Here is a 57671-nt window from a genome sequence, read left to right on the forward strand (position 1 = left end):
AAACCCATCTGAAAATTTAAGATATTTCCACAGACTGGGTGTGAAGGTTGAGAAAATGGATAGCTATGAAGAGGAAGAAGTTTTGAGAAATAGACATATTCACCTTTATGAGTAAAAAATAGATCTCGAGTTGGATTTAAATACTGTGCATTTTCGCGTATGTTATTTGAAAACTCATCTGCACGTGCAAAACTTGGCCATGCATGAAGAGATATAAATAGGACAATTATGGCACTAGAGACCACCACAAAAGGACGGAGTGCATCAACCCTAGAATAACCAAGTGAGAAAAAAGAGACAAGTGCATTAGAGCGAATTAAAAACACTTTCGTACTTATCATTGCAAAAACAAGAGCTAAAGGAAGTAACATGTCAATAGCAAAAAATGCTTTATACGCCAAATAAATTACAATTAAGTTTGCAGAAGAAGAAAGAGAATCAACATTTCCCATATAATCGAAGCCAACCATAAATATGACTAAGGCACTCATAATAATAAAAAAATACTTTAAATAGTGAAACGATACATATTTAAATGCTAACACAATGCTGCTTTACTTGCATACTTTATACTAACTTCTTCCATAGTATTTTTAAATAAAAATTCAATACTATCTGCACTTTTTTCAATTAAGGATTTTATGTACTCTTTTTGTTCTTTAGAAAATGGGCTAAGCACATAAGAAGAAACCTCTCCTTTATGGTCTGGCTTCCCTATTCCGATACGTACCCGTATATATTCTTTACCTATTTTTGAGTCTATAGACTTAAGTCCATTATGTCCACCATGTCCACCTGCCTCTTTAAAGCGCAAACTTCCAAAAGGAAGATCTAAATCATCATGTATTACAACTACTTGTTCTAATTTATAAAAGTTTTTAACTTTTATAACACTATCACCAGAGAGATTCATAAATGTTTGTGGTTTTAATAAAAAATGATTTTGAAATTTACTACATTCACCGAGAAAAGATGAGGAGGAGACTTTTGAAGCATTGAACCTTTTTATAAGTTCATCGATAACCATAAAACCAATGTTATGGCGTGTATTTTCATACTCAGAACCAGGGTTACCTAGTCCGACTATGAGCATAATTATTTCGCTTTAATGATACTTAGCACAGATACACGGTCAGAATCCGTGAAAGTTACATTTTTAATTTTATCTAAATCACGAACAAGTCTTGAATCTCCAACGTCCATAGGAGTAACATCAACAGTGATTGCATTTGGAAGGTTTTCAATAGTAGTTTTAACACGTAAACGTGGTTTAGCTATGAAAACCATACCTTTGTTTTTAACACCTAGTGCTTCACCTGTTGTTGCTACAGGAACATAATAATGTGTTAAAACACCTGGTTGTGCTACCATTAAATCAACATGTAAAAGTTTTCCAGTTACTGCTTGAGACTCATAAGATTGAACAACTACATTCAATTCTTTACCGTCTATTTTCACTGGGAATGCGATAGTTTCTTTATTACGAACAGTACGGATATACTCATTCATCTTGAATGCAGCATTAATGTTTTCTAAACCTTTTCCGTATACGTTTGCAATTAGATAACCATCAAGGCGAAGTGCCTTAGTATCACTTTTGCCAATACTCTCTCTAACTATACCTTCTAACATATTAAATCCTTTTGTGTTTTTAAATGACTGGGATTATACCTATTTATCGTTTAAAATTTACTTTAAGTCGAAAATATCATCATCAGAAGCAACACCATGTTGAGTTGCCTCTGCTTCTTTATTGCTACCAATTTTTCCACTTGAGAGTCCACTCATTTTTAGTTGTAAGTCAGAAGCACTTGTAGCATTTATAAGTGCTTGTTCTTTAGAAATAACACCATCATTGTACAGATCAAGAATTGCTTGATCAAAACTTTGTGACTTATAGTGCTCTTTTCCAGATTCTATGGCATCACGAATCTCATAATCTCTATTTTCCATAATGAGTTTCTCTATAGTCGGGGTACGAACTAGTATTTCCATAGCTGCTCTACGACCACCATCCAAAGTAGGAATGAGTCTCTGTGAAATAACACCTTGAAGTACTCCTGCAACCGAGATTCTTACACGGTTTTGCTCATCTGTTGGAAACTGAGCAATAATACGGTTAATAGTCTCTTTTGCATCCATTGTATGAAGGGTTGAAAAAACTAAGTGTCCCGTATCTGCTGCATGCAAAGCAAGATTAACAGTTTCTTTATCTCTCATTTCTCCAACAAGTATGATATCTGGATCTTCACGAAGAGCAGCTCTTAATGCTGTACCAAAACTAAGTGTATCTTGTCCAACTGAGCGTTGATTAATTATGCAACCTCTATCCTTATGTACAAATTCAATCGGATCTTCAATCGTAATTATATGCTTTTTCTTTGTTAAGTTTATTTCATTAATTAGAGATGCCAAAGTAGTTGACTTACCGCTACCAGTGACACCTGTAACAAGAACTAAACCCCTCTCTTTTTTAGTGAAATCTTTTATCACATCAGGAAGGTGTAACTCAGCTAATGCAGGAATTTTTACGGGTATAACACGAAAAACTGCTGAAATACCATCCATCTGAAAAAATATATTTACACGAAAACGGTTGTTTTCATTAAAAGGATATACTAAATCCAGTTCTTTAAGCTCAACAAGCTCTGCAAATCTTCCTTTTAACAACTCTTTTGCAAAAGTCAATGCATCCTCTTTTGACAGTATCTCTCCGCCTAACGTGACAATATCTCCTTGAATTCTAGCTCTAATAACAGCATTAGATTTTACATGAAGGTCACTTCCTCCAACTTCAATCATTCGTTTAAGATATCCACGAACTTTCCTTAACTGCTCAAACGTTAACTTACTTATATCTACCTCATTACTCATAAAGCCTCCAATATATCTTTAAATGCATCTTTGAATGCGAGTAAACCATCTTCTATCTGTTTATCTAGCACCTCATCAAAATTAATACCTATTGCTACTATTTTTGAAAAATGATTTTTAATCAATTCTGAGTCAATTGGTAAAGCTGGTATTGATGTTTTATGTGCATTAAAAGAGTGTATAGTCTCTACTGGTGCTGTATTCACACTGTTATATGCAAGCAGTTGTTCTATGTAGTAGTAAGCAGGTAAAGAATCATCTTTCACTCCAGTACTTGCGAAGAGGGCACGACATCCGTCTACATTCAGCTCTTGGATAGTTGCATAAATCTCTGCACTGTTATATATACCACTTAAAGCTACTTCTATACCATTTTCTAGAAGCTTTGCATCGAGTGCTCTATCTACACGACTCACAAAAATGCTAATAACACTTGCAACACTCTTTCCAAATAAAGCTATGCCTTCTTTAAAAGCCTTTGCACAATTTATTGCTTGAGATTTTTTAAAAATAAGTGTCGCGTTTACAGGAATTCCTTCTGAGGTAAGTGCTTTCATTGCCCTATATCCAGCCTCCGTAGCTGGAACTTTTATCATAACATTAGGTCTATTTATACTTTGAAAAAGTCTTTTCCCTTCCGCTATTGTTGCCTCTGAGCTATCGCATAGTGAAGGGTCTACCTCAATGCTCACATATCCATCATCGCCTTCATCAAATAGAGGTCTTAAGATATCAGCTGCTTTTGTAATGTCATATATGGCAACCGACTCATATTTTTCTTTAGCAGAAAGACCCTGTAAAGATTCAAGTTGTTTTTTATAGGCACTAGAGGTTAAAATAGCATTTTTAAAAATAGCTGGGTTTGAAGTAGCACCATTAATAATTTTTTTATCTATCAACTCTTTAAATTCATTATCAAGATAATCTCTCTCAATGAAATCTGCCCATAAAGAGAACTTTAAATCTTCTATATACATCAGCTATCCTAGATTAATTTTCTCTATTATAACGAAGTATATATAAAATTACTATGGAAGATATATTTTATCTTGTAACTCTTCATACTCGAGGTTCACATCACTATCAAGAGTTATTCCTCCACCACTTTTATAGACAAATCCATCATCTCTTTTTTCTATAAAACGTATCATTACCCCGCTATCTAACTTCTCTCCATCATACACACCAAAGACACCAGAAAAAAATCCTCTCTCGTACCCTTCTATATTTTCTATAATTTTTAAGGTACTGCGTTTTGGTGTGCCACTGATACTTCCAGCTGGAAGTAAGTCTTCTAATATATAACCAATCTTTGTATGCCAGTCATTCTCAAGTTTTCCACTTATGTGTGAACTTACCTGTAGTAGTCTCTTCTCTCCAGCTTCTATGCACTCTATGTAACGAAATTTCTCTACTCTTACATCGCTAGAGACTATTGAGAGGTCATTTCTAAGTAAATCTACAACCATTATATGCTCAGCTAATTCTTTCTCGTTCGCTAAAATTTTTTCACTTGCATTCTCAATAGCCGCGTTTATAGTCCCTTTCATTGGGAATGTATTTATTTGATTATTTTGAATCTGGATAAACTTCTCTGGAGAAAAACAAACAAACTCATCCTTATACCGTAACTTATAATGTGCATTCGCATAACGATATATTTCTTTTAGATTGAGCTTTGTTTGAACCTTCGTCTCTTGGGTGAGGTTTAAAATATAAGTCTCTCCAGATTTTATCTTCTCTATAACATCTGTAAACTTTTTTTTATAATTATTTATATCAAGGGGATTTATTTCAAACTTTTTATCATGTTGCTTATATCTATAATTCTGGTCTATACAAAACTCTATATCATTATCTTCTAACTCATCTAATAAAAAGACTTCTATTCTTTGTGCTTTAAAATCACTCACAAAAAGAAAAGGTTTTTTCTGGGCCCCCAGAGTATTTAAATCAGAAAAGTTCATACAATCTAGCTAGTGGCTATAAGCTTTTTAAGAATGGCCATTCTTATATTCACTCCATTTGTGACTTGTTCTAAAACCTTACAGCGTTTATCTTCTAAAAGTGCATCTGAAATATCAATATTTCTATGTACTGGACCTGGGTGTAGTAAAATAATATTTCTATCCCCAATAAGTTCCTCTGTAATACAAAAATCACTTGCATAATCTTTGAGTGAAGCATAGCTTTGTGATGAGTGGCGTTCAGTCTGAGTTCGAAGACTCATAATAGCATCCACCTCATCAATAATCTCTTCTAAAAAGTGAGTTGTTCTCAGGTCTGTTTTTGGTAAGAAGTGAGGTGGAGCGACAAGAATGACTTCCATACCAAAACGTGACAATAATTCTATATTTGAGTTTGCTACACGAGAGTTTTTAATGTCACCAACGATGGCAATTTTCTTTCCCTCAAGGTTTTTAAAATGCTCTTTAAGTGTATAAAGATCCAGAAGTGCTTGAGATGGATGAGCATGTGCACCATCTCCTGCATTTACTATACTTGCCTTTGTATAATTTGAAAGGATTTTAGGGACCCCAGAATTTTGATGACGTACTATGATGGCATGCGGACCCATCGCATCAAGATTCATTGCAGTATCTACAAGTGTCTCACCTTTTTTAGTTGAACTTTTTGTTACATCAAGATGTACTATCTCTGCACCCAAACGTTTCGCCGCTATCTCAAAAGACGATTTCGTACGTGTTGAGTTCTCAAAAAACAGAGTGATTATTATCTTATCTTGAAGGATTCTCTCAAAACGACCATCACTAAAAGTTTTAGCATCTACTAAAATTTCTTCTATCTCTTCTTTTGTAAAATCATCAGTACGAATTAAGTGTGCCATTTTTATCCTAATAGATTTAATTTATAGATTATACAAGACATCACAAATAGTGTCAATGTCAGAAGCAGTTTTATATACTTTTTGTTTTGTTTTTATATAGTATGGTTCACTTATAGTTGCAAACCCTTCATCTTCTTTTTTACAATTAAATGCAGTTATATACTTTACAGTATTCGTTTCTAAAGCATTTTGACTCAACCTTGTATCATTGATACAGCCAAGAGAACAATGAGTCACTAAAAGTGTCGCTGCATTTAGCTCTTTAATAAGGTCAATTAACATATATTCTTCATCTAAAGGTACATATAAACCACCTGCTCCTTCAATAATTAAAACATCACATAATTTTTCAAGATCTTCTATTGCTGTTATTATTTTATTTATATTAAGTTTTTTCGCGTTTGAAGCTACAAATGGGGCGGCAGGGAGAGAGTAAGAGATAGGAACAATATCTTGTACATTAAGGTTTTTAAATGCAGGATTCAACTTTTTAACTAAAGATAATAGCATGTCTCCATCAGGATAAACATTATCAATGACACCTGTTTCAATAGGCTTAATAACCCCAACTTTTAGACCACGAGAAGCATACTCTTTTAAAAGAAGTTTAGTAGTGTATGTTTTGCCGATATCAGTATTTGTAGCAGTTACAAAAATTCGTTTTGCCAAAGTGTCTCTTTTTTTAGAAAGTATAACGAAAGTAGTTTAAAATATATGATTATATAAAGTATGGTAAAAACTGTGGATTTTTGCTTAGTGTGCTTAAGATTTTGGAGTTTGAGTAAAGGAGGCTACAATCGTAGCTGACTGCACTCATCTTCAAAAGATTGAGTGCAATAAGTAAAAATACTAGTTTTTAGAAGTGTCTACTATTTTGCCGGCAGATATCCAAGGCATCATTTCACGAAGCTTGTTACCAGTTTGAGTGATAAGTTTAACTTTGTCATTTGTACGCTCAGCATTCATACGAGGATAACCTGCTTGACCTTCAAGGATGAAGTCTTTTGCAAATCTACCATCTTGAATTTCTGTTAAGATTTCTTTCATTGCAGCTTTAGACTCAGCATTGATAACACGCTTACCAGAAACATAGTCACCATACTCAGCAGTGTTAGAGATAGAATATCTCATATCAGCAATACCACCCTCAAACATTAAGTCAACGATTAGTTTAAGTTCGTGAAGACACTCAAAGTATGCAAGTTCAGGAGCATAACCAGCTTCAGTTAATGTTTCAAAACCAGCTTGCACTAGTGCAGTTGCACCACCACATAAAACAGCTTGCTCTCCGAAAAGGTCAGTTTCTGTTTCATCTTTGAAAGTAGTTTCGATGATAGCAGTACGACCACCACCAATTGCAGATGCATAAGAAAGAGCTAACTCTTTAGTGTTACCTGAAGGATTTTGACCAACAGCGATAAGGTCAGGAATACCACCACCACGAACAAACTCAGAGCGAACAGTATGTCCTGGAGCTTTTGGAGCAATCATAGTAACATTGATGTTAGCAGCAGGGTTAACACGACCGTAGTGAATGTTGAAACCATGGCCAAATGCGATAGTAGCACCATCTTTAAGGTTTGGAGCAATCTCTGCTTCATAAATCTCTTTTTGATTTTCATCTGGTAAAAGAATCATTACAACATCAGATTTTGCAGTAGCTTCAGCGATAGTAAGCACTTCAAAGTTTTTAGCTTCAGCTTTAGCCCATGAAGAACCACCCTTACGAAGACCAACAACAACAGTAACGCCACTATCTCTTAAGTTTTCTGCGTGTGCATGTCCTTGAGAACCAAAACCGATCATTGCAACTGTCTTGCTTTTGATAAGGTCTAAATTTGTGTCTTTGTCATAATATACATTTAATGCCATTGTATTTCCTTGAGTATGTTAAGAGTTTTTATCTTAAAAATTTTGTGGCATTATATCTAAGTTATTTTGAATCTTTTATTAGAGTAAGCTAATATTTAATTATCACTTAACTCGTTTAATATCTAGTATGTATAATAGTGAAAAATAATTTAAGACTCATAAGGTAAATTTTGTCCATACATAAACAAAAAATTTCTATAGAACATAAATACAGAGGAAATGTAGAACTTCCTGATAATCCTGAAGCAAAGGATGTTTTTTTTCGTACTAAACAAGCATACGCTAATCATGAGAAGATGAGCATAAATATTCTTTTTTCTAATTCAAAACTAGCAAAACTTAAACGCTATCAAAAAGGCTCATCTGAAAGTGAACTTGCAAACTTAGATCTTTATATAGAAATGGGAGAAGCACTTAGCTTTAATACTGATGATGCAAAAAAACTCAAGAACACTATTCAGTTTACGAATGATAGTGCACACACTAGTTTTAACATTACTAAACGTTTAAAACTTATAAATAAACAGCATAAAACAAAAACAGATAAAAATTATCTTTTTTGGGACATTGAAAACTTTTCTAGTATTAGTTCTATTTTTAATGACATTATAGATAAATACGACATTGATGATAGTCATATTTTTCTTGCAGCAAATCCAGACTCTCTTTATCTTAAACGCTCAGAATGGGAAGCGAATCTTTATGACTATGGGAAAACACTCCACTCGTTTAACTTTATTAAGTGTGACCATGGAAAAAATGTAGCGGATGATGTTTTACTTGATGAATTTATAAATGCAAAATTAACTAATGCGAATGTTTTTATACTTACATTTGATAGAGAGCTAAAAGAACGATTTAACGAAATTACACATAAGAGTAATAACCTTTATATAATGGGCAAATAAAATCTCAAGGCAAGAATTCTTCAAGATCTCTTCCACTCGACCTCATAAGTAGGAAGCTGATTATGTGCATCACACAGATATGCATAAGGGTCTAAAGAATTAGCTCGCATGTTCTTTTTTCTGTAAATACTCTGGCAATTTGCTCTACCTTCTAGAGGGTCATTAATAGATATAACTGTTATATTTTTCTCTATTTCTACAAAGTCTAAAATCTTGATTAATTTTTCTTTTTTAGAGCTAAATACTCCTAAAGATGCTTTCAGTTCTGGAAATAATGAGCTTTCAAGACTTATGACTTTAAGCCACATTTTTGATAGTGTTGATATAATTTCAGACATAAGTCGAATCCCTTTTCTGTTAAATTTTTGTCGTAAAAAATTACGGGAGCCATTGAGGGTATAACCTGTCTGAAATCAGATTTCAACTTTTTCAACTTCAACAACAATTAAACTATCAGCTTTTGTAGGAATCTGCAAGTAGCTCAGAGGTGTATAAGAATGCAAAATATGAAAAAAGCTTTTACAATGATTGAACTTGTTTTTGTTATTGTTGTCATTGGTATTTTAGCCGCTGTTATTATTCCAAACACTAGGACTAATCCTGTTGAAGAAGCAGCGATTAGCTTACTTTCCCAAGTGAGATATACACAGCACCTTGCAATGGTTGATGATAAGTATGGTGCTCCTAATTGGTTTAGAAATAGATGGCAGATAACTTTCAATGGAAATACATATTCTATAGAACATAATAATAATACTGCATTTGCACAAGACCCACAAACAAAGCAAAACATCCAGGGCATTGTACTAAATGGTTTAAGTAATATAGTACTAGATGGCGATTGTCTAAATGAAACTATTATTAGTTTTGACCATCTTGGACGACCATTGAGAGGCAATTTGGCAGGAACAGCAACTTCTTATGTTGCTGGTCAAATAGTAGATGCTAACTGTACGATTATATTAACCAATGGTACAGAGACAGCATTTATTGATATAGTTCCTGAAACTGGTTATTCAAGAATTAGATAATTATTAATTTTGATATTTCCGTTACTTCTGACACAGATGGTGAGAAGCACTTTTCTTTGATATCTAAGTACTCTTTATTTGAAAAATATAGAATAAACAAACGATTTATTTTTTTACTTCAATAAAGGAAGTATGTGTTCTCTGTATTGACTATAGAGTATTTTATCAGACACATAGAGTCCAACAAGTCTTTCAATTCTCATATAAATTTATAACTTAGTCATTAGGAATAGCATTAAATTCTTCTTCTTTAGTTTTAAACCATTTGAGCATTTCCTCTGGTTTTTGCATAAGCTCTTTTGCCTCGTTCATTACTTTAAGGTGGGCTGCATCTTCTTGTAGAAACATTTCCATACCATGTCTCTTACTCAATCCTACCATATCATTAAATGTTTCAGCTTGAAATGTTTTATCACAAGCACCGCCTAGTTGTTTACAAGTCATTGTTTTCATAAGTTTCCTTCTTTTTCATCATTGTTTTTTATTTTCATATACTATCTAATCATATATTAACACTAATACATAATCAAAATAATCTTTAGAATCTAAGATATTAGCAAGATTCGAATTGTTAAAACTCTTTATTTAAAAATTATGACGAGCAGCTGATATGAGATATACCGGCAACCTCAAAGAATTCAGTCGGCTTGAGTCTATAGTATTTTTCTTCAATGTCTTTGGACTGCTCAGAATATGGCTCATTCATCACTTCCTGCATCTCTCTAATTAGAGAATAGTTTCCTTCTGTGGCTTGCTGGTATGCAGGTACTAGGAGCCATTCTCGTAAACTATATTTTGGATTGACCAGTTTCATTTGAGCAGAGAGCTCTTCGTGAGATTTAGATGAAGTAGCGATGAGTGAGTTCAATTTTTCTAGCCACTCTGACCATCTCTTGTGAATCTCTCCATCCTGAGTCAAGTTCTTGTAAAAGCTTTTTTTGAATGAATCAATGCTTTTAGGTATCTGTGAGAGCTCACGAAAGAAGATAGTATAATCGACAGAAGTTTGAACCATCAGTATTTGGAGTTCGTTGAACAATACTGTATCAAAAGTCTCAAGTCCAAGCTTGCTAGCCCACATCATTTCCATTTGTTCTTTCATTACTTTGGAAAAGCTACTTTCAATCTTGCTCAGCTGAAGTTGAGAGTTCTCATCTGATTTCAACAATGGCTGTAACGCCATGCAAAATACATGAAAGTTTCGCTGGGCTGCTTGGGGTTGATTTAGGAAAGAGAAGTGCTTTCCCCCTCCCGTCCACGGCTGATAACTTGGGTCAAACACATCACAAAATCCAAATGGACCGTAGTCGATGGTAAAACCTCCTGCCGCACAGTTATCGCTGTTAAAGTTTCCTTGGCAGTAGCCAACACGAATCCAATTTGCCACAAGGGATGTGAGTCGACTACGGAACTCTTGTGCAAGTAACACAACTTTCTCAACAGTAGTTAAATTTTCATCAATTACATTACTGTACTCGCGGTCAATCAAGTGTAATACAATCTTCTCTAGCTCTTCCATCGCTTTAGGATGCTCATTTTTTCGAGCACGTCGAGCAAAAAGTTCGATTTGACCAACCCGTATAAATGAGGGTGCTACTCGTGTTGAAATAGCCACGGCTTCTTCTATCATTACCTCAGGATCCTTTGAATATGATCCTTCCTTATACCATGGTCGCTTGACAGTCTCAGTTTTTGAAGTGAACAAACTCAAAGATCTTGATGTTGGCACTCCAAGAGCATGCATATGCTCCTGTGCGAGAAACTCGCGGATACTTGAACGCAAGACTGCCCGTCCATCAGCACCACGGCAGTATGGTGTTCGACCACCACCTTTGAGCTGCATTTCTAATCGACGACCATTAATTATGCCCTCAAAGATGGAAATTGCACGACCATCACCGTACCCATTACCCGTTCCAAAGGGGCACTGCTGATAATACTCAGTACCGTAGATGGAAAGAGCATATCCACATGCCCAACCAAACTTGCGAATTGGCTCTGGTACATTCGAAAGATTCCCCGAGAACATGCTTATAAAGTCATCTGATTGTGCCAGACTATCTGAAAATCCCAATTCGCGAAATAAGCTAGTACTATGTACAATATACTGTGGCTTTTTAATTGGAGTTGGATTCACTGGAACATAATGCCCGGAAAAAACTTGTCTCGGAGAGTGATCGATACCGTTTGCTGTAGCCTCGGGATCACAGTCTAGAGTGTCCATTAGCGAGTAGTTTGTCAATTCTGCTAAATCGTTTAGTGTTTCTACTATCTGAGAGGTTTGTTTTACCTTCATGTATCTTCCTTTTTTAGGTGTAATCGTCAGCTATTAGGGATCGAATTGTTGAAGATTAAGAGCAACCACAACCAGTACCACAACTTTCATCATTAGACTTATCAGTAGATTCCAGCGTCCAATCATCAGTAGAGTCACAACCAACATCACAACTAACACCCGTACTACAACCAGAGACAGCAGTAGCATTTTGTGCTACTCTTATTACAAAAGTATTATCTTCAGCGATTTGTGAATGAAAAGTATGTTTACTACAGAATTCTTCATTCATAAATTCAGCGACAATATTTGCATATTGATATGCTTCTTGCTGCGTTTGAAATTTATTGTTGTTTGTATATTCACTTTTTTTAAAACATCCACATTCTTGTTCCATCTGCACTGTATACATAAAATATTTCCTTTTGATTATTATATTATGGAAGTATAGTTATTATAAACGAAATAAACATACTTTTTAAAAAGTAATTGTTGTTTATAAAAATTTCTTTACTTTAGAGTTATGAGATATGTATAGTGAATATACTGAGGGGAAGTTCTTTTGCTATTATGAGAGCATAAATATTCATGAATGATTAAAACTATATAAATAGGCAGATTAAACTGCCTATAAACTAGCATCTGAATGGTCTTTCTAAAAACTTATTCTACAACACTATCAACATCGCCGGCTTCTCTATCTTCCATTGATATTTCAGGACGTGATGGCTGGTTATTATCAGCACCATCACCTAGCTTGTATACACTACTTGCTTCATAATGTGCTCTATTGGCATCATCAAACGGAAGATCCCAGACGATACAGCCATCTGTCGGGCATGCTGCCTGACATGCAGGAGTTTCATGATCACCTATACACTCAGTACAGGTTGCAGGATCTACATAATATGTATCTTCACCTGTTGGATTATCATCATCATCAACTATTGAGCTTGTTGGACACTCGTCCAAACAAGCATCACACGAAATACACAAATCTGTAATACGAACTGACATTTTATTTCCTTTGAATTAAATTCTATTGGTATATTATCCTCATCAATTTAAAGTTTCATTAAATATTTTTACTAGTTTAGATTTCAATTCATTATTTGCTTTATCTATGATGTTTTGTCAGCAGTCCCCAAAGTATTTTATACAAATCTTTTCTTGATTAAACAACTTTTATAAATTAGATTAGATATAATAGAAAATATTCAAAGAGGATGGTTTGTAATCAAGAGTTTAAAAATTAGAAATTTATTGTATAAATATGCTAGTACAGCCCAACCTATATTTAGTGAAGTAACTTTGGATATTGAAGAGGGTTGGAGTGCTATAACCGGTGTCAATGGCTCAGGCAAAAGTGCACTTTTAAAGTTAATATCAAAAGAGTTAAAAAGTGAAAAAGGGATGATCATAGGTAATGATCTTGTCGTATATTGTGCACAGAGTACTGAAGTAGCGCCTACTGAACTTGAAGAGTTTATGTGTACTTATACTAAAGAAGCCTTTCAAATCAGAGACCTTCTAAGGGTTGAAGATAGTTGGTTAGGGGTATGGAATATATTAAGTCATGGTGAGCGAAAACGCTTACAACTAGCTGTTGCCCTTTCTATGCCAAGCGATGTATTAATGGTAGATGAACCGACCAACCATCTTGACCAAGAATCACAAGCAATTGTGATAGATGCCCTTAAAAGCTATAAGGGCATCGGTATTTTAGTAAGTCATGATAGAGTCCTACTCAATGCACTTTCACAGCAGACTATAATGATTAAATCTGGTGAAGTCTTAAAGCATAGAACAACATTTTCTTTAGCACAAGATGCATATGCACAGACTCTTTCCCATCAAAGAAAGACACTTGGAGAACAAGAACATGAATTTAAAAAACTAGGTAAAGCTATTCAAGCACAAAGGGAACAAGTTTCTCTTGCTAAAAAAAGATTCTCTAAAAAAAATGTCGGAAGATTTGATAGTGCTGAAAAAGAGAAGATAAACGGGGCTATATTAACAGGTAAAGATAAAAAGAATGGAAAGAACCTTCAGAACACAGTAACTAAACAGCGCCAACTCGGTGAAAAAATGGGAACCATTAAAAAAGAGTATGTAACAGGAATTAGCTTCGAGGGGAAAATTTCTAAACACAACTTCCGTGTAGCAGTTGAGAAATCCTGTATTCTTCTCTTTGAGACAACTGAACTTTGTTTTCCAAGGTTATCTATTAATGTCGGGGAAAAAGTCGGTATTAGTGGTGAGAATGGTGTAGGTAAGAGTAGTTTTATTCGCTATTTTATAAATAAGGTAGATTTTGCCCATGAGTACCTTTACATTCCTCAAGAAATCACTGAGGAAGAAGCAAAACAACTTTTTAAGAATGTAGACGAGATGAGCAGTGAAGACAAAGGTGAACTTTTCACCCTTATACAATGTTTAGGATCCGATGCTAAAGCCCTACTCTACAGTACTGTTCCAAGTCCAGGAGAAATTAGAAAGCTCTTAATTGCACAAGGACTTTTAAAACACCCTTCTCTCATTATTTTGGATGAACCAACGAACCATATGGATTTAGACTCAATTGAGTCTTTGGAGAGTGCCTTACAAGAGTATACTGGGGCATTAGTATTCATCACACACGATCAAACTTTTTTACAAAACCTAAGTACAAAATCTTGGGTATTTCAAAAGAATAAAGAGAAACCTTATACAGTCAATGAAATATTATAATAGTAAAACTTTGCATCATGCAATATTTCAGTCATCTATCTTTTATTTATGAAACAATACACCTAAAGGGGTATAATCATGAATCATATAAACAGTAAATACATTAAACTCAAAATTCTATGGCACTTCCTAAAAAAGAAAATGCTTCGAACTTAAGGAACATCATGGCTACCAAATCAACAATCAATAAAACTAATTTAAATATAGCCAATATGGATACGAACTACTATGCTGAGCATAGTTTAATCCTAGCACAACATCCATCTGAAAATGACTTGCGTTTAATGGTAAGAATTCTCGCATTTATTTTTAATGCAAATGAAGATTTAATCTTTTGTAAGGGAATAGCTCAAGATGATGAACCAGATCTTTGGCAAAAGAATCTCAGTGGAGATATTGAACTTTGGGTTGATTTAGGACAACCTGATGAAAAAAGAATTAAAAAAGCTTGTGGTCGTTCAGATAAGGTAATTATCTACACATATCAAGAAGGCATGGCAAATTCTTGGTTTACTCAGAATAAAAAGCTACTTAATAGACTTAAAAATTTAAGTATCGTATATTTAAAAATTGATGGTGATATTGAAGAACTCTGTGAACGTTCCATGTCACTACAGGCAAACATTAGTGATAATGAACTTAATTTGATTGCTGGTGAAAACAGTATTTTTATAGCAGAAGATATTTGGAAATAAAATAATGACTATGTCTTATTAGTCAACAAGTACTATTCCCATTGATTCAAGTAAAAACAATGCTTCATACCTACTAAATATAGCACCCTTTAAATGATTGGTTTTTATATTGATTTGGGTGTTTGTAGCATCAGTAAAATTTGCATACTCTAGTTTAGTACTCTCAAACCATGCACCTTTAAAATCACTAGTACTAAAGTCAGCTCCACTAAATGAACCTGACCTAAAATCAACATATTTAGCACTACACTTTTTCATCACTACCCTATCTATTGTTAGAGCAAAAAAATTATTGTCATTTACAATACATTCTCTAAATTCAATTGGTGTACTGCTGAGTAAACTTTTCCAGTCACACATTGTCCAGTCTATACCAATCATTTTACATGATATAAAGTGACTACCACTTACAATGCTATTTGTAAGTTTCATAAGGCTTAGATTACAGTTTAGAAAACGACAATCAATAAACCTACATGAATGAAAAAAAGTTTCACTAAAGTCACATGATATAAATGTACACTCTTCAAACTCCGCTTTTTTTATCTTTATTCCCCGAAGGTCAATTCTTTCAAATTCTTCAGCAAAACAATCAAGGTTATCTACAATTAGTTCTTTATTTTTACTCATATAATTCTCATAATAAATTTTTGTATAACTATATCTAGATTTTTATAAATAAGGAAACAAAAATTCACTTTGAGTTATGCATACTCTAGTTATAATTCTGTAAAATACTTAAAAAAATGGAAATATTATGGATGGAACTAAACGAGTAAATATAAAACATGGAATAAGTGTCGCAATAGTTTTAAAACAAGATCAAGACACAGGAAAATTAACTGATGGGATAGTAAGAGATTTACTTACAAAATCTCCATCTCATCCACACGGAATAAAAGTCCGTTTAATGAGTGGAGAGGTTGGACGAGTCAAAGAGATCTATTAAGTTTTCTATTTCTGAGAAGATTTAACAGCATTAAAAAGATCGTTAAACCCACTCTCACTAGAGTTTTCAACATCTTTAATTCTTGCAAGAGCTTCTGTATATTTAGCATCATTATTTAAACTAATTGCTTCAGTTAATCCTTTATGAATATTTGAATGATGGTTTCCAATACTACCTAAAGTACTATTACCTTTTAAAAATGTGCTCTTAGCTTCTGTAAACCATTTAGAAAATCTACAGCTATTTTCATTTTCTATTTCAGTTGTAGTTTGAAATATAAGTGCTTTGTATGCATGAATTTTCAGTCCAATATGGTCTATTTTCCCACTATTTACTTGAAGTTCGTCAGTTACATACTGCGTTTTAGACTTTATTCTTCCAGAGTTTTCTACAACACTCTCAATGCTTTCATTAAAGACATTTAATATATCATTTACCTTAGATGCTTCTTCATGAAAAGTATTGCTAATATCTATCATAGAACTTGAGTTTTGCTTGAGCGAATTGATATTGATTTCAACTTCACTTGTTGCTTTTTGTGTTCTCTCCGCTAGCTTACGGACCTCATCTGCAACAACAGCAAAACCACGTCCATGTTCACCTGCACGAGCTGCTTCAATCGCTGCGTTTAGTGCTAGTAGATTTGTTTGGTCTGATATATCTTTAATCAGGTTAATAATATCAGCAATAGACATAACACTCTCACTTAAAGAGTTAGAATCATCGCCCAAAGTATTTGTGTACTCTTGAATTTTATCTACACTTCTAGCTATCTCAGAAGTCTCTTTTTCAACATCTATCATCTTTTCTGTTGTTTGAGTATTTAACTCATTAATATCTATTAACATTGCAATTGGACTATCAACAGTTTTTTTTAAAAAATCATTTCCATTTTGGTAACTATCCAGAAGAGTATTCACAAACTCTGTTTGTTTAGTATCTACAAGTTTAATAGGCTTTCTAGCATTTTCAAGTTCGCGTTTTAAATCTTCTATATCTGATATATAGTTGCTAACCTCAACTCTATGTTTATCATTTAGTTCATCAATTACTTTCTTGTTTCCAAACATTATATATCCCCTGTTCCATTAATTATCATCATTGTATCATAAAGACTCTTTCTCTTACTTTAACGAAATTTACATAATTTTTTTCTAAAAGCTTTTAATTTCAACTTAGATTTATATTTCATTCAATATAATTGTTGTTATATCTAAAAATATAAAAGGATTTATTATGGGTACTATGTTATTAGTGATGGCCGCAGGGCTTACATTTGGTCTGATCGTTTTCTTTATTTGTGAGGAAAAATCTTTAAAAGATGCTGACTTTTCCGACATGAAAGGTCTATTTACGCAAGAGCTTCAAGCTTCCGCATGCATTGGCCAGTTCCAGACAGTACGCTACTTACTTGTCTATCTTGTATTACTTCTTATTTTCAATTTAGTAATTGCTAACCTAGTGTTTTTGCCTAACGAGTTTGCTATCCAAGAAATACTCGCATATACCTTTATACCATCTCTAGTTGGTTCTTGGATTATTTTACTTGTAAAATGGACATATCAGCCTGTTATAAAACTTGCTTCTTCATTTATGTATGGTGCCGGATTTATAGGGGCTTCTAGTATTGCCTTTGGAATTACATACTTTATACGCTAGCCCTCTTAAATGGTATTAATATTGCTATAATTATAAAAAAATTTAGCAAGGTGATATATGGCTGATATAGATGAAGAGATAATCATAATTGAAGATAGTGATGCTTTACCAGATCAACTATCTTCTGATTATGAAACATCGCAAAAAAAACCCTCTAAAAAAAATAACTTTTTACTCTCTTTTGGACTTTTATTAGTTCTTATAATTATCATAACAGTTTTAGCTCTCAATACTTCAAGTAAAACTGAAGTAATGATGGACATAAACTTTTTAAATGAAAAACTCAAGCAAAGAACAACTCCCACTATTGAACCAAGTAAACTTGAAAATATGATTGCTAAAGCAAACTACCTTTACACAAATGGCTCAAAAGATAAAGCCCTTTTTATGTATGAAAATATTGCACAATATAGTCAAGCAATTTCAGAGTACAACTTAGGTGTAGCCCAATTAAAAAATAAACAATATAAAATGGCAGTTAAAACATTCTCAAAAGCAATAAAGAATGATGAGAAGCGTTGTGTTAGTGCAATAAATGCTGCAGTATGTTCTTTACACTTAAATGATAAAGAAAGCTTTCATTATTATATTGACTTGGCCTATGCTTATCTTCCACATGAGATCAACTCACCTTTATATTCTTACTACTATACTCTCATAAACTACTACAATCAAGATTATTTTAATGCTTTAAACTCACTAAAAAACACAACATCTAATGAATACCCAGTAGTACAACAAAATATTGGTGCTACTATTAATGCCCTATTTAACAATGATTATGCAGCGATTGAGATTATGGACAAGAACCATGACCGAGTTGAGAACTTCAGCCTAGGACTTTTATATGCAAGGGTTGGTGATCTACACTTAGCTTTAGAGTATTTAGAAAAAGCAGTTACATATAATACTCAGCCAATAAAAGCGCAACTTGCCATAGGCCTTATTAATCTCAAACTAGGAAACTTAAAGACAGCATCCAAACAAATTCAAAATATAACAGATACATACCCAGATGAAGTATACCTTCACTACCCCATCAATGTGAAACTCAAAGAATCTCTTTTTGATGCAGCAAAAGCACAAAAGCTCTATAGAGATAAGCATTCAAATTCTAAGAATACAACATATAACAAAATATTCTCTTTTTCTCCCTATAAGGTCTTTAATGCAAATCAAACAATTAGTTATATACGAAAAGGAAATGCAAATATCTATATAGATAATATCCAGAATGCTCAGGAGTATCTTAAAACAAGTTCTTCTGCATCTAATGTAAATCTAGGTATTACAAGAGCTATAAAAAAAGCTCTTGCTCTTAAAATTAGGGAAGCAAATCAAGACCTTATCGCTCTCATTAAATTGCAACCAAAGCACTCAATTTTACATTATAATTTGGCACTTACTTATGCTCAACTTGGAAATAATAAAAAAGCAAATGAACACTTTTTAAGATCGTACCATTTAGATGCTAAAAATTACCTAGCCGGTATTTATGCTGTAATGACAAGTCAACTGATTAACAAAGATTCTAAAAAACTAACATCAATTCTAAATGACTCTCTATCTGATGAAATTGACAGCGAAGAAAAGAGTCTCTATACAGCCCTCTTAAATATTACACAAAATAACTATATCTCTTCTGTGGATTGGTTAGATAATAGTTACAGACAAAAACCTTTGTACTTAGTTATTAGTAGTCTTATTTCCTTAAATCTTAAAAGGTATTCTAGTGCGAAAAAATCAACAGAGCAACTTACCCTTTTACTTCCTGATGACATATTACCTCACCTAATGTATATAGATGCACACTTCTCAAATTTAACACCTAAAAAATATGCAAGAACAGTATTAGCTTATTTAAAGAAACAGAAATTTCACTTTAATGATTTGTATTATGGGCCAACTATTACACGTTTTTTATATATTCAACAAAATTTAATTATTGGAAAATTATATTATTTAAGAAAACAATTAAAGTCTGTACTAGAGTCAACAAGTCAGCCTACATATGAGATTGAGAGTGCATTAGCATTAACTTCACTATTTGATCAACAGTTTGAAGAGTCTTACTCTATTTATAATAATTTAATAGATGAGTTGAAAACTCAAGACTCTGACACACTGTTTTTAGGAGCAGTTGCTTCTACTGCGGCTGGGCACCATGAGAATGCAATTGCACTTTTAGAACTGTCTAAACTAAAGAATGGTAACTTTTATGAGAGTAGATATGCTTTAGCACTTTTATATATGGAAATTAAAAATAATGAAGGTGCAAGTATTCAGCTAGCAAAGATTAAAAAAGATGGATTTATATCAGATTATTTTGACTTTGATATTAATACAAAAGAGTTACTCTTTAATAGATTAAGAGAAATAACCAAGTAGACTTTCAGAAGCTTTTAAATCACTTCCTACACTTACATTTAATCTAAAGTTATTTGGGATATATAGTGTTGTCATTGTGTTATTTACAAATCCATACCTAGTTGTTTGGTACACTTCTTGAGATGCTTTTATATCAATAAATAGAGGGATAAAACTCTCTTTTAATCTATGGATAACCTTAACTCTATCAGCATTATTATTTACAAATGTTAGATAAATAGCCTCATTCAAATCTGAGTGAAGTGTACTTTTTGTTGCTACTTTTGTACCTTTTGTGTAATGTAATGATTCTACTTTTGCACTCATAGGTACTCTTAAAATTCCTACATCAAAGATTGTACTATCAATTTTAAGCCTATATGCAAACTCTGAGTTATCTATTTCTTCAATAGAAAGTACAACGCCATCAACTGGGGAGACAAGAGAAGATGACTCAAATACTGGAAATAAACGCTCAGGATTTCTAAATATAAAAATAAATATTCCTGTTAATAATAAAGAAATAAATGCTAGTGTATGTAAAGAAAAAATAGATAATACAATACTTATACTAATAGATATACTTATATATTTCCAACCATCTTTGTATAATATAAAAAGATTATTATTGGCCATTACTTCTCTTTTGTATCACTCATTGAAGCATCAACTTTTAATTCTTCACTTATTTCATCAATAGTTTCAACTAGTTTACTTTCCATATTATTTTCTTTTTCAAAGTCTAAAATAATGTCTCGTACATCATCGCCTGAAATATTCTCTTTTTTGTACAATAGTGCAACTATACCTTCTATTGCATCTCTATACTCTTCTAATCTATCAAGAACGGCCTTGTATCTATCATCTAATGAATTTTTAATAAATGTATCCATATCTTCAGCCATTTTTTCACTATATTCACGAGAAGCTTGTTGCCCTCCTCCTAAAAATGACTGTCTACTCTTTTCTAAAACCATTAGCCCAGCAATATCACTCATACCATATGTTTGAACCATTGACTTTATAATATCTGTTGCACGTTCGAGATCATTTCCTGCACCAGTCGATATTTCTCCTATAAAGACTTCTTCTGCTGCTCGTCCACCTAGTAATACATCTACTTCCGCCCATAATTCATGGCGTTGCATCATAAATCTATTTTCTTCTGGCTTGTTTAATGTATAACCAAGTGCTGCAAGTCCACGTGGAACTATAGATACTTTAGATACTCTTTTGGCGCCAACAGTAGTCTCAGCAAGAAGAGCATGCCCACTCTCATGATATGCTACTATCATTTTCTCTTTAACATTTATACGACGAGATTTTTTTGCAAGTCCTGCTATAGCACGTTCAACTGATTCAAAAAGGTCTTTTTGTTTTACAGTTTTTTGACTTTTTCTTCCTGCAAGAAGAGCTGCTTCATTAATAATATTTGCTAAGTCTGCACCAGCTAACCCTGCTGTTAAACGAGCTATTTCATCAATCTCAACTTCATCATCAATTTTAACACCTTGCATATGAACTTTGAGTATTTTAATACGACCCTCAAAGTCTGGTTTATCAACAAGAACCTGTCTATCAAAACGTCCAGGTCTTAGTAGTGCTTGGTCTAAAATCTCCGGTCTATTAGTAGCTGCTAATATTATAATTGGAGTATCTGTACCAAAACCATCCATTTCAGCTAAGAGTTGATTTAAAGTTTGTTCTCTCTCATCATTACCACCCATATTTGCACCAGATGCACGACTCTTACCAATAGCATCAATTTCATCTATAAAAATAATACTTGGAGCATCTTTTTTTGCTTGTTCAAACAGATCACGTACACGTGCAGCACCAACACCAACGAACATCTCTATAAAAGAAGAACCTGTAACTGAGAAGAAAGGAACTTCTGCTTCTCCCGCTACCGCTTTTGCAAGAAGAGTTTTACCTGTCCCTGGAGAACCAACAAGAAGTACTCCTTTAGGAATTTTTGCACCTATCTCTACATAACGAGCAGGATACTTTAGAAAGTCAACTATTTCTTGAACTTCTTCTTTTGCTTCTTCCACTCCAGCCACATCATCAAATTTTGTTTTTGGTTTTTCTGAATTTACCATCTTTTTAGATTGGCCCATTCCTAAAAGTCCGCCACCCATATTTTTTTGCATACGTCCAGCAAAAAACATCCAAATAGCAATAATTATAAGAAATGGAAACAACCAACCAAACATTTCAGTAAACCAGTTTGTCTCACTAAATCCTTCATACTCTATATCTGCTTTATCAAGGGCCTCAACAAGTTTTGTATCACCTTTAACAATTCTAGTTGTATATACACTCAAGCCATCAGCCGATGTTGCTTTTATATAACTTTGCCCTATTTCAACTTTAGCTACACTTCTAGAGTTAACAAGTGTTTTTAGTTCTGAGTAGCTTACTTGTTTAACCTTTGAAGCTGTTCCAAGAACTGAGCTATTTGCCCCTCTCTCACCAACCATCATCTTAAATACAATTATAATTACAACTGAAAAAATTGCAAATGTTATGAGTGGATTTTTATTAAAAAAATTATTATCGTTTTTATTATCTTTGTTTTGCATATCTTTATTATCTCTTTTTTATTATTTTTGTTTTCTCAAAATAAATGTCACCCATTCATCTTCTGCTATTTTCTCTATAATTTCACAATCTTTGTAAAAACTCAACACTTTACTTTCATACTTATCTAAAATACCAGAAAGAACTAGTATGCCATCTTCTTTAAGTGCTTTTTTTAAATTATTAGCGATAAAAGTAAGAACATCTGCCACTATATTTGCTACGACAACATCATATTTTTTATTTACTACAGAAGAGGAGCCTTCCCAAATACTCCCAAATTGCAAGTTATTTAACTTTGCATTATCTATGGAGTTTTCAACTGATATAATATCTGTATCACAGGCATCTACTTTTGCACCTAATTTCATAGCGGCAATACCTAGTATACCACTGCCACAGCCTACATCTAAAACATCGTCACCCTCTTCAACATACTTTGAAACTGCTCGAAGTGAAGAAGCTGTTGTTGGGTGGTGTCCAGTTCCAAATGCTAGTGCTGGATCTATAGCTATGTTAATAAGATTATTATGTGGTGCATCCCAAGTTGGATGAATATAAAACTGATCAATTGCTAGGGGTTTTATACTTTCCTGGTAGGATTTAACCCAGTCGTTATTCTGTAATTTACTTTGTACACATTCAAGCTCTATATCTATTTTAAGTGCTTTTTCCAAGGCTTCACAAAACTGTTCTAGTCCCCATATTATAGTGTCAAGTTCATCTTCACTTCTAATAATAAAACCGCTATCAGTTTCTTCAAAGCCTATGGGTATTGTATCTAATAAAAAGTCTGAAAAAAGAGAATTGTGAGAAGAAACTGTAACTACTAACTCGAAATAATGCGCTTGCATTACTCCTCCGAGACACCCATTACAGCACCAAGTTTTTCTTTTAAAACTTGTGGCGTGAATGGCTTAACTATATAATTATTTACCCCGGCTTTAAGAGCTGTAATAACTTCAGCCTTTCCACCCTCCGTTGTAACCATAATAATCGGCATGTCACTAAAGCGATCATCAGCACGTACTTTTTGAACAAGTTCAAGACCATTCATTTCCGGCATATTCCAGTCTGTAATCAACATATCAACATCTGGATTAGTGTTAATCTGGTCCCAACCTTCAACTCCGTCAGCACCTTCAATAATATCTTTGTATCCAAGACGAGCTAGAGTGTTTTTTATAATACGACGCATTGTAGAACTATCATCAACCACAAGTAATTTCAATTGAAATCCTTTCTAAATATAATTTGCAAATTTTTGTAACCTAATAGTACCTAAAAGTTCTTTATTTTATTATTAATCAAGTAATTTAAACATCTTTGGAAGGTCTAGTCTTTCCTCATAATATGCTTTACCAATGATAACACCATCAATTTCTTTAGTCTCTATAAGCTTTTTTATATCTTCTTCATCTTTGACACCACCACTTGCAATTGTACTTACACCACTTGCACGTGCTATATCTAATGTAAATTGAACATTTACTCCCGCTAGAGTACCATCTTGACCAACATCCGTACAAATTATAGCTTCAACACCTGCATCAGCGAACTCTTTAGCTAGGTCTGTTGCTTTCATTGTAGAAACCTCACCCCAACCCTCAACCGCAACATAACCATCAATTGCATCAATTCCAACAGCTATAGGATACTTTGCTGCCATATCTCTAACAAACTGTGGATTTTTAACAGCGATTGATCCTAAAATAATTCTATCTATTCCTATTTTTAACATCTTTACAATTGTAGTTTCATCACGAATACCACCGCCAAGTTCTAGTTTCACATTACAATTTTCTCGTATTTTTATTATCTCATCTAAATTTTTAGGCTCACCTGCGAATGCACCATTTAGATCTACTAAATGCACCCACTCCGCACCCATTTCTTCAAACTTTTTCACCAAAGACCATGGCTCATCTGAGTAAATCTTTGCACTATCCATAAGCCCTTTTGTCAGGCGTACCGCTTTTCCATCTTTTAAATCTATCGCTGGGTAAAGTGTCATATTTGTAACTATCCTTGTTTATAAATTAATAAAATTTTTGAGTATTTTAAGACCATTTTCATGGCTTTTTTCTGGATGAGGCTGAATCCCCATAATGTTATCATGTGCTACTGCCGAAGTAAACTCGTAGCCATAGTTAGTTTGTCCTATGATATCGTTCTTGTCACTGCATGTTACATGATATGTATGAACAAAGTATAAATAGTGTTCCTCATCTAAATTCACAAAAAGTGGATGCTCTTTAGTAAACATTCTATTCCATCCCATATGTGGCACTTTTAAAGGCTCATCAAACTCACTAGTATCAAATGCTTTTACATGACCTTTTATAAGTCCTAGGCCTTCATTCTCTCCAAACTCCTCTGAAGATTCAAAAAGTAGTTGCATACCAAGACAGATACCTAACATGTACTTTCCACTTGAAGCATACTCTTTTAAAGGTTCTATCATATTTCGCTCACGAAGGTGTTCCATAGCATCGCCAAAGGCACCTACACCAGGTAAAATCAGCTTCTCATAATCTTGGAACTTACTTGGATCACTTTCTACAACTGTTTCACAGCCAAGCTTTGTAAAAGCATTTTGTACACTCGCTAAATTTCCCATGTTATAGTCAACGATAGCTATCATTAAATCTCTCTATTATTTTTAGTTTTTGTAAAATGTATATAAATCGCCAAACTTACTAGGAGCATCGCTACTCCTCCGATGATATACATAGCATTAAGAAGGTGATTTGGATCGGTAATCGCAAACTTAAAGACGAGCATAAGTGCTTCTATAGATAGTGCAATAATAATCGATCCTAAAAATTTCACCATTGTTTTATGTGTTCCAGTGACTTGTTGCTCTTTTGCCTGTCCTAGCACTTCTTCTTCAATAAGTGTCTTAACTAAATCAAATATGGCCAGAGAAAGGGTTAATAAAATTGTCGCTTTAAACATTGCGTCAATCGCTATATGAGAAACACTAATTTCTTTTACAAAAAAGCTCTGTACACCATTTATAAACAGCAATAATGCAACAGCAAAAAGAGCAAAAGCAAAAACTGCATAAGAGTATTTAAAAAGTTTAGAGAAAAATGTATCACTTCTGTTAAGATGGGATACTTTTGCTACCTCGCCAAGTGGCATATCCAAACATGCAACAAATAATAAGGTTCCATTGTCATCAAAAATAGGTACAGATGCAGTAACTGTTAAATTTCTTGTTATCAGAGATGGATATGGATCCGTTATAGTACATCTCTCTTCTCTCACAGCTCTATAATAGTATGCACGATCCGCTCGTATTCTGCCTATATCTTGCTTTATCTCTTGTGTAGCCGTATAAGTTGACGAAACTTGTACACCTTTATTATCAAGAAGATAGACGCCATCACAACTCTCTAAATCGCCTTTTATCTTTAATAAACGCGGTATTATCATCTCTTGACTAAGAGAAGGGAGTCCATTTGGAATATTTTTAGAAAAAAGATAACAAAAATATGCTCTTGCCTTAGTACGACCTTCTGAAAATTTCTGTATGTCTGCTGGTAACATAAGCTTCACCTTAATTAATATATAATCAAATTATATCGTACAAATAAGGAATATAGCAACAAGATAAAATTAGCAGTTAATTTTATAAGATATAATGTCATCAATGAATAAAGATATTAAAAAAATTGCCATTGTTAGACTCTCTGCTCTTGGTGATATAGTTAACAGTGCTATAGTTTTACAGTTCATACACAAAAAATATCCTTTGTGCGAGATTGATTGGATAGTAGAAGAAGTTTTCTCACCTCTATTAGTAAATCATAAATACCTTACTAATGTTAAAACACTCAATATTAAAAAACTAAAAAAAGATAAGAGTATTAAGCTACTACGAGAAGTACTACAAGACATTTCTTCATTTGGTCCATATGATATTATTATTGATATGCAAGGACTTATAAAGTCTTCTATCGTTTCTAAACTACTGGGTAAAAACACTTATGGGTTTGATAAACATTCCATAAGAGAACCTTTAGCATCTCTTTTATATACAAAAACAATTAACATTCCATATGAAGAAAATGTTATCAAACGCAATACAACTTTAGTAGCTGGGGCTCTTTCATTTGAAATAAACGAGCAGATGATTTTAGAAAAAGAGCCTATTTTTGAGATTACAAAAACATTTGAAACACCTAATGATAAAAAGAACATCGCATTTATTGTCGGTGCATCTTGGGAATCTAAAATATATCCCAAAGAACTTCTTGTAAACATCTGTAATGATTTAAAAGAGAACTGTCATATAATTTGGGGAAATGATGTCGAAAGAGTAAATGCTGAGTGGATTTGTGCACACTCTGATTTTGCTACTATCGCACCAAAACTAGCTCTTAATGAACTTGTCTCTTTTATCTCTTCTATGGATTTACTCATAGGAAATGATACTGGACCGACACATATGGCTTGGGCTCAAAACATACCTTCTATTACCCTTCTAGGTCCAACAACTAGCCGAATGATTTGTGAAACACCACAAAATATTGGTATCAAATCCTCTTCAGTTGTAAATATTTTAAAAATTGATAAAAATGATTTTTCAATTAAAGATATCGCTTATACAGATGTTCTTAAAAAAGCCAAAAGGCTTCTATATGGGATATAAACTTTTACTCTTGCTAGAGGTTATTTTAATGGTTCTTCCAAAAAGTTTTAGAAAAGCTTTTTTTGTACTCTTGGCCAATATAGGCTACATGAGCTCAGCTAGATACCGTAAAGTTGCAAGGGATAATTTAGATTTTTTATTTGATAAGACAATGAGTGATGAAGAAAAAGAATCCATCGTAAAGTATAGTTTCAAAAATCTTCTTCTTAACTTTCTCCATGTTATGGAACTAAGGAATATGTCTTTAAAAGAGTTAGAAAAAAAAACAACAGTTACAAATAGAGAAATTGTTGACAAAATACATGCCGATGGCAGAGCTGTTATATATGTAACTAGCCATTACTCTTCTTGGGAGCTAGGTGGTGCTTCGCTTGGTGCCTTTGTAGAACCTCTTGGAGCTGTTTATAAAAGAATGAAAAATCGTGTGTATGAAGAATGGCTACTAGAAGGTCGTGCACGATTTGGAAATACTAACCTTGAAAAAAGTGGTGTAGTAAAACCTCTTATCAAACTTATCAAACAAGGTAAAGCGAGTGGGATTCTTATTGATACAAATATCAGTCCTAAAGAAGGAGTAAAAGTTCAGTTTATGGGTAAGACTATAAATCAGACCTATTCTCCAGCATATCTCGCTAGAAAATTCAATGCAGCTATAGTACCAGTGACAATACGTACTGACGATGAAGACAACTATACACTCATGATATATGATGAAATTCCTGTAGAAAAAACAGATGATGAGAAGAAAGACATTCTAAACGCGACACAACTTCAGGCAGATTGGTTATCAGACCTTATCACTAAAGAACCAAAGTTTTGGTTTTGGTTACATAGACGTTTTAAAAATGAGTATCCAGAGATATACTCATAAGAAATGTAATTTCAAAGCATTTTTACTTGTGAGGAATGCCATTTCAAAGCATTTTTACTTGTGAGGAATGCCATTTCAAAGCATTTTTAGAACTACTCTTTCTCTTTACACTCAAGAGAACGAGCTTCAAATAATTTTAAAATTGTAAGAAAAAATGCAGTAATTGCAGGTCCTAAAATCATTCCCCAGAACCCAAAAGTGGCAAGTCCCGCTAGAATTGCAAAGAATATAACAAGCTCATTCATCTTTGCATCATCATCCTCGAGTAAACATTGGTTTATCCATTTTATAATCATTGGCTTTATAAAAGTATCTGCTATTATAGAAATAACAACTATAGAATATACAGCTATGAAGATAGCATTTGTTGTTTCTCCAATGGAAAACTCATAAATCATAAATGGAAGCCACATTAAAGTACCTCCAACAACTGGAATAAGAGAAGCAAATCCATACATAATTCCAAATAAAAGACCGTTATAACCCATAAGAGAAATCACTATTCCAAATAAAAAACCCTCAAACATTGCAGTGGTAATAATAGAGTAAAAAACAACACTCATAACTGAAGAGAGTTCTTTTGCTAAGATAGTACTCTCTTCTACCGACATCTGTACTACACGTTTTAGGTAGCCAATGATTGTATCTCCATTGTATTGGGAAAAGAAGTAAAAGATGATGACTAAAAAAGCGTTTTTAACAAATCCAGCACTAAATGAACCTATAACACCAGCAATTTCTAGTGCATTTTGACTCAATGTAGTCATATTGACATCATGAAGTGCATTAGCGAAAAAAGGCTTTAAAAATTGTAAATATTCTGGAGGAGTAGCTATAAAACTTTGAATAGTTATTTCTATTTTTTTTATCATTTCTGGAGATATACTGTTTAGTTCTATGGTTAACGTGGCCAAAAAATACCCGAGTGGAGCAAAAAAGAGTACCGCTAAAAGAAAACTAGAGCTAAGTGCTGCTGTGAATCTATTTCCAAGGACACCTTCTAAGTAGTTTTGGATATTTGAAGTAGATATAGCAAGAAGTGCTGCTATTGTGATAACTAATAGAAATGGTGTATATAGTAAATACATCCAATAAAGTGAAGTGGCAAAAAGTATTGCTATTAAAAATTGTGGTTTCATTAAAAAATTGTCCCGTCTGAATTTACATAGTCTATATTTAAAACATCATAAGTAGCCCGTGTTGCACGTCTTCCCTTTGCTGTTCTCTCAAGGTAACCATTAGCTATTAAGTAAGGCTCAAGTACATCTTCAACCGTTCCTTCATCCTCACTAAGTGATGCAGCTATGGAACTTAATCCCATAGCTCGTCCTTTTGCAGCGACTAAAAGGTTAAGTAAACGTATATCCATTTCATCAAAACCATGTGAGTTTATTCCAAGTTCATTAAGTGCATACGATGTTCTTTTATGATTTATATTTTCTTCGTTAGCTACCTCGGCAAAATCTCTCACACGTCGTAACAAACGCAGAGCTATACGAGGTGTTCCACGACTGCGTTTAGAGATTTCTACAGCTGCTTCTTTTGCTATCTTTTTTTCTAGTTTATTAGATGCCTGTACAACAATTACTGCTAATTCTTCTGAAGAATAAAACTGCATTCTAAAACTCATACCAAATCTATCTCGAAGTGGATTTGAAAGCATTCCTGCACGAGTTGTAGCTCCTATAAGTGTAAAACGAGGAAGGTCTATTTTTACTGTTTGTGCGGCAGGACCACTTCCTATAATAATATCTATGCGATAGTCTTCCATAGAGGAGTAAAGTATCTCTTCAACTGCAGGACTCAGACGATGAATCTCATCTATAAAAAGTATATCACCCTCTTCTAGGTTTGTAAGAATAGCGGCTAAATCACCACTTTTTTCTATCATAGGGGCAGCTGTTACTTTTATGTTTGTATTCATCTCATTTGCAATGATAAGAGCAAGTGTAGTTTTACCAAGTCCAGGAGGACCATAAAAAAGGACATGATCAAGTGCTTCATTGCGTTTAATAGAAGCTTCTATAAAAACACCCAGATTTTTTTTAATATGTTCTTGCCCTATGTACTCACTCCAAGCATCAGGTCGAAGTGTTACTTCAGTGGTTTGTTCTTCTATATCAAAAGTTTCTATCTCAACAATTCTTTCCATTAGTAGGTGTGTTCCTCTTTTGGAAAGTCTCCATTAACAACTTCCTCTGCATAGTGAGATAAAGCACTTCTAACTAAAGTCGCACCATCCATATATTTTTTGACAAACTTCGGTGTAAATTCTTCAAAAAGTCCTAACATATCAGAGAAAACAAGAACTTGTCCGTCTACATCTTTCCCAGCCCCTATGCCTATTACAGGAATACTTACTGAAGAAGCAACTTCTTTAGCAACTTCAGCCTTTACACCTTCAATAACCATACAAAATGCTCCAGCATTTTCTATAGCTTTTGCATCTTTAATAAGACTTTCTTTCTCTTCTTCTGTCTTACCTTTAACTTTATACCCACCTTCACTACGAACGGACTGTGGTAAAAGTCCTATATGTCCACATACAGCTATAGCATTATCAGTCAAATATTTTACTATATGTGCTTTGTCTTCGCCACCCTCCACTTTTACACAATCTGCTTGAGTCTTTTGAAAAACTGCTATTGAGTTTTTTAAAGCTTCTTCTTTGTTGATATAAGTTCCAAAAGGCATATCGCAAATAATAAAACTCTCTGGAGCACCTGAGCATACTGCGTTTGTATGATAAATCATCTGTTCTAAAGTAGCACTGATAGTATCACTTTTACCTGCAAAACTCATATTTAATGAATCTCCTACTAAAATCATATCTGCACTCACCGATAATAGCTTAGCAAATAATGCATCATAGGCAGTTATCATAACTAAAGGTTTTTGACCTTTTGATTTTTTTATGGAGGATATAGTTAATTTTTTACTCATTTGAAAACTCTTTTTTAAATTAATAGATGTATTTTAACTAAATATTGCTATAATTGTAACATTATAGGAGAATTATTTCATGGGTGTAAGAAGCGATTTAGAAGCTAACTTTGAATTTGAGATTGTTGATGAATTCTTAGACCATTACTCTATGATGATAGACAGCATGGAAGTGATGATAATTGACCTTTCAGACCCATTTATGTATAAAAGAAGTATTAATGAGCTCTTTCGTGTTTTTCACAATATTAAATCAGCATCTGGATATTTAAAAATCATACCAATGCACAAACTTTCTTCATTTGTTGAAGATGAGTTAGAACTCCTTAGAGAAAAAGAAACTCCTATTACCAATGAGACTACTGACTGGTTACTTGCTGTCAGTGATACTTTTGCTAGTTGGCATAATGATCTCAGAAAAAACAATTCATTAAGTAAAATTAAATACGGTCTCCTTAAAATTCCCGACTTGGAAGCATAAAAATTTGAAAAATTTAGTAGCATATATAACTTCTGGTTTTCCAGAAAAATCATTTACAATTGACCTTGCACTCGCACTTGGAGAGAATGGTGTTGATAGCATAGAATTTGGTGTTCCTTTTTCTGATCCTGTTGCAGACGGTCCACTTATAGAAAAAGCAAATCATAAAGCACTTGAGCTTGGTTTCAAGTTTTCCGATCTTCTAGAAATATCTAAAGAAGTTGCTCCCACAGTAGATACACTATGGATGGGTTACTTTAATAGTTTCTATCAACAAGACATGCAAAAACTAATTCCTTTGGCTAAAGAGCTTGGGGTTTCTGGACTTATCATACCCGATTTACCTCATGAAGAGGCACTTCTATATAGTAATCTTTTTAAACTAAACAGTGTTTCAAATATCTCTTTCGTAGCCCCAACAGATTCAAAAGAAAGAATAAAAGAGATAGTTAGTGATGCAGAAAAGTTTATCTACATGGTTGCCTATACTGGTATAACCGGTTCTGGAGTTAGTGAAGACCTACAGCCATTTCTAAACTCTATAAAAAAGTACACACAAACACCAACATTTGTTGGTTTTGGGGTAAATGCCTTAACTGCTAAAGAAAAAGTAAGAGGTGCCGATGGAGTTATTGTTGGAAGTGCCTTTGTTGACATACTACTTAAAGACATTACTTACAACGAAAAAATATCTCAATGTACTGAACTATCAAAAATTATCAAAAATGAGATTAATAATTAAATTAATCATTAAATATTACAAATATGTAGTCAATTTACTTTTAATTTATGTTTACTCATTGTATAATTTCCCTCATAAAAGATACCAGTTACAAAGTATCAAAAAAGTACTATAAGGTAGACGATGAAGTTAGCGGAACTAGAAGAATTAGGACTTAAGAATATCGGTGAGGTACACCACAACCTTAGTTACGATGAGTTAATTAAACACGAACTTGCCAATGGTGAAGTACAGCAAACAAACAAAGGTGCGACTGCTGTAGACACTGGTATATTTACAGGTAGAAGTCCTAAGGACAAGTACTTTGTAGATCGTGATCCATCAAACAAGTACATCGCTTGGGGTGATGTAAATAAAAAAGTAAGTTCTGAAATATTTGAAGAACTACTTGTTGTTGCTCAAAAACAACTCTCCAATACTAAGCTTTATGTAACTGATGTTTTTTGTGGTTCTAGTATAGCTTCAAAAAAATCAGTGCGTTTTGTTTCTGAGATAGCTTGGCAATCACACTTCGTAAAGAATATGTTTATCCGTCCAACTGAACCAGAACTAGAAGTATTTAAATCTGACTTTGTTGTTTTAAATGCTTGTAAAGCAGTAAATGACAAATGGAAAGAGCATGGTCTTAACTCTGAAGTTTTTGTCCTTTTTGATGTTGAAAACAATATGGCTATTATTGGTGGTACTTGGTACGGTGGTGAAATGAAAAAAGGAATTTTTTCAATGATGAACTATTGGTTACCATTAGAGGGTAAACTTGCTATGCATTGTTCTGCCAATGTTGGTGAAAAAGGTGATACAGCACTTTTCTTTGGACTAAGTGGCACAGGTAAGACTACACTTTCAACTGATCCTCATCGCGCACTTATCGGTGATGATGAGCATGGTTGGGACAACCATGGTGTTTTCAACTTTGAAGGTGGATGTTACGCTAAAGTGATTAACCTTGATGGAAAAAGTGAACCGGAAATTTATAACGCTATTAGAACTGATGCTCTACTTGAAAATGTTGTTATGTATGGTGAAGGTGAAGTAGATTACGAAGATGGCTCAAAAACTGAAAATACTCGTGTCTCTTACCCAATAGAGCATATAGAAAACCACAAAACAGACCTAATGGGTGGACATCCTGAAAACATAATCTTTTTAACTGCTGATGCATTTGGTGTTTTACCTCCCGTTTCTAAACTTACAAAAGAACAAGCAATGTACTACTTTTTAAGTGGATACACTGCAAAAGTTGCAGGAACTGAACGTGGTATAACTGAACCAGTTGCAACATTCTCAGCTTGTTTTGGTGAAGCTTTCTTACCTCTACACCCAACAGTTTATGCAAAACTACTTGGTGAAAAAATAGATACTCATAAGGTGAATGTTTATCTTGTCAATACTGGCTGGACTGGTGGTGCTTATAGTGTTGGTAAACGTATGAGTATCAAAAATACACGTGCTTGTATCAATGCTATTCTAGATGGTAGTATTGAAAAAAGTGAATTTGACATAACTAAGACATTTAGACTGCAAGTTCCTAAAACACTTGGTGACATCAAACCAGAAATATTAAACCCTCGTAATGCATGGGAAGATAAAGATCTTTTTGATAAAACAAGAGATAATCTTGCAGAAATGTTTATTACTAACTATAAAAAATACCAAGATGGTAGCCATACAGACTATGCACCATTTGGACCTATCGTAGGAAGCTAGAAAAAGATTCTAACTTCACTGCATCTAGCCCCTAAACTAGAAATGGCAGGCAAGCAGCCTAGCCTTTTCTACTTTTTTATTTTGTCTTTCATCTTTTTTTTAGTCGCCTTTTCCAAATAAAACCATAACGAACCTGCAAAAACAACTAAGATTATAATTGCTATCCATGGTTTTTGTCCTAGTTCTCCCGCAATTTTTACTAAAACTTCTCCAGAGTAAAAACTACCAAAACCAACAGCTAAAGCCCATATAGCAGAACTTCCCACATTTAAGATGATAAACTTCTTAAAATCATACTTCGTTAATCCAATAGCAATTGGAATAAGAGTTTTAATACCATAAACAAACTTTTGAATTAAAATTATCCATGAGCCGTATTTTTTCATTAAAATATGTGCAAGTGCTAGTTTACGTCTATGCTTTTTAAAACTCTCCATCATCATACTCTTTTGATAACGTGCAAGATACACAAGTAGTACATCTCCTAGCATATTTGCGATAAACGCAACAGTTATGGATGTAGTCAAGTCCATCTTCCCTAAAAAAGAAAGTACCCCTGCCCCAAGTAAAGCTACAAACCCACCACCAAGTGAGTATAAAAAAAGTCCAATATATCCGTATGTTTCTAAGTTGCTAAATGTATCTTCCAATTATCTTCCTATTATAGTTGTTTTACTTTATGTATTTCATCACGAAGACGAGCTGCCTCTTCAAAATTAAGCTCTTTTGCTGCCGCTTTCATTTTTAACATCAATTCTTTTGTTATTGATTTTTTAACTGATGCTGGCATTTTATCTTTTTTCTTATGTTTAGCATAAAGATCTCCATGCTCTTCGACTTTTAGATTTTCATCTAACTTTCTTATTGTCGTTTTTGGAATAATTCCATGTTTCTTGTTGTGTGCTTCTTGAATTTCCCGTCTAGCATCCGTTTTATCTATTGCTCTTTGCATTGAACCCGTAATTCTATTCGCATACAAAATTACACGACCATTGGAGTTTCTTGCTCCACGACCAATTGTCTGAACAAGTGCCGTTTCACTTCGTAAAAAGCCTTCTTTATCAGCATCGAGTATAGCCACTAAACTAACCTCGGGCAGGTCAAGTCCCTCGCGTAAAAGATTAATTCCTATGAGAACATCAAACTCACCTAAACGCAAGGCTCGTATAATTTGGTTACGTTCTATCGTGTCTATATCTGAGTGCATATACTGTACTTTTATACCTAAGTCTGCAAGGTACTTTGTAAGTGCCTCAGCCATCTTTTTTGTAAGAACGGTTATGAGAACTCTCTCATCCTTCACTGTAATCTTTTTTATCTCATCATGAATGTCTTCTACTTGATTATCAGATGATTTTATTTCTATAGGTGGATCGAGTAAACCTGTTGGACGAATGATTTGTTTTGCTGTTACCGCTGACATCTCTAGTTCATACTCAGCAGGAGTTGCTGAAACAAAAAGGTAATGTGGTGCTTTGTTAATATACTCATCCGCTTTGAGTGGACGATTATCTAAGGCACTTGGAAGACGAAATCCATAATCAACAAGTACATCTTTTCTTGCTCTATCTCCTGCATACATTCCACGGTACTGAGGAAGTGAAACATGGGACTCATCAACTATGACAAGATACTCTTGGTTGTTCTGTGCAAAATAATCAAGAAGAGTAAAAGGAGCTTCCCCTGGTTTTTTGTTAGTCAGTAAACGCGAGTAATTTTCAACGCCCTTACACATACCCGTAGTCTGTAACATTTCTAGGTCAAACTCAACACGCTGTTTTAAACGCTGATGTTCCAGAAGTTTTCCCTCTGTTGTAAAATAGGCAAGTCTCTCATCAAGTTCTTCTTCTATGCGTTTAATGGCAACTGACATTTTCTCTTGAGAAACACTAAACTGAGAACAGGCATAAATAGTAAACTTTTTATGGTCTTCTAATTTTTTGTTATCTATAACTTCAAAAGTATAAATAGCCTCTATCTCATCGCCAAAAAACTCAATGCGAATCGCTTCTTGTTCAAAGTATGGAGGATAGATATCTAAGGTCTCTCCATTCACGCGAACATGTCCAGAGTCAAAATAACTATCGTTTCGAGAGTAACCCATCTCGACTAAACGCAGCAGAAGTTTCTTTTGGTTTATCTCATCCCCGACTTCAAGAACTTGTACCATGTTTAGGTATTCTTCTGGGTCACCTAGACCGTAGTTCGCAGATACAGACGCGATGACTATGACATCATCATAAGAGAGAAGATTAGCAGTAGAAGAGAGTCTCATACGCTCAAGTTCATCATTTATAGCACTGTCTTTTTCAATGAATAAATCTTGACGAGGTATGTAAGCCTCAGGCTGATAATAATCATAGTACGATACAAAGTACTCAACATGAGCTTTAGGAAAGAAACCACGAAACTCAGAATACAATTGAGCAGCAAGAGTTTTGTTATGAGTCATAATGATAGTAGGCATCTTTACATTCTCTATAACCTTAGCCATAGTGTACGTTTTACCGCTTCCAGTTACACCTTCAAGTGTTTGATAACGATTACCTTTTAGTATCGATTCACTTAACTCTTTAATAGCAGTTGGCTGATCACCAGCTGGTTCAAAAGGAGTAGTTGCTTTAAAATTGATTTCTTTTTTCATTGGTGGAATTATAGCTAAATTGCTGTTTTTCTATAGAAAATGAGTTGTTGTTAAGAGATGTGGCTGTGAAACGGCTACCGAGATATGTGTTGTTTTTAAAATATATATGTAAAAAAAATTTTTGCTATAATTATTATATAAGAGACAGAGAAATTATAAGGTTAAGTGACTTTTTACTACTGATATTGTTTTTAGCTCAGACTCATCAACCATTTCTACTTTTTTAGAACGACAAATATATAATATATTTGACATAATACATATCCTAGTTTTAACTTATTTTTGCTAGAATATCATAATGTTTTTGTATTTGACATTATTTATTTGGGGACGACTTGGCTTCGACTGGAGCTTGTAGTCTATGATTGCATGTCGGACTGAGCATTTCCGTTATACGGCTCAAAATTGCTTAAACGCAAACAATACAAATTACCGCCCAGCTTACGCAGTAGCATAAGTTTTACCCCCTCTTAGAGGACGGGCTGCTTCACCGATGGACTCTAGATAAGTCGGATTCGAAGTATAACCCCTATGTAGATATATATAAAGTCTGTCTCAGCTTTGTATGAACCTTGAGGCTCGTCTTGTGTAGCTTTGCATGTTGTGTGAAGCAAGATTAAACTTTAACAACTTCTCTAAGCATGTAGACGTCGTAGAAAACTAGTTTTAGGACTGCGGTTCGATCCCGCACGTCTCCACCAACACTTCATCTAAACCAATCCAAATTAACCTACAAAACCCCTAAAATACGAGATAATTAAACTTATTTTAATCTAGGCTAGTCTAAACTAATGCAATCGAATGTACCACTTAATGGTACATTATACGGTACATTGTAAAAAATAAGAAAAAAATATCACTTCAAATGTACCATTTAGGAGATAAAATGTCTAATATACAGCCCCTAGCACTCAAAAAAGCAAAAGGAAAACAGAAAGCCTATACTTTATCTGATGGTAAGGGACTATCAATACTGATTAAACCAGATAGTTCAAAACTATGGGAGTTTAGATATACAAGCCCTACTACATTAAAAAGACGCAAGTCTTCACTTGGCACATACCCTGATGTGACATTAGCTCTTGCAAGAGAAAAAGCCAAATCATACCGTGAACTTATTGCTCAAGGTATAGATCCTATTGATAATAACAAAGAAGTAAAAAAACAATTTAAAAAAGACCAACAAGGTATTTTTGAAAAAGTTGTCGATGAATGGTTTTTAAAACAAGAAAAAGAATTAGCTCCTAGTACTTATGTAAGAAAAGTAGGACAATTTGATAATGATGTAAAACCTTTCTTTGTAAATAGACTTATTTCAACTATCGAGCACCCTGAAATAGTTAAACTTCTTGAGATGAAAGCTATTAAAGCACCAGAGAGTGCAAGCAGATTATTTGGCTACCTCAACAATCTATGGCAGTATGCGGTTATGAAAGGCTATTGTGATTTTAATATCATTGCAAACTTACAAAAGAAAACTATCCTTACTCCACCAAAAGCAAAAAACTACTCAAAAATAACTGATCCAGAGATATTAAAGAAACTTGTTAAATCAATCTACTTGTATCAAGGAAACTATTCTGTCAAAAATTCATTGAAGTTCGTATTGCACTTACCTTTAAGAGCAGAAAATTTAATAACTTTAAAATGGGAACAAATCGACTTTAATAATAAACTACTTATAATACCAAGACATCTAATGAAAGCTAAGAATGAGAATATGGACGATTTCATAATGCCCCTCACTGACCAAGTTATTGAAATATTAAATGAACAGCGACTTTTTGCTAATGGTACATTTGTTTTTAAAACTACGGGTTATGCAGATGTACCAATTAATGCGACAACTCCTAATAGAGCTTTAGAGAGAATGGGATATAACAGTGAAGAAGATGGAACAAAAATAAGACTACATGGTTTTAGAGGAACATTTAGAAGCTTAATAGATACTTACTTAACAGAGCATAAGGTAGGCTATGAAGCAAGAGAACGAGCACTTGACCATTTACCTCCAAATAGAGTGGAAAGAGCTTATACACACAAAGCAAACTATTTGCAGGAGCTTGAAACACTGATGCGATGGTGGAGTAATTATTTGGAAGGACTACAAAATGACAATAGATAAAATTCACAATATACTATTAGCACTTGAGAAAGAAGAATACTTTATTGAGGATGTTTTAGAATTAAGCTATTACGATGCTGTAACACCAAAAGAGTTAAATGATTACAAAGAAGGGCATTATAGGATTCATCCATTTTGGTTTGAAGTTAAATTTGAACTTTACCAGATACTTGAAGATATACCAGACGATAACTATTTGATTGAGTTAACTCTTTTTATGCAATTAATTTTAGAAATGAGAATTGAGAAACTGACATTTATTCAAATGAAAAATAAACGAGGTATTCACTGGAAAAATAGAAAAGTACCAAAAGAGAAAATCAATAGACGAATTCATAAAAATTTAGATGGGATGAAAGGAATAGAAGAGCCTGATGAAATTACAGATACAAGTGACTACATTCGTGCATACGAATATAATGGTACTCTACCATTAGGTTATGAAACAATATGGTATGGAGAGATAAAAAAAGAATTAATTTATTATATTGATGATTTAAGAAACTCATATAATTTACCAAAAAAAGAAAAAATAATACTTGATTCTATTTCAGAAATCTACTCTAAACTTTAATATTACTTAAATTGTAAATACTTCCCCAAATTAGCTAATAAGCCAATTCCTCATAATATTCTCTCGTTGACTAACTGATACGACTTACTCTAACTGCATACAGAGTATATTAAAAAGTTGTATCTACTAAAAGCTTTTAGTAACCCGTAACTGGAGTTATTATGTGTGAAACAGTAAAACGAGAGATAGAAAAAAAATATGATGTCAGTAAAAGATATTACAGAGCTAATGAGGTGGCTATTTACTTAGGTATTGGACTCAGCACAGTATGGCTTTATGCTAAACAAGGGAAGTTGACAGCAAAAAAGTTATCTGCGAATGTGACAGTGTTTAACATTGACGAGATAGATGCACTTTTCAATAGTATTAAGGTAGCTTAGTATGAAAAATACAAAATCATCTTACACAATTACAATTCTTACTGAGCTATTAGCAGGTAAGGCTTTAGTTTCGAATGATATGCATGTCAGTAATGCTAATCAGTATTTTTGTGATATTAAAAACACAGGTATTGAGCTAGTAGAAACTTGGGACAAGAATCATACAAATAATGGTCGTCATAAAGTACGAGAACTTGAGCTTAGTATAGAAAACATTCAAAAAGCCAAGAAATACTTAAATCGTTTAATGGGCATAAAGTCCAAAAACAATGAAAAAAATTCAAGGAGTCATTGACTCAATGAATTTTAGTAGTACTCATGCAGAAGATTATTTTATTAGTAAAGATTTTATGATTGAACCTGTAAAAAACACAGGAGTATTTGAACCTTATAGATGGCTAGAAGAATTTGGAAAAAACCTTACTAGAAATATTATAGAAGCTAAAATAGTTCATACTACAAGAGGTTTAACACTACCTATAAAAAGATTTTCTACAAGTCAAAATAAACAAACTGTAGAATTTGCAGGGCTTAGGGGATACAGCGATAAATCAAACCTTATAAGTGAGCTACTAAAAGAGCTATGGATAGAGATACAAAATGAAGTGATTACAAGAGTAGATGTGGCGATAGATTTTAAAAGTAAGATACCTGCAAAAGTGATAAAAGAACTTGGAAAGAATCGAATATCTTTTAAATATTTAAATACTACTTACAGTAAGACTGCTAAAGAGAAAAAAACCAATCCTCACTTAGATATAAAAATCTATGATAAGGCACTACATGCAAATCTTGACTACACCTTAGAAAGGTTAGAGTTCTGTTTCAAAGGTGCTTACTTTAGAGGTATGTGTACAGTTAAAGAGCTTGATAAATTTTATATCAAAATGCAAAAGACTATTAAGCGGATGTGTGGGCTAGATGTAGAGATTATACCGTTTAAGATTTGTTTATAAGTTATTATGTACAAAAATCTTCAATAAACTCAACTTTATCCCTTATTAAGGGTGCTCCAAGCACTTTAAGAAAAGTCAGTTTTATAAGCTGGTTTATTAAAATACAAAGGATTCCAAGATGGAAGCGATTATAAAAAAAATAGAACTAATAATCACACTAAAAGAAATTACTGATTTAATATCAGTTGAACACAACAAGGCAATGAAACAAGTTGAAAAACTTAGTGAAGAGCCTAGTTTTGGAACGGTCGAAAAAATAGCGACCGTATATAATGATAAAAATCAAACTATCAAAACTTATTTACTATCAAAAAAGCAAGCAATAGCAATAGGTGCAAAGCTCAATAATTCTTTACTGATGAAAGTTATAGATAGACTTGAAGAACTAGAAACACACCCAAAGATTAAAGTTCCAACTTCAACTATGGAAGCATTAACAATGTTTATTGATGTAAGTAAAGAACAAGATATGAGACTTACTAGATTGGAAGAAGCTACAAGACTTGAAAATTGGCAAGAGCGAAGTCTTCAAGATGCAAAAAATAAAAAAGTGTATGAAATAGCAGATAATGATAAAGAACTTGCTAGTAAGCTTCACAGAAAGGTTTGGAGCTTATTTAAAAGACAGTTTCATTTACCTAGATACAATGAATTACCATCTTTAAAATATGATGATGGGGTCTCTTATATAAATAACTTGACTTTAGCAGATATGGTGGGATGAAGATATGACTGAAATAGAATCACAGAGACATAAAGATTGGTTACTAAAACAATTTGTAGAACTATTTGAAATTAGTTTGGGTTTAAAATCTTCACACCATATTATCAAAGGTAAGCCAGTCTTGATAAAAAAAGTAAGTCTTAGAATAGCTAGAAGCACATGGAAAAGTTTATGCTGGTATCGTAGGATAAATTATACTACTAAACTAAGTGAGACTGAACTCAAGAAAGTTCTAAAAGAGTTTAAAAATAGATATAAAGATGTACTTGCAAAAGAGATTGAATCATGAAAAATAGTTCTAAAGCAGGTCGTTTACCTATTGAAATAACTGATAAGATGATACAAAAGGCTCAAAGATTATCTGAACTTGGTCTTAATGAGAAGCAAATAAGTGAATCATTAGGTATCTCTTATAGTACTTTTCAAAGGAATAAAGAGTATTTTGAGGAGTCTCTAAAAAAAGGAAAATCTTTACTGCGAGAGAGGATAACTACCAAACTCTTAGAGAAAGTTGATGAAGGCAGTGAAACAAGCCTTATCTTCATCTCTAAAAGATTAGGTCTATTCAACACAAGTATGGGAACAACTAAAGCACCTAAAGCAATAAATGAAGCCATAGTTGAACTTGCAAATGTATATGAAGCAACAGCACTAGGGGATATAACAGAACTACAAGGGGATAAGTTCACTTCTATGCTACTTAATATAATTAAGTCTTTAGAAACGGTTGAATTAGAAGATAGAATTAATAAGTTGGAGGAGGTACAAAATGAAGGAGTTATTTAAAAGAGTAAACAAGTTAGAGGGAAAAAATAAGTTGTCTCATGAAGTACTTTTTAAATTGTATCAACCAATTTTATATAAAATAATTAGACAAGTTGGATATTTTGCTCATTATGGTAAAAATAATCCTGCCAATGAGTTAACAAAAAGAGAAGAAAAAATTTGTGATTTATATGAAGAAGTAGTTCGTGCTGACCCAGCTCTTTATGAAAATAGCATATTCAAGATAGCAGATAGAACAAAAGCAGAGAAAATAAATAATAATATTTAATATTTAATAGTATAATCAGTTTATATGAGGATGATAAATGCCAACTTATAGTTCAGATAATAGTTTACAGAATAAAGAAGAGTACCAAGAAGTATTACTAGTTAATGGATATGCTGCAGTAATCGAAGATAAACATAATCAATATAATCAAGTCGCTAGAGCTAGAAAAGAAGCACGAGGATACTTTTACTGTACTGATGATAAAAATCTTTATATGAATCATCATATGACTAATAACGGTGGTTTTGGTTATGCTCCTATTTGTCTAATTGATTACAGTAGCTATGAGAATGATTTGAAATTTAAAAGTGCAGTTCATAACGAAGACTGGAAGACTATTTATAAATATACGAAATTCCTTATTAACAATGGAGTTAATAAGGTTTGGTTCTCTTTTCAGTTTATCCCAAAAGAAGAGAACTACCTCTCCAGAGCATTTGCTATTATAAGTGCTGAAAACCCAAATATGCAAATACAATCAGAAAATGAAAATGCAACAAGTAGTTTATCAATGATAAATTATTTACAAGAGAAAAACTTAGAGTTTTATGACTCTATGGGTGAATTATCTGGACATGAAGAGAAAAGTTTTATTATTTATGATATTGACAAAAAAAGTGCCATCTCTTTAGGTAAAAAGTTTCAGCAGGAAAGTATTTTATTCAATGATAGAGAGTTTATTAGTATATTAAACTGCAACTCTCGGAAGATAGAACTAGAACTTGACCACAATAAATATTATAGTAGAAAAACCAGACTAGACAGTAAAGAAGTTGTGTCCAACTGTTAATATTTCAATTTAATTACATAAAGGAACATTATCAAAAAGTTTACAATATACACAGATACAAAATTATTTTTATTATCAATAATATCCACTTTTATCTTATTTGTTATTACAATTAATATAAATGAATGGATGTATAAATATTATTTATCAATCTTTGTAGCTGCAATAGTCCTATTATTATTTATAATAGTTGAGGATAATTTTAAATCTAAAAAAATGATAAGTGTGTTAATTTTTATACTTACCCTTCATTCTATGTTTCCTACTTTTATAAAAAGTGAAAAAATTGGTACGGAATGGATTGAAGGAGGAGGTACAAGAAGTAATCCTGTTGAATATGAAGGTTATGTGGATGTATATAAATTGCATTTTACATCCTTCAGTGTGGGAAATATTAATTATAGAATGACCATATTTAATTTTTTTATATTAATTGCTTTACTTGGACTACACTATAAAATTATTATTATAATGAAAAGAGAAGAATAGGCTTGAAGTAGATGATTGGATTCAAAAAGACAAGGAAAGGGTATGATATTTCCCTTATTATCAATAACCTTATCTCTACAGACAAAATTATAATCCTTTTTAGATAAAATAAACATAATAATAACACAGGAACTAAACAACTATGGAACATTGCAAATACTCTTAGAGGTAAGATGGATACTGATGAGTTTCGTGATTATATACTTGGATTTATCTTTTACAAGTACCTCTCTGAAAAGATAGAAGATTATGCGAATGATTTACTTGTTGAAGATAAGGTTGTTTATAACTCCATAGATGAAAATAGTGACGATAGTAAAGAGATGCTTGATGCTATCAAAGAAGATACTATTGAGTCACTTGGTTACTTCCTTAAACCCTCAGAGCTTTTTTCTGCGGTTGCAGTGAGAGGTAATGGCGATACAGACAACTTTATACTAGAAGACCTTACAGAAGATGATTTTGAACATCTTTTTGAAGACCTTGATTTAACATCTACAAAGCTTGGTAAAACTGAAGAGGCTAAAAAACACTCTTATATCAAAAGTGTTATCTCACCTAGATAAGATTGACTTTGAGCTTAAAAACCACGACAGAGATGTTTTAGGTGATGCTTATGAGTATCTCATCGCTCAGTTTGCTAGTGGTGCAGGTAAAAAAGCAGGTGAGTTTTATACTCCTCAGCAAGTATCAAAAATCTTAGCAAAAATAGTCACTAACAAAAAATCAAAACTAAAATCAGTTTACGACCCTACATGTGGAAGTGGTTCACTGCTTCTTCGTGTCTCTAAAGAGGTTCAAGATGTAAGTAACTTCTACGGCCAAGAGCTTATCAAGAAGTTTATCAATGAGAATATGATGAATATCAGTGACTCAGACAATATTGAAAATGAGTTTGAGAAGTTTTGGGAAGATGAGAAACAAATAGCATACGATAAGCTATGTACTGAAGAGAATCTTGATTGTGCAAAAGTTAGACAGGTTGTTGATACTTATGTGTATGAAGAGAGAAAGCCTCTTAAAGATGATATTGCAGGTACACTGCTTGTAAAGCCTAAGTTACTTGAAAGAAAAAAGATAGTTCCTAGAGTGTTGGATAAGATTGTTCAGTTTGTTGATAAGTTTTATGATTTGTAAATTATAGTTTTATTGACTATAATATTCCCCATATAAGAATCGAACTCTAGTCTCAAACTTCCTATGCTCTCGCAAAATGGTACATTTAAAGGTACATTCTGAAAACAGGAATACATGCAAAGTACTTAAAATAGGCTTAAGAATTAACAAAGTAAGTAGAGCACGTCTCCACCAACTATAAATCAAATATACTCAATTAAAATACTTTAAAAATAATACTGAAAAATGAGATACTAGATAAATCAAGTATCAACTACCCTGACACAGGGGGACATAAGCTAGAACAAAAGGTTAATGTAAGAAATGGCGAACTTCTGAGAAGTAAAGACTCATACCAAATTCGTTTGCAGCATCAATAATTTCTCCATCACGGATACTTCCACCAGGTTCTATAACATTCTTAATTCCAGCACCTGCTGCTGCATCTATAGAATCACGGAAAGGGAAAAAAGCTTCTGATGCAAGAGCAGCACCAGTTACATCAAGACCCATGTCTTTGGCTTTTTTGAGTGCACACTGAGCCGCATCTACACGAGAAGTCATACCCATACCAACAGCTACCATTGCAGAGTTTTTAACATACACAACACAGTTGGACTTAGTTAAAGATGCAACTTTGTAAGCTATCTCTAAATCTTTCATCTCTTGCTCTGTCGCTGCATTTTTAGAAACTAGCTTCGCGTTTTTTACTTCGTCTTTACCAACAACATCAGCATCTTGGAAAACAAATCCACCATTAACATGTTTGAAATCTTTTTTATCGTTTGCAAGAGTGAGTTTATCACTTCCCATTTCAAAAAGTTTGATACGTTTTTTTTGTGCGAAAATTTCTTGTGCTTCTTCAGTTATACGACCAGCGATAACTACTTCTAAGAAAATTTCATTCATTTTCTCAGCTAACTCTGCGTTTACTGTACCATTGACTGCAACAACACCACCAAATGCAGACACAGGGTCACATTTAAGTGCTTCAGTATAAGCTTCTAAAAGAGTGTCTTTAATAGCGAATCCACAAGGGTTACCATGCTTAGAAATACATACAGCATTGTCATCACCAAAACCACGTGCTATTTTCACGGCACCATTAAGGTCATTTAAGTTGTTAAAACTTGCTTCACCTTTTAGTGTTGTGAAGTTTTGTGAAAAGTGATTGTCAAACTCATAAAGAGCACCTTTTTGATGAGGGTTTTCACCATAGCGAGTATTCATTACTTTATTTCCAACTACAAACTGCTTCTCACCAAAACCATTGTTAAAACGCTCATTCATATAGTTTGCAATCATAGAGTCATAAGCTGCTGTATGCTCATAAGCTTTTATCATATAACCACGACGAAAGTCTTTTGTATTTTTTTCATTTTCAATTGCATCGATAACTTCAGAGTAATCTTCTACATTTGTAACGATAATAACAGCATCAAAATTTTTAGCTGCAGAACGAACCATAGCTGGTCCACCGATATCAATATTCTCGATGATATCATCAAAATCATCAGTTCTCTCAATAGTTTCTTTAAATGGGTAAAGGTTTACACATACAAGGTCAATAGACTCAACACCAAGCTCTTTGGCTTGGTCAAGGTGAGACTGCTTATCACGGCGGTGAAGGATTCCACCATGAACATAAGGATTAAGAGTTTTTACACGTCCTTCAAAGCACTCAGGAAACTTAGTAACTTCATCAATCTCTATAGCTTTTATACCAGCTTCAACTAACTTTTTATATGTTCCACCAGTTGAAACTATCTCATAACCATTTTTTACTAATGATGTACAAAACTCAACTACACCCGCTTTGTCGCTTACACTTACTAATGCTCTTTTAGACATAAACTCTCCTTTTTTTAGAGTAAGAATTTAAAAAAATCTTACTGTTTAAATAATTATGAAATTTTATCTAATTATAGTTTAGATAATGGTAAACTATATAAATTAACATTTTGGATTACATATGAATAATATTGCAATTTTATGTTCTGGTGGCGATGTTTCAGGTATGAACCCCGCACTGAAGCATTTTGTAGAATACTCGATTGAAAATAATTTAACTCCATATTTTGTCTTTGATGGTTATGAAGGCCTCATAGACAACCAAATCACTAAGGCAACTTATAAAGATATTTCTGGGATTATCGCTCGTGGTGGTACAAAGATTGGCTCTGCAAGAAGCTCGCGTTTTATGGAAAAAAAGTTTCGCAGTTTAGCTAAACAAAATCTCGATAAACTTGAGATAAAAAAACTCATAGTTCTTGGTGGTGATGGTTCTTTTAGAGGTTTAGATATCTTTTACAAAGAGCATGGCATTTCTTTTTGTGGTATTCCATCAACCATAGATAACGATATAAATATGACTGAATACTGCTTAGGGGTGGATACAGCACTCAACATCATAAAAAATGCCATCGATTCAATCCGTGATACTGCCTCATCGTTTAAAAGAGCATTTGTAATAGAAACTATGGGTAGAAAATGTGGTTATCTAGCACAAATATCTCACATTACCTCTGGTTCAGAACTTTGCTTAATTCCAGAAATAAAACATGATTTAAAAAACTATGAAGATAAATTTAGAAAAGAATTAGAAAATGGAAGACGCTATTTTATAGCTATAGTTGCTGAGGGAATAAATGAAGACTCTTCTGAGATAGCCCAATGGTTCCAAAAGAGTATTGGGATAGAAGCAAGAGTAACTATACTCGGTCATACACAACGAGGTGGTAACCCTTCTGTTTATGATAGATTAATGGCTTACAAGTTTATCAATTATGCGATAGATGCCTTAGTCGAAGGGAAAGAAGAATCTATTGTCTGTTATTCTCAAGGTGGTTTTGTATATAAAAGTATAGAAGAAGTTGTCTCACATAAAAAGATTTTGGAACTACTTATATAAGAAAATGGCATACTCTTTGCTAAAAGGCTTATGACTCTAAGATATAAGATGAAAGCAAGAGAAATCACAATAGACAATGACAATTTGGATTTGAACTACGATAGCACTTTGACCATTGACTTAGTTAAAGATTATGTTACTCTGGACTTAGAAGTTCCAAGTAGCTGTATTAAATCACTCAAACTACATGTCCATTATGTAGATATACAACTTAACTCTCAGGAAAATTATTTTAACGACGATTTGTATGTAAACCTACAGAGAGTATCTTAGATATCTCTCTCTATTACACGCTTAAAGGTATTGAAGTAGTTATCATTTAACACTTCCATGCTCATCTCTATATCATTAACTTTAATAGAGTCTCCACCAACAGTTCCAATTTTTTCAACTGCCATTGACTCGTCTAACATAGCTTCAAACGTAGCACAGTTTTCAGGTTTTATTTCAATGATAGCACGACTTTGAGACTCAGCGAAAATATCTCTCTCATCACTTACAGTAATTTCAACATCACATCCAAGTCCAGAAGTCGCAACCATTTTAGCAAGTGCTATAGCAACACCACCAGAACTTGCATCTTTAGCACACTCAAGTAAATTTTTCTTGTTACCTTCGATTACTAATTCCCAAAGAGCAAGTTCACTTTTGTAGTTTATAACTGGCATAGTACCAGCAACAGTTCCACAAATTTCTTTCATGTATAAAGAACCACCGAACTCAGACATTGACTCACCAACTAAGTAAAGTGCATTACCTTCTGATTGAAATGATGACATTAAAACATTGTTTTGGTCATCATTCACACCAACAGTAGCGATAGATGGCGTTGGAAAAACAGAAATGCCATTTGTTTCATTATAAAGTGAAACATTTCCACCGATAACTGGAGTAGTTAGTTCAGCACAAGCCTCTTTAATTCCGAGACAACCCTCTGCAAACTGCCACATAACTTCTGGATTTTCAGGATTACCATAGTTAAGACAATCTGTAATAGCTAGTGGACGAGCACCACTCATAGCTACATTTCTACCTGATTCTATAACTGCTGTTGCTGCACCATTTTTAGGGTCAACATAACAGTAACGAACATTACAATCAGCAGACATTGCGAGTGCTTTTCCATTCTCCTTTACACGGATAACAGAAGCGTCAAGCATTCCACCTTTTTTGATTGTGTTAGTTTGTACCATTGAGTCATACTGTGTATAAATCCATGACTTATCTACAACTTCCATGGACTTTGTAAGTGTCTCAAACGCAGACTGGTTAGAAACTTTGTCAAAATCATCAATAGTTACAGAAGCTAAATCTGCTAAATAAGCTGGTTTACTCATAGGACGATTAAGTTCAGGAGCTTCTTCACTTACCGGGTCAACAGGAACCTCTCCACATTTCTCACCATGCCAGAAAAGTTCCATATTACCAGTAGCAGTTACTTCACCAATTACAGCAGCATCTAAATCCCATTTTTCAAATATGTCAATAATAGCTTGTTCTGAACCTTTTTTAGCACACAGAAGCATACGTTCTTGAGACTCTGAAAGCATAAAGTCGTAAGGAGTCATATTTTCTTCACGAGCAGGAACTTTGTCAAGGTGCATAGTCATACCTGATCCAGTACGTCCAGCCATCTCAAAAGATGAAGATGTAAGACCTGCGGCACCCATATCTTGGATACCTACAACATGGTCAGTTTTAAAAAGTTCCATACAAGCTTCCAGTAGAAGTTTTTCAGTAAATGGATCACCCACTTGAACTGTAGGACGAAGTGATTTTGATTCTTCAGTAAAGCTATCAGAAGACATTACTGCTCCGCCAAGACCATCACGACCTGTTTTTGCACCAACATACATTACAGGATTTCCGATACCTTCTGCACGACCTAAAAAGATCTCATCAGATTTTGCAATACCAAGGTTAAAAGCATTTACTAAAATATTACCATTATAACAATCATCAAAACTCACTTCACCACCAATAGTTGGAACACCCATACAGTTACCATAACCACCGATACCCTCAGTTACACCACGAACTAAATAACGTTGGTGTGCAGAGACTTTGTCATCATTCATAACATTACCAAAACGCAGTGAATTTAAAGAAGCTACAGGACGAGCACCCATAGTAAATACATCACGCATAATTCCACCAACACCTGTTGCAGCACCTTGATAAGGCTCGATGAAAGATGGATGATTGTGTGATTCCATTTTAAATACAGCTGCATAACCATCACCAATGTCAATAACACCAGCGTTTTCACCTGGACCTTGAATAACCCAAGGAGCCTTAGTAGGAAAACCTTTTAAATGCACTTTTGATGATTTATAAGAGCAATGTTCACTCCACATAGCTGAAAAAACACCAAGCTCCACTAAGTTTGGCTCGCGTTTAAGTATCTCTTTTATATGTGTGTAATCATCTAGTGAAAGTTTATGATTTGATAATTGTTCATCAATATTTTCTAATTGTTGGCTCACAGGTAAGTCCTATAAAATTGGTTTTAAAAAATGGATTATATCTCTTATAGTGTTAATAAGTAATTAAAAAAAATTCAATTGTATCTAAAAGTCGAGTATTCATATTTAGTACTTTTATCAAAAGCTAAACTCATATTTTCAAGAAATTGCTTTTTCCAGTTCTTGAGATTATTTGGAATAATCTCATATGCACTTGTAATTTCATTTATCGTCTTTTCACCCTCTAAAACTTCAAGCACTAATTTTGCCTTGAAGTCTGCACTGTATGTCTTTCGTGTTCTACTCATTTTCAATCCCTATATCTTCATCTTTTTATTCTAACATCTTGGAATTAAAAAATAAGATTTACTGGTTTAGTTTTAGGGGTTCATTATACTTTGGGGTGGCCCCCTATATTTTATCGCTGAGTAAGTATAGGGCTTTTAAAGGTGTACTTTAATAAAATAGCATAAAAGATAATAGTGTTGAAATAGACAGATACCTCGCAAACTTACAAAAAAAGATTGCATAGTGTACATGCTCTATTAGACCGAGTAATAAAACATACAAAATCAATGAACTGCTCAAGAGGAATATAGATGAACATTAGTTTTTCACATTTAGATATATACAAAGAATCCCAAATTGTCCCCTATTTAGAGGGTGAGTCTGGGATAGGTAAGACATCGATTATAGAACAGTATGCTGCGGCAAAAGAAATGGATTGTATCATTATGGGAGTGGCTTCTTTAGATCATATAGAGTTTTACGGTAGGACAGTTTCAACAGATATTGTAGCAGGCTTTAATGATCAAAAATTTACTGTATTTAAGAAGTCTATACCTAACTGGGTATCAACAATACTTCAAAATGATAAAAACAATAAAGAAACACTTCTTTTTATAGATGAGCTCAACCGTGCGGAGCCACAAAATCTTCAAAGTTTAATGAACCTAATACTTAAAAAAGAGTTTGGATCTGATAGCATTAAATTACCAGAGTCTTTGTTTATTGTCTGTGCTGGCAATCCCACAGATGACGGTAATTACCTTGTTGAGTCACTTGATAAGGCTATGCTAAGTCGAATGGCCATAGTAAAGGTTAAAGCTACGCTTGAGTCATGGAAAAAGAGTTATGCTCTAATGCACGATAAGAAAAACAATAGACAAAGGGTTCACCCCTTAATCATTAGCTACCTTGATAATAATCGTTCTGACTTTTTACTTCAAAGCAATGATGATGATATGAGTGATCCAGGAATGGATCCAAGAAGATGGGATATGATTTCTAGACTACTGTATTCTTATGAAATAAATACTACAAGTGATAATAACTTACTAAGCCTTTTATCTACCGTATCTAGTAAAGAAGTTACACCTAAACTAGTTAACTATCTCAAGAGTTCTAAAGTTCTGGTTTTCAGCAAAATTCAAAAGCAACTTGCAGATTTTTTACACTTGCATAAAGAAAAAGACTTCCAGGCATATTTAGTAGATGAAAAGAATGATACTTCTCATTATGATGAACTTATAGAGTCAATACAATCCCAATTGGATCGTTCTCAACCTGTAACTCAGATGAATATTCTTAGCTCTTGCTTCTACGCGGTAGAAGCTATGAGTGTAAGCGATGATATATTTGCAATTATGCTTAATGTAAGTTCTGAAGAACACATTATGTCAATAAAAATTGGTATTGGTGAGGCTCAAACTTATATAGATAAGGTAGATGAAAAATACAGCTTAGGTGTCAATGAAAAAGTATCTAATGGTTTGGTGAAGCATATAAATAAAACAAATCCCTATGTAGCAGACCTCCTTCGAGGGCAATAATATGACACCATCTTACCTTCATGAAAATCTCATTCAAGCATGTGAAAATACCAATATAGACGAGGTCAAACGGTGGCTAGCTCTTGGTGCTGACGTAAACTTAAATATACACCTTCCTAAGAATGCCTTAGATACAGCCGTACAAACAGGTAATCATCAAATTATTAATCTACTCTTAGAGTCTGATGCTACAATAAAAGAGTATGTGCTTCAAAAAGCCATAGAAAAAGACAAAAAATATCTACATCTTTTAATTCCAAACTTTGAAGTGTGCAAGGATAAAAAACTTCTTACAGGGATGCTTCTAGCCGCAATTAATATAGGTGATTTAGGCCTCGCAAAACAAGCAATTGAGCAAGGTGTAAAACCATCTTCATTGTTTTTATATGCTATTTTAAAAATTGCTAGTGTAGAAGTATTACAATTGTTAATTGAAAATGGTTTTAATATACATGCGGATACAAACAAAATTTTAACCCAATGGATGGGTTCATCTGCAATAAACTCGCATGAAGAGAAAAGGAATAAAAGACATGATCTATTACAATTTATCATTGATTATTATCTAGAAAGACCCAACTCTATAGAAGGCTTTAAATCTTGGAATCAATCTGACAAATCACGTTTGTTTAGAATGGGATTAGACACTAATAATTTGAACATGATGAAATTTTCGGTTTTGACAGGGGTAAACAAGAATGAATCGCTTAATTCTGTGCTCAGTCGATATTACTCAAAAACACAAGACAATAAAGATGTAAACGTTAACGAGGAGATAACCCAATATATTTTAAACTCAAATATAATATTTAATAAGGTGATTATTGCAAACGCAGTATGTTTTAACTATACTAAAGTTTTAAATGCTCTAAGCCATATGGATGACTTAGAATATGCTTATGAAATAGCCTATAGCTATGACAATGACTCCTTGCAAAAGTATTTTATTAACAAAGGTGTTTCTATACAAGCACAACACTTTACTAAAATGAAAGTTGCTGCCACCAAAGGCAATCTTAAAGACTTACGACAAGCCGTTAATAATGGTGCTAATCTAGATGTATTGGGTACTGATGTTATTGTTGAAATCATAAATGGAAATCACGTAGAAATACTAAAATATCTTCATGCCTCAGGTACAGAGTTTAACGGGTCGTATAATGCCCACCTAAATAAGGCAATGATTGCTCACAATGCGTATGAAAGCATAAGCTATCTCATAGAATTAGGTCTTGATATAACCAGTATAGGAAATATACCACGAGATTACAAAAGAGATTACCCCTCCTTTTTTGATATGTGGGAAAAAAAATTTAGAAATATCTTTAATTACACTATTTATTTAGCAAAAGAAGTTTACCCAAGGCGAGAAGGCAAAAAAAAAGAAGATGTCTTAGCAAAAATTGCAGAGTTTTCAACACTGCCTTATGTTATAAAAATGTCTGAGGCTGCATCACTTGAACAGTAATCAAGACTACCTCTACTGTATGAAAACCATTGAGTCTATCATTGCAAATCCTGATAGTAGTTGGAAAACAGTATTTAAAGAGATGATTATTTCTATGATAGCTTCTAATACAAATGAGTTGCTTTGGTATGCAAATTTTTTAAGCAGGTGTGAATATGAATTTCACTTTGATGAATCATTTGTTTCATCTGTTTATTTTAATGGGAAAAATTTTGTTATTGTAGTAAATCCAGTGATACTTGGAGTCATTCATAAAGACCAAATTATTGCCATACTTAAACATAGTGCGGGACATATAATTAACCATCATTTTACTCGAGGAAACTACGACAGCAGCATAAATAAAGAAGCGATTGAAACAGCAAAAGATATAGTAATTAATGGATGTAGAGAGGTTCCTTATATTAAAGACTTACCTAGCACTGGTAGCTATAAAGATTCGCCTATTGCAGCACTTTTTTATCAGTCCCTTTTTCAAAAGTACCGAATTGAAACTTATGAGGTTGGTAGAGAGTTTGAATATTATGTAGAGCTAATACAAGAAGTTTTAAAAGAAGGTTCTTACACAGAAGCACAAGACAATAATGAATCATCTGACAATGACTTAGATAATAGCTCTGATGATGAGATAGATATACCATCAGATACTTCACAGGACAAAGATGAAAACAGTAAGCCCTCAAGCAATGATGAAGAAAATGGTATACAAGACACAGATGAAAAGAGTGGATCATCTGAAAGAAATGATGAGATAAGTACAGAGTCAAAATCTTTATCTGATAAAACCTTAGAAGCCTTAAAAAATGGTGAGTGTAAGATGGATAACCATGAGTATGGCGAACAGCTGCAAGTTGCTGTGGAACTTAATGATAATGCATTAAACTCTTTCATGGATAGCACATTAAATGAGATGATACATGATTCAACAGACTTTGCAAGAGGTTTTACACCTGGTCTTGCAACTGGGGCACTAAGTAAAATCCAAAAAAGGAACTCACACAAAGATTGGAAAAAGATACTTAACAAAAAGATGCGAAACTCCTTCAATAATTCTATACGGTACAGAGAACCAAATAAGTCGAGACAACATCCCATTTTCCAAGATGATTTAGACTTGTATGGATACAGCCACACAAGGAAACCTAAACTAGCCGTTGTACTTGATGTGTCAGGTTCTGTTGATGACAAACTTCTTAGCTTTTTGATGTCTGAAGTCCAAGCCATCCAGAGAAGATATTCTATTAAGAGTGTTACCCTAGTGCAAGTTGATGCTGAGATAAAAGATATACAAAAATTTGGAATTCGAGACAAGTTCATAAAGAGAGAAGGTAGTGGTGGAACCATAATGGAACCAGGCTTTATGGCCTTATTAGAACAATCAAGTCGTGATATACCTGATATGATAATATGTGCTACAGATGGAGATATAGAAAAAAGTTTTGAACACGTTAAAATCCCAAATAAAGTACAGGTAATTTGGCTTATTGAGGAAAAAGGCAGATTATTGTTTGATGTAAGTAAATATCCAAAACAGCAGATGCATGTTATTAAGTTTTCGAATCTCTGAGGATCCACCACTTCAAACACCTAAATCACATACTTTCAAGCTTTAAGTTAACATTTTGTACGCTATCTGTACGCTCATCATCTAAAAATACAGCTCTTTTCTTATTCTCATCTGGAATAAATTTAGCATAAAACTTCAATGTTGTCGCTAATTCAGAATGTCCAAGCATTACCTTACTAACCCAAGCCAATTCCTCACCTTTTTGAAGCATGATACTAGCGAATGTATGTCTAGTCTGATACAGTACTCGATGATCATACCCAGTTCGTATTAATAGGTTTTTCCAGTGATACTTTCGAAATGTATCATATTTAGAATATTTACTACCATTTTGAGCTAAAAATATAAAACCTCTTTTAAGACCTGTACCTTTAAACTGTTCTTGTAAAGTAAAGCTTTAGTTCCAAACTCATGGCCTTTGTGGTCTTTACCTTTATTGATAGCATAAGCATCTAGCTCATGTAAAGAATAAATTTTATTTGGAGTGTTTCTCTCTTTTAGAATTTACACCTAAATCGATACCTATTTGTGAAATTGGTTTATCTCTATTTAGTGCTAATTGAACTGTTGAATCTCTAAATTCTTGTGGATTTTTTTATTTTCTATCTTAAGCTCACCTATTTGTGTTTTTAGCTCAGAATAGCTTTGTATTCTTTGTGTGAACAAGTGTAGCCGTATCAGATTAAGATTCGTTTTATTTTTCATCGGATTTACCTATATATGCAAGGAACTGGGAAATCTTTTAGATTATAATTTATAATTGACATTTTTTTTGTTTTAAAATTTTAATTTATTCGTTTAACAATAGTGTGGATAACAAATTGAGTAGTTCTAAAAGGTGTTTAATATTACTAGCTGATACGAAGACATAAGTGTAATTAAAAGTGTTGTAACAGAATCTATAAATAAAATATTTTTATTGGTTGCGGAAGCAGGATTTGAACCTGCGACCTTCGGGTTATGAGCCCGACGAGCTACCGAACTGCTCTATTCCGCGACATTTTGTAAGATTAATCAAGTTTTTCAAAATGAAGTAATAATTTAGTAATTTCTAACATGGTGCGCCCGACACGATTCGAACGTGTGACCGCTGGTACCGCAAACCAGTGCTCTATCCAGCTGAGCTACGAGCGCACACCATCTCTGTATTTGAGAGGTTGAAATTATATCCGACTAATCTTAAACTGCTATAAAAGGTGTACTAATTATCTAAAGTATTTGAAATTTCTTGAATTTTCTTCTCTTGTGAATAAAGTTCATGATTTTTTTTCACATAAGCTTGAAGTAATGTTTTTATATCGTTGTTACCTTCGATGTTGAAATCCTTTAACATATTTTTTTCTAAAAATATGGCAAAGTCATTTTCAATGTCAACATCAAACCTTATGCCTCCAATATATAAACCTATTTTTTTACTCATGTGTTTTTAGCCTAAAATACTTTCTATTTTACTAACTATATCTTCTATTTCTATATCTTTTAGTATATTCATTTCCGTTAGTTTTTCTAACTCTTGGTTTTTTATTTCACTTTCACCTTTTAAAGTTATTAATTCATTTCTCATTACTTCATTTTCGGCTTTCATATGATTAAACTGCTGTAGCATTTGTAACACTTTCTCATTAAGAGCCTCTAAAATTGTTTGATTTTCCATAAATTTTCCTGATCTTTTTTACTTACACAATAATATCATAATTATCCATACAGGATACTATTATCTCTACTTAGATATAATAAAGAAATATAATTAAACTAAGGTCTGTATAAATGAATAATTTTGAAGAATATTGTACGAAGTTTGTACAATCTGTAGGAAATAAAGAGGGGTCAGTCTCACCGGAACTAACTTCATCTGCATCTTTTGGCTATGGAGATGCACAAACTGCAGAAGGTATTTTTGATGGGAGTGTAAAAAAACCACTTTATTCAAGAATGGGTAATCCAACTACTGCAAAACTAGAAGCCATTCTAGCCCAAATGGATGGAGGGATTGCTGCTGTAGCTACAAGTTCAGGTATGGGAGCCACAACTTTAGCAACAATGTCTCTACTTAGTAGTGGTGATGAAATCATTAGTATTGGTGGTCTTTTTGGTGGTACATATGCCCTGTTTGATGAGACATTGACTCGGTTTGGCATTAACACACGATTTTTTGATGTTGATGAATTAGAAAACATCAAAAATGCAATCAATCAAAACACGAAAATAATCTTTTTGGAAAGTGTTGGAAATCCAAATATGAGACTTCCAGACATCAAAAAAATAGCAGAAATTGCAAATACGGCTGGTGTTGTACTTATAGTAGACAACACAATTACACCATTAAGTATATCACCTTTAAAACTTGGTGCAGATATAGTTGTTTACTCAACAACAAAAAT

62 protein-coding genes, 2 tRNA genes, 1 other RNA gene and 3 pseudogenes (1 of these 68 running past the window's edge) are annotated in these 57671 nt (G+C 33.4%); 32 read left to right on the forward strand and 36 right to left on the reverse strand.

The window, feature by feature from the left end; genetic code table 11:
- The 9 genes from HOG88_RS06240 to ilvC form a co-directional block, all read right to left on the reverse strand.
- Positions 1–491, reverse strand: a 491-nt coding sequence (locus HOG88_RS06240; RefSeq protein ID WP_295004324.1) for an LptF/LptG family permease, incomplete at its 3' end; no start/stop codon positions are given.
- 47 nt (positions 492–538) lie between these two features.
- Positions 539–1093 (reverse strand): aminoacyl-tRNA hydrolase, encoded by a 555-nt coding sequence (gene pth, locus HOG88_RS06245; protein ID WP_295004326.1) that lies wholly within the window; start codon positions 1091–1093, stop codon positions 539–541.
- Between the two features lie 2 nt (positions 1094–1095).
- Positions 1096–1632, reverse strand: a complete 537-nt coding sequence (locus HOG88_RS06250; RefSeq protein WP_295004328.1) for a 50S ribosomal protein L25/general stress protein Ctc — start codon at positions 1630–1632, stop codon at positions 1096–1098.
- Positions 1633–1689: 57 nt separating this feature from the next.
- Entirely contained in the window at positions 1690–2874 is a 1185-nt protein-coding gene (locus HOG88_RS06255) for a type IV pilus twitching motility protein PilT (RefSeq protein ID WP_295004331.1), read from the reverse strand.
- Positions 2871–3851 (reverse strand): transaldolase, encoded by a 981-nt coding sequence (locus HOG88_RS06260; protein WP_295004333.1) that lies wholly within the window; start codon positions 3849–3851, stop codon positions 2871–2873. Before HOG88_RS06260 ends, HOG88_RS06255 begins: the two co-directional genes overlap by 4 nt.
- 51 nt (positions 3852–3902) lie before the next feature.
- Positions 3903–4841: an aminodeoxychorismate synthase component I gene (locus HOG88_RS06265; protein ID WP_295004335.1), complete on the reverse strand. Its 939-nt coding sequence runs from the start codon at positions 4839–4841 to the stop codon at positions 3903–3905.
- A gap of 5 nt (positions 4842–4846) precedes the next feature.
- Positions 4847–5722: an aspartate carbamoyltransferase catalytic subunit gene (locus HOG88_RS06270; RefSeq protein ID WP_295004337.1), complete on the reverse strand. Its 876-nt coding sequence runs from the start codon at positions 5720–5722 to the stop codon at positions 4847–4849.
- A 21-nt stretch (positions 5723–5743) separates the two neighbouring features.
- Positions 5744–6391, reverse strand: a complete 648-nt coding sequence (bioD, locus tag HOG88_RS06275) for a dethiobiotin synthase (protein ID WP_295004339.1) — start codon at positions 6389–6391, stop codon at positions 5744–5746.
- Between the two features lie 180 nt (positions 6392–6571).
- The gene (ilvC, locus tag HOG88_RS06280) at positions 6572–7594 is read right to left on the reverse strand and encodes a ketol-acid reductoisomerase (RefSeq protein WP_295004341.1); all 1023 of its coding nucleotides are present in this window, start codon (positions 7592–7594) and stop codon (positions 6572–6574) included.
- Between the two features lie 170 nt (positions 7595–7764).
- On the opposite strand from ilvC, the gene HOG88_RS06285 reads away from it, so the two are divergent.
- Positions 7765–8502 carry a hypothetical protein gene (locus tag HOG88_RS06285; protein WP_295004343.1) on the forward strand — a complete coding sequence of 246 codons (738 nt, stop codon included), beginning with the start codon at positions 7765–7767 and terminating at the stop codon, positions 8500–8502.
- A 20-nt stretch (positions 8503–8522) separates the two neighbouring features.
- Here the strand turns inward: HOG88_RS06285 and HOG88_RS06290 are convergent, their stop codons facing one another.
- Positions 8523–8840, reverse strand: a complete 318-nt coding sequence (locus tag HOG88_RS06290; protein ID WP_295004345.1) for a hypothetical protein — start codon at positions 8838–8840, stop codon at positions 8523–8525.
- Positions 8841–8999: 159 nt separating this feature from the next.
- On the opposite strand from HOG88_RS06290, the gene HOG88_RS06295 reads away from it, so the two are divergent.
- Positions 9000–9533 (forward strand): Tfp pilus assembly protein FimT/FimU, encoded by a 534-nt coding sequence (locus HOG88_RS06295; protein WP_295004347.1) that lies wholly within the window; start codon positions 9000–9002, stop codon positions 9531–9533.
- 216 nt (positions 9534–9749) lie between these two features.
- On the opposite strand, the gene HOG88_RS06300 is transcribed toward HOG88_RS06295, so the two are convergent.
- From HOG88_RS06300 to HOG88_RS06315, 4 genes and pseudogenes are all read right to left on the reverse strand, one after another.
- The gene (locus HOG88_RS06300; protein WP_295004349.1) at positions 9750–9986 is read right to left on the reverse strand and encodes a hypothetical protein; all 237 of its coding nucleotides are present in this window, start codon (positions 9984–9986) and stop codon (positions 9750–9752) included.
- A gap of 139 nt (positions 9987–10125) precedes the next feature.
- Positions 10126–11829 carry a protein adenylyltransferase SelO family protein gene (locus tag HOG88_RS06305; RefSeq protein WP_295004351.1) on the reverse strand — a complete coding sequence of 568 codons (1704 nt, stop codon included), beginning with the start codon at positions 11827–11829 and terminating at the stop codon, positions 10126–10128.
- Between the two features lie 55 nt (positions 11830–11884).
- The gene (locus HOG88_RS06310; RefSeq protein ID WP_295004353.1) at positions 11885–12220 is read right to left on the reverse strand and encodes a hypothetical protein; all 336 of its coding nucleotides are present in this window, start codon (positions 12218–12220) and stop codon (positions 11885–11887) included.
- A 398-nt stretch (positions 12221–12618) separates the two neighbouring features.
- Positions 12619–12825, reverse strand: a pseudogene (locus HOG88_RS06315) (4Fe-4S dicluster domain-containing protein); the annotation flags it as partial.
- A 246-nt stretch (positions 12826–13071) separates the two neighbouring features.
- On the opposite strand from HOG88_RS06315, the gene HOG88_RS06320 reads away from it, so the two are divergent.
- Positions 13072–14538, forward strand: a complete 1467-nt coding sequence (locus tag HOG88_RS06320) for an ATP-binding cassette domain-containing protein (RefSeq protein WP_295004355.1) — start codon at positions 13072–13074, stop codon at positions 14536–14538.
- Positions 14539–14702: 164 nt separating this feature from the next.
- On the forward strand, positions 14703–15233 hold the full coding sequence (locus HOG88_RS06325) for a YaeQ family protein (protein WP_295004357.1): 531 nt from the start codon (positions 14703–14705) through the stop codon (positions 15231–15233).
- An 18-nt stretch (positions 15234–15251) separates the two neighbouring features.
- Here HOG88_RS06325 and HOG88_RS06330 read toward each other — a convergent pair whose 3' ends face one another.
- On the reverse strand, positions 15252–15863 hold the full coding sequence (locus HOG88_RS06330) for a pentapeptide repeat-containing protein (RefSeq protein WP_295004359.1): 612 nt from the start codon (positions 15861–15863) through the stop codon (positions 15252–15254).
- A 127-nt stretch (positions 15864–15990) separates the two neighbouring features.
- Between HOG88_RS06330 and HOG88_RS06335 the strand changes: the two genes are divergently transcribed.
- Entirely contained in the window at positions 15991–16182 is a 192-nt protein-coding gene (locus tag HOG88_RS06335) for a YwbE family protein (protein WP_295004361.1), read from the forward strand.
- Positions 16183–16187: 5 nt separating this feature from the next.
- Here the strand turns inward: HOG88_RS06335 and HOG88_RS06340 are convergent, their stop codons facing one another.
- The gene (locus tag HOG88_RS06340; RefSeq protein ID WP_295004363.1) at positions 16188–17252 is read right to left on the reverse strand and encodes a methyl-accepting chemotaxis protein; all 1065 of its coding nucleotides are present in this window, start codon (positions 17250–17252) and stop codon (positions 16188–16190) included.
- 166 nt (positions 17253–17418) lie between these two features.
- Between HOG88_RS06340 and HOG88_RS06345 the strand changes: the two genes are divergently transcribed.
- Both HOG88_RS06345 and HOG88_RS06350 read left to right on the forward strand, forming a co-directional pair.
- Positions 17419–17841, forward strand: a complete 423-nt coding sequence (locus HOG88_RS06345) for a hypothetical protein (RefSeq protein WP_295004365.1) — start codon at positions 17419–17421, stop codon at positions 17839–17841.
- 57 nt (positions 17842–17898) lie between these two features.
- Positions 17899–20229: a tetratricopeptide repeat protein gene (locus HOG88_RS06350; protein WP_295004367.1), complete on the forward strand. Its 2331-nt coding sequence runs from the start codon at positions 17899–17901 to the stop codon at positions 20227–20229.
- On the opposite strand, the gene HOG88_RS06355 is transcribed toward HOG88_RS06350, so the two are convergent.
- The 7 genes from HOG88_RS06355 to HOG88_RS06385 all read right to left on the reverse strand — a co-directional run bounded on the left by HOG88_RS06355 (position 20209) and on the right by HOG88_RS06385 (position 26346).
- Positions 20209–20844, reverse strand: a complete 636-nt coding sequence (locus HOG88_RS06355) for a phosphatidylserine decarboxylase (RefSeq protein WP_295004369.1) — start codon at positions 20842–20844, stop codon at positions 20209–20211. The two genes, HOG88_RS06350 and HOG88_RS06355, sit on opposite strands and share 21 nt — an antisense overlap.
- Complete coding sequence (ftsH, locus tag HOG88_RS06360; protein WP_295004371.1) at positions 20844–22793, reverse strand: ATP-dependent zinc metalloprotease FtsH; 1950 nt, start codon at positions 22791–22793, stop codon at positions 20844–20846. The genes HOG88_RS06355 and ftsH overlap by 1 nt, the downstream gene beginning before the upstream one ends.
- Before the next feature lie 21 nt (positions 22794–22814).
- Positions 22815–23645 carry a 50S ribosomal protein L11 methyltransferase gene (locus HOG88_RS06365; protein WP_295004373.1) on the reverse strand — a complete coding sequence of 277 codons (831 nt, stop codon included), beginning with the start codon at positions 23643–23645 and terminating at the stop codon, positions 22815–22817.
- Positions 23645–24022, reverse strand: a complete 378-nt coding sequence (locus HOG88_RS06370; RefSeq protein ID WP_295004375.1) for a response regulator — start codon at positions 24020–24022, stop codon at positions 23645–23647. The genes HOG88_RS06365 and HOG88_RS06370 overlap by 1 nt, the downstream gene beginning before the upstream one ends.
- Before the next feature lie 72 nt (positions 24023–24094).
- The gene (gene hisA / locus HOG88_RS06375) at positions 24095–24805 is read right to left on the reverse strand and encodes a 1-(5-phosphoribosyl)-5-[(5-phosphoribosylamino)methylideneamino]imidazole-4-carboxamide isomerase (RefSeq protein WP_295004377.1); all 711 of its coding nucleotides are present in this window, start codon (positions 24803–24805) and stop codon (positions 24095–24097) included.
- A gap of 18 nt (positions 24806–24823) precedes the next feature.
- Positions 24824–25435, reverse strand: coding sequence for an imidazole glycerol phosphate synthase subunit HisH (gene hisH / locus HOG88_RS06380; RefSeq protein ID WP_295004379.1), 612 nt, complete (start codon positions 25433–25435; stop codon positions 24824–24826).
- On the reverse strand, positions 25435–26346 hold the full coding sequence (locus HOG88_RS06385) for a PDC sensor domain-containing protein (protein ID WP_295004381.1): 912 nt from the start codon (positions 26344–26346) through the stop codon (positions 25435–25437). The genes hisH and HOG88_RS06385 overlap by 1 nt, the downstream gene beginning before the upstream one ends.
- A gap of 103 nt (positions 26347–26449) precedes the next feature.
- On the opposite strand from HOG88_RS06385, the gene waaC reads away from it, so the two are divergent.
- Both waaC and HOG88_RS06395 read left to right on the forward strand, forming a co-directional pair.
- Positions 26450–27451, forward strand: coding sequence for a lipopolysaccharide heptosyltransferase I (gene waaC / locus HOG88_RS06390; protein WP_295004383.1), 1002 nt, complete (start codon positions 26450–26452; stop codon positions 27449–27451).
- Complete coding sequence (locus HOG88_RS06395; protein ID WP_295004385.1) at positions 27441–28322, forward strand: lipid A biosynthesis lauroyl acyltransferase; 882 nt, start codon at positions 27441–27443, stop codon at positions 28320–28322. The genes waaC and HOG88_RS06395 overlap by 11 nt, the downstream gene beginning before the upstream one ends.
- A gap of 92 nt (positions 28323–28414) precedes the next feature.
- On the opposite strand, the gene HOG88_RS06400 is transcribed toward HOG88_RS06395, so the two are convergent.
- Genes HOG88_RS06400 through panB form a run of 3 tightly spaced genes read right to left on the reverse strand, consistent with a single transcriptional unit; the run spans position 28415 to position 31265 of the window.
- Positions 28415–29461, reverse strand: coding sequence for an AI-2E family transporter (locus HOG88_RS06400; RefSeq protein WP_295004387.1), 1047 nt, complete (start codon positions 29459–29461; stop codon positions 28415–28417).
- Complete coding sequence (gene ruvB / locus HOG88_RS06405; RefSeq protein WP_295004389.1) at positions 29461–30474, reverse strand: Holliday junction branch migration DNA helicase RuvB; 1014 nt, start codon at positions 30472–30474, stop codon at positions 29461–29463. The genes HOG88_RS06400 and ruvB overlap by 1 nt, the downstream gene beginning before the upstream one ends.
- Complete coding sequence (gene panB / locus HOG88_RS06410; RefSeq protein ID WP_295004391.1) at positions 30474–31265, reverse strand: 3-methyl-2-oxobutanoate hydroxymethyltransferase; 792 nt, start codon at positions 31263–31265, stop codon at positions 30474–30476. Before panB ends, ruvB begins: the two co-directional genes overlap by 1 nt.
- Positions 31266–31344: 79 nt before the next feature.
- On the opposite strand from panB, the gene HOG88_RS06415 reads away from it, so the two are divergent.
- The 3 genes from HOG88_RS06415 (at position 31345) to pckA (ending at position 34195) form a co-directional block, all read left to right on the forward strand.
- Positions 31345–31746 carry an Hpt domain-containing protein gene (locus HOG88_RS06415; protein WP_295004393.1) on the forward strand — a complete coding sequence of 134 codons (402 nt, stop codon included), beginning with the start codon at positions 31345–31347 and terminating at the stop codon, positions 31744–31746.
- Between the two features lie 4 nt (positions 31747–31750).
- A complete protein-coding gene (gene trpA, locus HOG88_RS06420) occupies positions 31751–32488 on the forward strand; it encodes a tryptophan synthase subunit alpha (protein WP_295004395.1) in 738 nt (245 codons plus the stop codon).
- A 123-nt stretch (positions 32489–32611) separates the two neighbouring features.
- Positions 32612–34195 carry a phosphoenolpyruvate carboxykinase (ATP) gene (gene pckA / locus HOG88_RS06425; protein WP_295004397.1) on the forward strand — a complete coding sequence of 528 codons (1584 nt, stop codon included), beginning with the start codon at positions 32612–32614 and terminating at the stop codon, positions 34193–34195.
- A gap of 68 nt (positions 34196–34263) precedes the next feature.
- Here pckA and HOG88_RS06430 read toward each other — a convergent pair whose 3' ends face one another.
- Entirely contained in the window at positions 34264–34845 is a 582-nt protein-coding gene (locus HOG88_RS06430; RefSeq protein WP_295004399.1) for a DedA family protein, read from the reverse strand.
- 11 nt (positions 34846–34856) lie between these two features.
- The gene (gene uvrB, locus HOG88_RS06435) at positions 34857–36839 is read right to left on the reverse strand and encodes an excinuclease ABC subunit UvrB (protein WP_295004401.1); all 1983 of its coding nucleotides are present in this window, start codon (positions 36837–36839) and stop codon (positions 34857–34859) included.
- Positions 36840–37165: 326 nt separating this feature from the next.
- Between uvrB and ssrA the strand changes: the two genes are divergently transcribed.
- From ssrA to HOG88_RS06505, 14 genes are all read left to right on the forward strand, one after another.
- Positions 37166–37540: a transfer-messenger RNA gene (gene ssrA, locus HOG88_RS06440) on the forward strand.
- Between the two features lie 185 nt (positions 37541–37725).
- Positions 37726–38964 (forward strand): integrase arm-type DNA-binding domain-containing protein, encoded by a 1239-nt coding sequence (locus tag HOG88_RS06445; protein ID WP_295004403.1) that lies wholly within the window; start codon positions 37726–37728, stop codon positions 38962–38964.
- The gene (locus tag HOG88_RS06450; RefSeq protein WP_295004405.1) at positions 38951–39538 is read left to right on the forward strand and encodes a hypothetical protein; all 588 of its coding nucleotides are present in this window, start codon (positions 38951–38953) and stop codon (positions 39536–39538) included. Before HOG88_RS06445 ends, HOG88_RS06450 begins: the two co-directional genes overlap by 14 nt.
- A 161-nt stretch (positions 39539–39699) precedes the next feature.
- Positions 39700–39918, forward strand: a complete 219-nt coding sequence (locus tag HOG88_RS06455) for a DNA-binding protein (protein ID WP_295004406.1) — start codon at positions 39700–39702, stop codon at positions 39916–39918.
- A gap of 1 nt (position 39919) precedes the next feature.
- Entirely contained in the window at positions 39920–40213 is a 294-nt protein-coding gene (locus tag HOG88_RS06460) for a hypothetical protein (protein WP_295004408.1), read from the forward strand.
- Between the two features lie 4 nt (positions 40214–40217).
- On the forward strand, positions 40218–40874 hold the full coding sequence (locus tag HOG88_RS06465) for a hypothetical protein (protein ID WP_295004410.1): 657 nt from the start codon (positions 40218–40220) through the stop codon (positions 40872–40874).
- A gap of 118 nt (positions 40875–40992) precedes the next feature.
- Complete coding sequence (locus HOG88_RS06470; protein WP_295004412.1) at positions 40993–41598, forward strand: ORF6C domain-containing protein; 606 nt, start codon at positions 40993–40995, stop codon at positions 41596–41598.
- 4 nt (positions 41599–41602) lie between these two features.
- On the forward strand, positions 41603–41887 hold the full coding sequence (locus HOG88_RS06475; RefSeq protein ID WP_295004414.1) for a hypothetical protein: 285 nt from the start codon (positions 41603–41605) through the stop codon (positions 41885–41887).
- Positions 41884–42384, forward strand: coding sequence for a hypothetical protein (locus HOG88_RS06480; protein ID WP_295004416.1), 501 nt, complete (start codon positions 41884–41886; stop codon positions 42382–42384). Before HOG88_RS06475 ends, HOG88_RS06480 begins: the two co-directional genes overlap by 4 nt.
- On the forward strand, positions 42368–42652 hold the full coding sequence (locus HOG88_RS06485) for a hypothetical protein (protein ID WP_295004418.1): 285 nt from the start codon (positions 42368–42370) through the stop codon (positions 42650–42652). Before HOG88_RS06480 ends, HOG88_RS06485 begins: the two co-directional genes overlap by 17 nt.
- 37 nt (positions 42653–42689) lie before the next feature.
- Entirely contained in the window at positions 42690–43442 is a 753-nt protein-coding gene (locus tag HOG88_RS06490; protein ID WP_295004420.1) for a DUF3293 domain-containing protein, read from the forward strand.
- Between the two features lie 129 nt (positions 43443–43571).
- Positions 43572–43931: a hypothetical protein gene (locus tag HOG88_RS06495; RefSeq protein ID WP_295004422.1), complete on the forward strand. Its 360-nt coding sequence runs from the start codon at positions 43572–43574 to the stop codon at positions 43929–43931.
- Positions 43932–44104: 173 nt separating this feature from the next.
- A complete protein-coding gene (locus tag HOG88_RS06500) occupies positions 44105–44497 on the forward strand; it encodes a type I restriction-modification system subunit M N-terminal domain-containing protein (protein WP_295004423.1) in 393 nt (130 codons plus the stop codon).
- Complete coding sequence (locus tag HOG88_RS06505; RefSeq protein WP_295004424.1) at positions 44478–45068, forward strand: N-6 DNA methylase; 591 nt, start codon at positions 44478–44480, stop codon at positions 45066–45068. Before HOG88_RS06500 ends, HOG88_RS06505 begins: the two co-directional genes overlap by 20 nt.
- A 291-nt stretch (positions 45069–45359) precedes the next feature.
- Here HOG88_RS06505 and purH read toward each other — a convergent pair whose 3' ends face one another.
- The gene (gene purH / locus HOG88_RS06510) at positions 45360–46898 is read right to left on the reverse strand and encodes a bifunctional phosphoribosylaminoimidazolecarboxamide formyltransferase/IMP cyclohydrolase (protein WP_295004426.1); all 1539 of its coding nucleotides are present in this window, start codon (positions 46896–46898) and stop codon (positions 45360–45362) included.
- A gap of 121 nt (positions 46899–47019) precedes the next feature.
- Here purH and HOG88_RS06515 point away from each other — a divergent pair, with 121 nt between their 5' ends.
- The gene (locus HOG88_RS06515; RefSeq protein WP_295004428.1) at positions 47020–47958 is read left to right on the forward strand and encodes a 6-phosphofructokinase; all 939 of its coding nucleotides are present in this window, start codon (positions 47020–47022) and stop codon (positions 47956–47958) included.
- A 48-nt stretch (positions 47959–48006) separates the two neighbouring features.
- Positions 48007–48231 carry a hypothetical protein gene (locus tag HOG88_RS06520; protein WP_295004430.1) on the forward strand — a complete coding sequence of 75 codons (225 nt, stop codon included), beginning with the start codon at positions 48007–48009 and terminating at the stop codon, positions 48229–48231.
- Here HOG88_RS06520 and purL read toward each other — a convergent pair.
- Together purL and HOG88_RS06530 are read right to left on the reverse strand one after the other, a co-directional pair.
- On the reverse strand, positions 48228–50444 hold the full coding sequence (gene purL, locus HOG88_RS06525) for a phosphoribosylformylglycinamidine synthase subunit PurL (protein ID WP_295004432.1): 2217 nt from the start codon (positions 50442–50444) through the stop codon (positions 48228–48230). The two genes, HOG88_RS06520 and purL, sit on opposite strands and share 4 nt — an antisense overlap.
- 116 nt (positions 50445–50560) lie before the next feature.
- A pseudogene (locus HOG88_RS06530) lies at positions 50561–50731 on the reverse strand (transposase); the annotation flags it as partial.
- A gap of 291 nt (positions 50732–51022) precedes the next feature.
- On the opposite strand from HOG88_RS06530, the gene HOG88_RS06535 reads away from it, so the two are divergent.
- From HOG88_RS06535 to HOG88_RS06545, 3 genes are read left to right on the forward strand one after another with little or no spacing between them, the layout of a single operon-like run.
- Positions 51023–52255 (forward strand): AAA family ATPase, encoded by a 1233-nt coding sequence (locus HOG88_RS06535; protein WP_295004434.1) that lies wholly within the window; start codon positions 51023–51025, stop codon positions 52253–52255.
- A 1-nt stretch (position 52256) separates the two neighbouring features.
- Positions 52257–53723, forward strand: a complete 1467-nt coding sequence (locus tag HOG88_RS06540) for a hypothetical protein (RefSeq protein WP_295004436.1) — start codon at positions 52257–52259, stop codon at positions 53721–53723.
- A complete protein-coding gene (locus HOG88_RS06545; RefSeq protein ID WP_295004438.1) occupies positions 53713–55290 on the forward strand; it encodes a VWA-like domain-containing protein in 1578 nt (525 codons plus the stop codon). The genes HOG88_RS06540 and HOG88_RS06545 overlap by 11 nt, the downstream gene beginning before the upstream one ends.
- A 25-nt stretch (positions 55291–55315) precedes the next feature.
- Here HOG88_RS06545 and HOG88_RS06550 read toward each other — a convergent pair.
- The 5 genes and pseudogenes from HOG88_RS06550 to HOG88_RS06570 all read right to left on the reverse strand — a co-directional run.
- Positions 55316–55642, reverse strand: a pseudogene (locus HOG88_RS06550) (tyrosine-type recombinase/integrase); the annotation flags it as partial.
- A 568-nt stretch (positions 55643–56210) separates the two neighbouring features.
- A tRNA-Met gene (locus HOG88_RS06555) sits at positions 56211–56287 on the reverse strand.
- A gap of 60 nt (positions 56288–56347) precedes the next feature.
- Positions 56348–56424: transfer RNA gene (locus HOG88_RS06560), tRNA-Arg, on the reverse strand.
- A 67-nt stretch (positions 56425–56491) separates the two neighbouring features.
- Positions 56492–56710 carry a hypothetical protein gene (locus HOG88_RS06565; RefSeq protein ID WP_295004440.1) on the reverse strand — a complete coding sequence of 73 codons (219 nt, stop codon included), beginning with the start codon at positions 56708–56710 and terminating at the stop codon, positions 56492–56494.
- Between the two features lie 6 nt (positions 56711–56716).
- Positions 56717–56944 carry a hypothetical protein gene (locus tag HOG88_RS06570; protein ID WP_295004442.1) on the reverse strand — a complete coding sequence of 76 codons (228 nt, stop codon included), beginning with the start codon at positions 56942–56944 and terminating at the stop codon, positions 56717–56719.
- Between the two features lie 113 nt (positions 56945–57057).
- On the opposite strand from HOG88_RS06570, the gene HOG88_RS06575 reads away from it, so the two are divergent.
- On the forward strand, positions 57058–57671 hold the start of the coding sequence (locus HOG88_RS06575) for an aminotransferase class I/II-fold pyridoxal phosphate-dependent enzyme (protein ID WP_295004444.1). 622 nt of this gene lie beyond the right edge of the window; the window shows 614 of its 1236 coding nt (coding positions 1–614); it begins with the start codon at positions 57058–57060; its stop codon lies beyond the right edge, outside the window.

This window comes from Sulfurimonas sp. (assembly GCF_018698455.1).
Taxonomy (GTDB): domain Bacteria; phylum Campylobacterota; class Campylobacteria; order Campylobacterales; family Sulfurimonadaceae; genus Sulfurimonas.

What these genes read in the sequence shown, in the direction of transcription:
- pth (WP_295004326.1), bottom strand. Translation starts at nt 1,093, where the DNA reads ATGCTCATAGTCGGACTAGGTAACCCTGGTTCTGAGTATGAAAATACA.
- HOG88_RS06250 (WP_295004328.1), bottom strand. Translation starts at nt 1,632, where the DNA reads ATGTTAGAAGGTATAGTTAGAGAGAGTATTGGCAAAAGTGATACTAAG.
- HOG88_RS06255 (WP_295004331.1), bottom strand. Translation starts at nt 2,874, where the DNA reads ATGAGTAATGAGGTAGATATAAGTAAGTTAACGTTTGAGCAGTTAAGG.
- HOG88_RS06260 (WP_295004333.1), bottom strand. Translation starts at nt 3,851, where the DNA reads ATGTATATAGAAGATTTAAAGTTCTCTTTATGGGCAGATTTCATTGAG.
- HOG88_RS06265 (WP_295004335.1), bottom strand. Translation starts at nt 4,841, where the DNA reads ATGAACTTTTCTGATTTAAATACTCTGGGGGCCCAGAAAAAACCTTTT.
- HOG88_RS06270 (WP_295004337.1), bottom strand. Translation starts at nt 5,722, where the DNA reads ATGGCACACTTAATTCGTACTGATGATTTTACAAAAGAAGAGATAGAA.
- ilvC (WP_295004341.1), bottom strand. Translation starts at nt 7,594, where the DNA reads ATGGCATTAAATGTATATTATGACAAAGACACAAATTTAGACCTTATC.
- HOG88_RS06290 (WP_295004345.1), bottom strand. Translation starts at nt 8,840, where the DNA reads ATGTCTGAAATTATATCAACACTATCAAAAATGTGGCTTAAAGTCATA.
- HOG88_RS06295 (WP_295004347.1), top strand. Translation starts at nt 9,000, where the DNA reads ATGCAAAATATGAAAAAAGCTTTTACAATGATTGAACTTGTTTTTGTT.
- HOG88_RS06300 (WP_295004349.1), bottom strand. Translation starts at nt 9,986, where the DNA reads ATGAAAACAATGACTTGTAAACAACTAGGCGGTGCTTGTGATAAAACA.
- HOG88_RS06305 (WP_295004351.1), bottom strand. Translation starts at nt 11,829, where the DNA reads ATGAAGGTAAAACAAACCTCTCAGATAGTAGAAACACTAAACGATTTA.
- HOG88_RS06310 (WP_295004353.1), bottom strand. Translation starts at nt 12,220, where the DNA reads ATGTATACAGTGCAGATGGAACAAGAATGTGGATGTTTTAAAAAAAGT.
- HOG88_RS06325 (WP_295004357.1), top strand. Translation starts at nt 14,703, where the DNA reads ATGGCTACCAAATCAACAATCAATAAAACTAATTTAAATATAGCCAAT.
- HOG88_RS06330 (WP_295004359.1), bottom strand. Translation starts at nt 15,863, where the DNA reads ATGAGTAAAAATAAAGAACTAATTGTAGATAACCTTGATTGTTTTGCT.
- HOG88_RS06335 (WP_295004361.1), top strand. Translation starts at nt 15,991, where the DNA reads ATGGATGGAACTAAACGAGTAAATATAAAACATGGAATAAGTGTCGCA.
- HOG88_RS06340 (WP_295004363.1), bottom strand. Translation starts at nt 17,252, where the DNA reads ATGTTTGGAAACAAGAAAGTAATTGATGAACTAAATGATAAACATAGA.
- HOG88_RS06345 (WP_295004365.1), top strand. Translation starts at nt 17,419, where the DNA reads ATGGGTACTATGTTATTAGTGATGGCCGCAGGGCTTACATTTGGTCTG.
- HOG88_RS06350 (WP_295004367.1), top strand. Translation starts at nt 17,899, where the DNA reads ATGGCTGATATAGATGAAGAGATAATCATAATTGAAGATAGTGATGCT.
- HOG88_RS06355 (WP_295004369.1), bottom strand. Translation starts at nt 20,844, where the DNA reads ATGGCCAATAATAATCTTTTTATATTATACAAAGATGGTTGGAAATAT.
- ftsH (WP_295004371.1), bottom strand. Translation starts at nt 22,793, where the DNA reads ATGCAAAACAAAGATAATAAAAACGATAATAATTTTTTTAATAAAAAT.
- HOG88_RS06365 (WP_295004373.1), bottom strand. Translation starts at nt 23,645, where the DNA reads ATGCAAGCGCATTATTTCGAGTTAGTAGTTACAGTTTCTTCTCACAAT.
- hisA (WP_295004377.1), bottom strand. Translation starts at nt 24,805, where the DNA reads ATGACACTTTACCCAGCGATAGATTTAAAAGATGGAAAAGCGGTACGC.
- hisH (WP_295004379.1), bottom strand. Translation starts at nt 25,435, where the DNA reads ATGATAGCTATCGTTGACTATAACATGGGAAATTTAGCGAGTGTACAA.
- HOG88_RS06385 (WP_295004381.1), bottom strand. Translation starts at nt 26,346, where the DNA reads ATGTTACCAGCAGACATACAGAAATTTTCAGAAGGTCGTACTAAGGCA.
- waaC (WP_295004383.1), top strand. Translation starts at nt 26,450, where the DNA reads ATGAATAAAGATATTAAAAAAATTGCCATTGTTAGACTCTCTGCTCTT.
- HOG88_RS06395 (WP_295004385.1), top strand. Translation starts at nt 27,441, where the DNA reads ATGGGATATAAACTTTTACTCTTGCTAGAGGTTATTTTAATGGTTCTT.
- HOG88_RS06400 (WP_295004387.1), bottom strand. Translation starts at nt 29,461, where the DNA reads ATGAAACCACAATTTTTAATAGCAATACTTTTTGCCACTTCACTTTAT.
- ruvB (WP_295004389.1), bottom strand. Translation starts at nt 30,474, where the DNA reads ATGGAAAGAATTGTTGAGATAGAAACTTTTGATATAGAAGAACAAACC.
- panB (WP_295004391.1), bottom strand. Translation starts at nt 31,265, where the DNA reads ATGAGTAAAAAATTAACTATATCCTCCATAAAAAAATCAAAAGGTCAA.
- HOG88_RS06415 (WP_295004393.1), top strand. Translation starts at nt 31,345, where the DNA reads ATGGGTGTAAGAAGCGATTTAGAAGCTAACTTTGAATTTGAGATTGTT.
- pckA (WP_295004397.1), top strand. Translation starts at nt 32,612, where the DNA reads ATGAAGTTAGCGGAACTAGAAGAATTAGGACTTAAGAATATCGGTGAG.
- uvrB (WP_295004401.1), bottom strand. Translation starts at nt 36,839, where the DNA reads ATGAAAAAAGAAATCAATTTTAAAGCAACTACTCCTTTTGAACCAGCT.
- HOG88_RS06445 (WP_295004403.1), top strand. Translation starts at nt 37,726, where the DNA reads ATGTCTAATATACAGCCCCTAGCACTCAAAAAAGCAAAAGGAAAACAG.
- HOG88_RS06450 (WP_295004405.1), top strand. Translation starts at nt 38,951, where the DNA reads ATGACAATAGATAAAATTCACAATATACTATTAGCACTTGAGAAAGAA.
- HOG88_RS06455 (WP_295004406.1), top strand. Translation starts at nt 39,700, where the DNA reads ATGTGTGAAACAGTAAAACGAGAGATAGAAAAAAAATATGATGTCAGT.
- HOG88_RS06460 (WP_295004408.1), top strand. Translation starts at nt 39,920, where the DNA reads ATGAAAAATACAAAATCATCTTACACAATTACAATTCTTACTGAGCTA.
- HOG88_RS06465 (WP_295004410.1), top strand. Translation starts at nt 40,218, where the DNA reads ATGAATTTTAGTAGTACTCATGCAGAAGATTATTTTATTAGTAAAGAT.
- HOG88_RS06470 (WP_295004412.1), top strand. Translation starts at nt 40,993, where the DNA reads ATGGAAGCGATTATAAAAAAAATAGAACTAATAATCACACTAAAAGAA.
- HOG88_RS06475 (WP_295004414.1), top strand. Translation starts at nt 41,603, where the DNA reads ATGACTGAAATAGAATCACAGAGACATAAAGATTGGTTACTAAAACAA.
- HOG88_RS06480 (WP_295004416.1), top strand. Translation starts at nt 41,884, where the DNA reads ATGAAAAATAGTTCTAAAGCAGGTCGTTTACCTATTGAAATAACTGAT.
- HOG88_RS06485 (WP_295004418.1), top strand. Translation starts at nt 42,368, where the DNA reads ATGAAGGAGTTATTTAAAAGAGTAAACAAGTTAGAGGGAAAAAATAAG.
- HOG88_RS06490 (WP_295004420.1), top strand. Translation starts at nt 42,690, where the DNA reads ATGCCAACTTATAGTTCAGATAATAGTTTACAGAATAAAGAAGAGTAC.
- HOG88_RS06495 (WP_295004422.1), top strand. Translation starts at nt 43,572, where the DNA reads ATGTATAAATATTATTTATCAATCTTTGTAGCTGCAATAGTCCTATTA.
- HOG88_RS06500 (WP_295004423.1), top strand. Translation starts at nt 44,105, where the DNA reads ATGGATACTGATGAGTTTCGTGATTATATACTTGGATTTATCTTTTAC.
- purH (WP_295004426.1), bottom strand. Translation starts at nt 46,898, where the DNA reads ATGTCTAAAAGAGCATTAGTAAGTGTAAGCGACAAAGCGGGTGTAGTT.
- HOG88_RS06515 (WP_295004428.1), top strand. Translation starts at nt 47,020, where the DNA reads ATGAATAATATTGCAATTTTATGTTCTGGTGGCGATGTTTCAGGTATG.
- HOG88_RS06520 (WP_295004430.1), top strand. Translation starts at nt 48,007, where the DNA reads ATGAAAGCAAGAGAAATCACAATAGACAATGACAATTTGGATTTGAAC.
- HOG88_RS06535 (WP_295004434.1), top strand. Translation starts at nt 51,023, where the DNA reads ATGAACATTAGTTTTTCACATTTAGATATATACAAAGAATCCCAAATT.
- HOG88_RS06540 (WP_295004436.1), top strand. Translation starts at nt 52,257, where the DNA reads ATGACACCATCTTACCTTCATGAAAATCTCATTCAAGCATGTGAAAAT.
- HOG88_RS06565 (WP_295004440.1), bottom strand. Translation starts at nt 56,710, where the DNA reads ATGAGTAAAAAAATAGGTTTATATATTGGAGGCATAAGGTTTGATGTT.
- HOG88_RS06570 (WP_295004442.1), bottom strand. Translation starts at nt 56,944, where the DNA reads ATGGAAAATCAAACAATTTTAGAGGCTCTTAATGAGAAAGTGTTACAA.